Raw genomic sequence first — 57,671 nt, forward strand, 5'->3', positions numbered from 1 at the left:
GGTGCACTCGCGGCATCGGGGGGCACGGCTATCTGGGCGGTGGCGGTGGCGGGGGTGCAGGCGGAGATGGTGCGAACCTCACTGGCATATCCGGAAATCCAGCCGCTATCGCCAGCAACTTCACTGGCGGCAACGGCGGTAATGGTGGGGCAGGCGGTGGCAATGGCGGCGGTGGTGGCGCTGGAGGAAATGGCGCAACGATCGCGATTGGTGGTTCATTTAGCAGTAGCGGCAGCTTAGCTGGCGGCAGCGGCGGTACCGGTGGAGCAGGTGCCTACAACTGGTACAACTACAGTGTTGCTGGCGATGGTGGGCGCGGCGGTACGGGCGCGAGTTTCGCCCCGGGTGGAGCGTTCAATAACTCGGGCACCATCAGCGGCGGAAATGGCGGTCAAGGTGGCTACAGCAGCTACCAAGGAAGCATCGGTGGAAATGGTGGGGCTGGCGGCTCGGCCGTCGTCTTCAGTGCGAACGGCGCATTGACCATCACCGGAGCGATTGCTGGTGGCCTGGGCGGTGCTGGCGGTGGCGGAGGCTCAGGCGCAATAGGAGGCTTCGGCGGCATCGGAGGTGATGGCGTCACTTTCCTGGCGGGAGGGGCGCTGAGCAATGCGGGCAGCATCGCAGGCGGCAACGGTGGTTATGGTGGTTACGCTGGGCCCAGCAACAACAGTGCTGCCGGCGGCATCGGCGCGTCGTTCGTCGCAGGCGGTTCACTCGATAACAGCGGCACGATTTCGGGTGGTGTCGGCGGCTACGGCACATACAGAGGCCACTACGGCGGCAACGGCGGGAATGGTGGCTACGGTGCCGCGGGCGGGGCAGGCGTGGCGTTTGATCAGGGCGGTTCGCTGAGCAACAGTGGCCTCCTTGTTGGTGGCGCTGGTGGCTACGGCGGCACGGGCGGCATCGGCGGTGTTGCTGGCGTTGGCGGCAGCGGTGGCGCCGGCATCGTGTTTACCAATGGCGGCATGGGGACCAACAGTGTCGCCGGCCAAATTTCTGGCGGTGTCGGCGGCCATGGCGGCTACGGAACGTACGGTGGAAGCGGTCGAACCGGTGGCATTGGCGGAGCGGGCGGTGCTGGCGGAAGCGGCGTCACTGGCTCGGCATTCACACTGACCAACGCGGGCGTCATCACTGGCGGAAACGGTGGCATTGGCGGATCTGGCGGCTCTTACAGTTCGGGCGTGGCTGGCCAAAGCGGGAATGGCACGGGCGGCGTTGGCGGAACGGGTGGTCTCGGCGGTGATGGTGTCAACGCAGCGGGTTTCTCGCTCGTCAACAGTGGCTCCATCTCGGGTGGCAGCGGCGGCGCAGGCGGCCTCGGTGGCGGGGGCGGCTACGGTGGTATCAGCGGTACACCGGGTAATGGCGGTGCAGGTGGTTTGGGTGGTAATGGTGGCCGTGGGATCAGCGGTTCGGCGTTTAGCCTGACCAACAATGGTAGCGTGGCCGGTGGCAACGGCGGATCCGCAGGTACAGCTGGAACTGGCGGAAGCAACGGCAGTGGCGCGCTGGGCAGCGGCGGCGTTGACGGCAATCCGGGCCTTGGTGGGGCCGCCATCAACGGCATGGGCGGTGTCACCATCATCATTGCAGGAAATATTTCCGGTGGCCGAGCCAACGGTGGTGCCGGGACCCTTGCCGATGCCATCGACTTTTCGGGTGGCGGCAACACATTGGTGATTACTGCGGGGGCGGTCATTACCGGAAACGTGGTGAGTACCAGTGGAACAGTGCAGGGCGGTGACACGCTGACGCTCGGTGGTGCAACTAACGCTACGGGTGGAAATAACTTTGACGTCTCCCAGATTGGCTCGGTGGGCAGCGCTGTTCAATATCAGGGGTTTACTGGATACGAGAAAGACGGAGCCAGCACCTGGTCGTTGATAGGCGCCAGTTCTGCCCTCACCCCCTGGACAGTCAAGCAGGGAACGTTGTCGATTGCGGCAGACGCAAGCCTGGGCGCGTCCAGCGGCACGTTGACGCTCGATGGAGGCGTGCTACAAAACACGGCGAGCTTCAGCTCTAGCCGCGCCATCTCCCTAGGTAATGCTGGTGGCGCGTTCGACACCTACGGCAACACGCTCACGTTGAACGGCGTGATTGCAGGTGGCGGCGGTTTGACGGAGCAGGGCGGTGGAACGCTGGTACTGAATGGCATCAATACCTACAGCGGCGGCACCACCATTTCGTCGGGCACGCTGGAGGTGGGCGATAGCGCGCATGAGTCTGCTGCGATCCAGGGCGGTGTAACCGTAAGCGCAAGCGGAACCTTGCGCGGACACGGAACGATCAATGGCGATGTCGCCAGCGACGGCGTGGTCTGGCCGGGGGGCTCAACCGGCGAGCTCACTATCAATGGCAACTACACACAGGGCCCAGGCGGACTGCTGCAGATTGATGTGACACCGGCGCAAACCTCAGAGCTATTAGTCACTGGAACGGCCAGCTTGGCAGGGGCCATCAATCTGATCTACGCGCCCGGCACATACACCAAGGCCGACTTCACAATCCTGCAGGCTAAGGCCATCAGCGGGACGTTTGGCACCACGTCCATCACTGGACTTGCACCCTCTGCACTCAGCCCGCAGCTCGTGTATAGCGGCGGCCAGGTCGTGCTTGAATTGGGCGCGGTCGCGCCGCCCGCAACACCGCCGCCGTCGTCTCCTTCCTCCCCGTCTCAGCCCGTTACGCCACCTCCGGCTACGACGCCAGAACGAATCGCACCGCTGGATGGCGCGCTTTATGGAAATCTGATGCGCGCTGCGAACCTTGCTGACCAACAGGTACTCTCGTCGGCGCTCGATGCTTCGTTAATGGATCTCGATGCAGCGTGTGGCAAAGACGCAAACGCCAGCACGGCCAACCTCACGCACGACGCATGCGGGCCGGATCTTTGGATGCAATACGCGGGTTCCAGTCTGTCATTGACCGGCGACAATGGCGCGAACGCGACGGGCTTCCATCTACTTGCCGGGTCGGACCGTGAGCTGGGGCTAGTGCATGTTGGGTTTGAGGCGGGCCTGGGGCGTATTAATGCCAACGATTCGCTTGGCGGGCGCGGCAATATCGATTCAGCGCACGCAGGCATCTACGCCTTCGGCAATGCTGGCCCATTGGTGTTGTCTGCGACTGTGGATGAAGCGCACGACCACTATCGCGCGGACCGAAGCACCGGTATTGGACGCGCCACAGCGGATACCAGTGGCAACACAACCAGTGCTGGCGTACAAGCATCCTGGCCGATTTCACTGGCCACGTGGCAATGGGAGCCCAAGTTAGGGGCGCTCTATATCCATCAAGGAATGGACGGATTTGAAGAAAGCGTGCACAGCAGCAACTCGCTCGCGCCGGCATTCGCGGTCAGCGGAGCGCGAACGACTTACTCCGAACTGCAACCGTTTGCAGAAGTAGCTTTTGGTCGCGCGTTCCAGGCGGACAATGTTGCTTACATTCCAACTTTCACCGTTGGCTACCGATACGACGCGCGTTCAGTCACATCACCTGCGGTGCGATTGATTGCGCAGGATGGCACGTTGTTTGACTATCCCGGCGCCACTCTGGGCCGAGGAATGGTGACCGCTGGTGCTCACGTCAGTGCACAGGTTGCTACCTCGTGGGATGTCTATTTGAACTATAACGGGCTGTTCGCCAGTCATCTGCATGACAACACGCTGGCGTTTGGCTTCACCAAGCACTGGTAGTTCTATCGAAAGAGGGGTGCCGATTTTTGCTTTGGCGCCCCTCTCGCAGCTCAATCAATGAAGTCGTTGCCGTATTTCCCGAACGCAAACATCAAGAATGCTTCAAGAAACGTAGAGAACATCAGCCCGTGCACCAAAAATTCCACTTCATTTCGGGCCTTCCAAGGTCTGGATCAACGCTCCTGGCAGCACTACTGCGACAAAACCCGCGATTTCACGCAAACATGAGCGGGCCAGTGGGCGGGTTGTTCAACAACTTGATTGGGGAGATGAGCGGACGAAACGAGTTTTCCGTGTTCATAGGCGATGCGCAACGAAAGCGTGTCTTGCGAGGACTCTTCTCCAACTTTTACGAAGACAATCTCGACAAGGACGTTGTCTTTGATACAAATCGCTTGTGGTGCAGCAAGCTCAGGGCGCTGCGCGAACTGCTTCCTGGTGCACGAATTGTCGCCTGCGTTCGGCACGTTCCATGGGTGGTGGATAGCATTGAGCAGCTCGTTCGACACAATGCCTTGCTGCCATCTGCGATATTCAACTTCGTTCCCGGGGGAACCGTTTATTCGCGTGCTGAAGCGCTGGTGGGCGGAGAGGGGCTCGTTGGCTACGCGTATAACGCAGTCAAAGAAGCGTTCTTCGATGAATTCGCTGCAGAGCAACTGATGATCCTGCAGTACGAGACGCTCGTGAATGATCCCGCTCGTGCGTTATCAGCCGTATACGAGTTCATCGGCGAGCCATGGTTTCAACACGACTTCAACAACGTCATCTATAGCGCCAGTGAATTCGACATTCGCGCCGGGACGCCGGGACTTCATGATGTACGTCCCAAAGTTGCAAGGGTCGAGCGGCAAACCATTCTTCCGCCGGACCTCTTTCGCCGATTTGAAAATGATGCTTTTTGGCGCGAACCAGCGCTCAATGTGCGCTCCGTGCGGGGGGTGTGATGCGGCGCTGCCCATGACCGGCTGAGGTGTCCCGCCATTTGCACGGCTCAAAGATGTGGGGCGGATACCATCGATCCGCCTTCACAAGTGGTTGCGACTGGGATCAAGCTGCGGCTTTGCCGACTGAAGCACCGCCATCCACGAACAGCGTTTGTCCAGTGATATAGCCGGCGTCGTCTGACAAGAGGAACGCAATGGCGGCGGCGAGTTCGTCGGGCTTGCCGAGGCGCTTCATGGGGACGAGCGAAAGAAAACGCTGCTCGGCATCGCTTCCTTCGGGAGTGTTTTGGCGAAACAGTTCAGTTTCCGTCGGACCAGGGGCAACCGAATTGACGGTAACGCCTGTTTCAGCCAACTCCAGCCCCCATGTGCGCGTAAAGCTGTTCATCGCGCTTTTTGCAGCGGCGTAGGCTGTGCGCTGCTGCATGCCCAGCGTTACCAGACTTGTGACATTTACCACGCGACCCCAGCCCTTTGCGCGCATCTGCGGAAGAAGGGCTTGCACGGTCTGTATCGTGGGGATCAAGTTCAGGCGCATTGAGGCTTCCAGATCGTCCAGATCCACTTCATCCACTCTGGCCAACTTTACATAGCCAAAATTGTTCACCACGCCATCGAAGGAGAACCGGTTTACCAGCTCGCTCAGTACACGAGCAGTCGCCTCGCGGTCGCCAAGATCAACGGCGACCAATGTGCCAGGAAACGACGGATCATTGGCGTTCCGCGCCAGCCCAACGATGTGGTGTCCGGCAGCGGCAAGGCGATTGGCAACTGCACGGCCAATGCCCTTGGTTGCACCGGTGACAAGAAAAGTCCGCTGAATCATGAAGATCTCCGCGTGAGTCACGTTTGAAAGAAGGGGGCTTATATGCTGCCCTTCATTTCCAGCCATGACATACGGTGTGAGTGACGAACTCGTTCGATAATGTCGAAGGTGTTCATTTGGCCGCGCTCGCGGCAATTTTTACCTGACGCAGAAGTGCGGGTTTCGCTTGGAGCGCTTCAGTCAGGGATTGGTTATCGGTGCATCCTCAGGACGCGACGGATGTCCGCCCTCGACCCGTAGCGGACATTGGCGCAGGGTGATTAGGTCAAGTTATCGGGGGTAGAGGGGGCGCATCGCTGTAACTTGGGCTCCCGGTGGCAGGGGTCAGGGCACTGCAGTCCTGAAGCCGACGATCTGACTTTGCCGTGTGCATCTTGCTTATCCCGCCGGCATTGCTTTCAAGTAAGGCTCGGATTCGCTTAGTCAACGATGAGAAAGAACTACCCAACCCAGACCACTAACAGACTCCTATGCCAAAGGTAGAATCTTGTCCTCGTCGCTCTTTCGGACTGTTTGGCGCGCGTGCCTGTGGGTCCATGTGGCATAAATGGCCAGGCGACTCAAGTCATATCGAAGCGATGGCCGAACGTAGTCATTGAAGCCGACTTTCACCGACGCCTTTCGCTTGTTCCGGGGATCTGATGCGAACCAGTAGACCCTATCCGATGGAGCAGGAGGTACCCACGCGATAAGTCCGGGGGTCCCTGAACCCGACAATGCATCCTTCGTGTCACCGTCCACACTGAGCGAAATGTGCTCTTTTGTCCTCCGTCCGTAAGATGAGCCGCTCTTTACTTGACAACGAAGGGGTATTAGCTCCCCAGGGCGAAAAGCGTTTCGAAAAGTCAGATGCAAATCGACCTTGGCTGCGTCCTCATCCATGGACGCATTGGAAACTTCCCCACAGACAGCAACCCCCAGCAGAGCAGCTGCGCGGCGTGCGCCACCGTCACCAACTTCTTTCGTACTTGCCATTTGTGCTCACATCCATTGATTTCGGTGAAGACGTCAAACCCCAAAAGCCGATTGCTTGGCAATGGGTTGTCTTTCATATATCGCACTCGGATTCTCAAAGATCCAGGGGCGCCGCCATCGGCTTATTAAATTCCAGATGTAGCCTCTGACTCATCGCGCGCAGAGAACCGATTGGACGTTGTTGTCAGGGGTAGGCGGCCGTCTGCTTCCGACCCGTATCGGACATCGCTTGAGACGTTCTTTAGTGCTTGCCGGAGCAGACCTTTGATTTCTACTGCCGGCCTGAGGCTGACGACGTGCTGGATTTGGCGAAGGTCGTCATCTTGATCGTGTGCGCGTACGTGGCTTTTCAGATCGCGCTGGGAGACTCTTGATGGATTGGCTCACCGACATAAAGAACTGGCTGATTTCGATCATCCAGCAGGTGTGGGATGCGATCAGCGGCTTCTATCACGACCTTTCACTGAAGATCGTTAAGGGCTTTCTCGATGCCATTGCGGAGCTAGCCAAAAACATTCCCGTTCCTCAGTGGATGAGCGATTACTCGCTGGGCCATTTGTTCGGACAGCTATCGCCCACGCTGGGTTATTTCGTTGATCGCCTGGGCATTGGCGCTGGTCTCGCTCTGCTTGGCCTTGGCTACACCTTTCGCGTGACGCGAAAGCTCCTCACAGCTTTCCAGTGGTGATCCCATGCTAGCTTTTAACGAAGGCGTCCCTCGCTCTGGCAAGTCGTATGATGCCGTGCTCACCCACATTCTTCCGGCCTTGAAAAAAGGTCGAAAAGTGTTCGCCCGCCTCAATGGTCTGAAGCATGACCTGATCGCCGCGCACCTTGGTTTGCGTGTTGAAGATGTCGAGGCATTGCTTATCCATGTGCCTGAGTCGGACATGCCGCGTATCCAGCAGATTGCCGAACCGAACTCTTTGGTGATCATTGACGAGTGTCACGATTTTTACCCGGCGGGCTTCAAGGCGTTGCCCAAAGACGTAGAGAAGTTCTTTGCCGAACATGGTCATTACGGCATGGACATTCTGCTAATCAGCCAGTGGTATAAGCGCCTGCACACGGCGCTGCGGGCTCGTGTAGAAAGGAAAACGGTTTTCCAGAAGCTCACCGCGGTGGGTATGAAAGGGAAGTATCTGGCCACGTTTTTTCACAGCGTGGCGCCGGATAAGTTCGAGAAGGTGGGCAAGAAAACGAAGACGTACGATCCCGCTATTTTTCCGCTTTATAACGGGTACGTGCCGGGCACCGAGAACACCGAGGTCTATGAGGAAGGCGGCATGAATGTGTGGGCCAGCGTCACGCCCTGGCTCATCATCGCTGCCGTTTTGTTTATTGGCGGTGGTTGGGCGTACTCCCGCTATTTCGTCGCCAAGCCGAAGCCTGCTGCCGAGGCTCCCAAGGCTGCTGCCGTGACGCAGGGTAAACCTGCGGTGGCCGCTACGGGTGTCCCCATTGCCGGGAAGGCCGTTGCTGCTGTGGTGAAGCCGAGGCGTCCGGACATGCCGGCTGAGGCGTCTTACGTGTGGGGCCTGAGTGATCAGGCAAAGCCGCGTCTTGCTGCCGTCGTCGATCTGGGCGACGGGAAATTTGATGGCGTTGTGGAGTGGCGCGCCGATCAGTCGCGCGTTGTGGACCGTTTGACGGTTACCCAGGTGCGTGCGCTTGGTGTCGCCGTGGAGCGAAAGCCCTATGGCATCAAGTTGACGTGGGGAGTAGGGAAGGATCAGCAAACCATGATCGTGACGTCGTGGCCTGTGGACGACGCGAACCGCTACAGCCAGCAGCAGATTGCGGACATTCGTTCCGAGGGCCCGAAGCTCACGAGTTCGATGGGTGGTGATTCGCCTACCGCAAGCGTGAGTGATGCCGGCGGTGGTCGTGCGTGGACGCCCGGCGTGGGCGCGTCGTCGTATCAGCCTCCGGGCGCTAAGTCTTGGAACAGTGACCCTTGGGGCGGCGGCAAAAAGGCGAACTGACGGCTTCTGCTGGACGCATGTCCGGTCACGCTCTCGAGAGAGAGTTCGCCTAGTCGGACAATCGCCCAGCCAGGCATTGCGATTAATCCCAGCGGGTGAACATTCCAGCCAAACCCGCTTTTGATACCCTGTCCGCAAGGGACAGGGAGCGGTTATGAGACAGGTGGACGTTGTGTTGAGCTTGTTGACGCTGGTGGCTGTGGTAATGGGCTATTCGGCTTACAGGGCGTGGCACCCTGATTCTGATCCAGTGGCGCAGCCTGCTATCAAGCCTGCTGCCGGTAATCGTCCAGGCGAACAACTTTCGGACGCGGAGCGCGCGGCGCTACAGGCGTTTGCTGATGACGCTGCGGATCGCTTGGTTGATGCGAATACGCACTTGAAGCTTCAGCCGGGTGCAGAGGGCGGTGTGAAGTGCTGGAAAGGTGTGGTCTATCGTCAGACGGGGGGCCGATGGGAGCCAGTTGAGGGCCCGTCTCATTATTTGGCAGGCTGCGAAATTCGAATTGAGCCTGTTCGCCCTGATAGCTCGCAAGCCAGCGAGCAAACGCCCTGAGATTCGTTGGTGTGATCTGGCTCCCTCGGAAGGTTTCGCCGGGTGGAATAAGTCGGTTCTGACGGATACGCCAGCCCGTCCACGGGCCGGCCAAATCGTGACGCGATTCGACTTGATCTTGCAGAAGCTGGGCGATTTGCAGCAGCGTGATAGTCTGGCCGGTAGGCGTTGTGAACTGCTGCAAATCGTTGTCGTATAACCAGTTTAAGCGGGTACGGCGGCGAGGCATTGGCGCTTTCCGTGCGTCAGGGACAGCCAGAAAGCGAGAGCCGTGCCAGCCAGCAGGACGGCCATAAGATTTCGCATAATGTATATTATGTAAAATTGTGGAACCGACGCCAGCGCAGTGCTGGCACGCTACTTGCGATGCTCCGCGCTCTGTTTCGCACGAATGCCTCAAGCGGCGTTCTAATGATGGCCTCGCAGAACTGACCCATAAGTTATGAGGACGCCTTTTCCCTAACTGTCTCGTGCTGCATCCAGGACCACGCGTCCTCAGTGGCATGAAAGCTGCGATAGGCATCTAAACTGCCGCCGTAAACGTGCAGCGTCAGCGCGGCGCGGTTCTTGGAAAAATTACGGCACCGGTGAGCATAGTCTGCGTCGGAGAAGACCAGGTAGTCGCCGACGCCGGCGACAAGCGTCTGTTGCGGCTCCAGATGGATGTCCGGGCTCGGTGTTAGCTTGAACGACTCCACCTCAAGCACGCCATCGAGCACGTATTCCAGGCCCCACAGCCCCTGATGATCGTGGATCGGCGTCGCGTGGCCTGGCGGCCAAAGGATAAGCAGTGCCTCGAAAGCGCCGGGTTCACCCAACGAAATGCGACGGTAAGCCGGCACCGCGCCGTCAACAGACAACTCGCTAGCACGCGGGCAGCCCTCCCAGCTCGACGCCGCCGACAGCGCGCGGCCAACGACGGAAACGTCGGCTTCGTCCTGTGCATTGATGCAGCGACTGATAACGGAAAGAACTCGTTGACCCCATGCCTCAAAGGAGGCGGCGAGCGCGTCGTGCATAGAAGGAACTCTCAATGTTGGCGTACTCGACTCTTAGGCAACCACAGCTTCCGTTAAAAGTCCGCTAGTGGCTTATGCGAATTTCGCAGGCGCCACGGGGGCGGATGCGCTCCTTCCCAACGGCGCTTCGATGCGAAGTCCTCAAAAAAATAAACGGATGGCCATACGGCCATCCGTTTCGCTGGTCGAGCCTCGAGGGGGTACTCGACCGAACGCAGGGCACCTCACCGGTTTTACAACGACGTACGTCCCGAAGAAAATCTGGATCTATAGATACCCCAGCCGGAGGCGAATGAAATCCCCTTGCCTCATGAGCATTGCGCATATCGCTACAACGCCGTGTTATCAGTGGCATCGCAACGCAAGAACACCTCAAATACTTCAGTGCTTACGCAATCACTGGTTCACGCCGTGAGACAGCCCAAGCGCGCTGGCGATCACATCGGTGTACTTGAGCCCCGCCCCCGTATTGAAGATGACGACACGATCGGATGACACCAGATCGCCCGACGCGATCAGTTGCGCATAGGCGGCTGTAGCGGCAGCACCTTCGGGCGAAAGAAAGACACCCTCGTGGCTGGCCCAATCGCGAAGTGATGCAAACGTGTCTTCGTCGGAGACCGCCACTGCTTTGCCACCGGAAGCCCTCAGAATGTCGAGAATGATGTAATCGCCATAAGCCTTGGGCACGCGTAATCCAGACGCAGCCGTGTGCGGGCACTGCCACATGTGGCTGACGCTGGCGCCCTCATCGAACGCTTTCACCACGGGCGCGCACCCCGAGGATTGAATGGCGAACATACGCGGACGCTTGCCGGGTTTCACCCAGCCCAACTGTTCGAGCTCGTCAAAGGCTTTCCACATGCCGATAAGGCCTACGCCGCCGCCCGTGGGATAGAAAACGGCGTCGGGATACTCCCAGCCAAGTTGTTCCACCAGTTCGTAGCCCATGGTCTTCTTGCCTTCCACGCGGAAAGGTTCCTTGAGCGTGGAAATATCGAACCAACCCTCCTCGGCTTTGCGTTCGGCGACGATGCTGGCGCAGTCGGAAATGACACCATCCACCAACGTCACCCTGGCACCATAGGCCGCCGCCTCCACCCGATTGGCCAGAGGAACATCCCGAGGCATGAAGATGTGCGCTTCGATGCCGCTCGCTGCGGCGTAAGCGGCCAGTGCACCCGCGGCGTTTCCCGCGGAAGGAATGGCCAGCTTCTTGAGTCCGTAGTGCCGTGCCATGGACACGGCCAGCCCCAGGCCACGCGCCTTGAATGATCCCGTGGGATTGGCGCCCTCTTCCTTCAAAAAAAGATCGCTGTACCGCTTGCTACGCAACATGGGTGTCCAGCCCTCGCCAAGCGTCACCGGCTCGACATCGGGAAGCACGGCGCGATAACGCCACATACCACGCCACGGCGTGGTGGCATCGCCGGCGCTAACCACGACTTGAGGTGACGTCCCAGCGAGCGGCGTAAGGTCGTAACGCACATACAGCGCGCCTGCGGGTGAATCAGGGCACTGCGTGCACAAGGTTTGCGGCACATCTGCCGGCAGGCGTGTGTGGCAGCGGGAACATTCGAGATAAGCAATGGCAGGCATACGGCCTCGCTAATGGTGAGGATGCGTGTGACAACGCATGGCAATGACTACGTCGACTCGTCCGCTGGCGGTACATCCAGCCGCTTCTCCCAAGAAGAAACGGCTGCGGCCGCGATGGAGTTGCCGACGATATTGGTGGCCGATCGGCCCATATCCAGGATGTGATCCACCGCCAACACCAATGCCACTCCGGCATCCGGCAGATGGAAATGCGGCAAAGTCACCGCGATCACGGCGATGGCCGCGCGCGGTACACCGGCCAAACCTTTGGTGCTGAGCAACAGCAGGCCGAACAACGCAAACAGTTGACCAGCTCCCAGCTCCACGCCATAAGCTTGTGCAATGAAAAGGATGGCGAATGTGCAATACATCATTGCGCCATCGAGATTGAACGAGTACCCCAACGGCAGCACAAAACTGGCGATGCGACGTGGTATGCCGAATGCCACCAGTTGCTCGAGCAGGCGCGGATAGGCCGCCTCTGACGATGATGTGGCAAACGCCAACAACACGGTCTGCCGGATGCCTGCCAGCAAACGCAGGCTGCGCGAACCGATGATCAGGCTGAGCGCACCGAACAAAATCACCCACAGCACGGCGAGCCCGAGATAGAAGCCCGCTACGAATCGCCCGTACGTGCCCACGATGCCGACGCCATGCAGGCAGATCGAGCTGGCCAGTGCGGCGAAAATGGCCAATGGCGCCAACTTCATGATGTAGTCGGTGACCCGGAACATCACTGCAGCGAGCTGCTCGATCCACTCGACCAGCGTAACTACCCGTTCCTTCAGCGACGCGGCAGCGGTGCCAAACAGCAACGAGAACAGCACGACCTGGAGAATCTCATTGTTCGCCATGGCCTCGGCGATGGATCGAGGCACCAAGTGCGCGACGAAGTCGGTAAGCGAGACGCCGCCATTGGACGGGTCATTGGCACCGGTCGTGGCGCCCTGCGCAAAGTCAGGCAAGGCATGCAACGCGGCACCCGGCTGAAGCCAGTGTGCCATCGCCATACCCAGAGCGAGAGAAACGCACGAAGCTGCCAGGAACCACGCCAGTGTCCGCAGCCCTACCCGCCCAATCTCGGCCGCGCCACCCATGCGCGACACGGCGGATGTCAGGGTGGCGAATACCAGCGGTGCAACGATCATCTTGATGAGACGAAGAAAGATATCCGTGATGATCGAAAGACCGGCGGATACATTCGCTGCCTGCGGCGTCGATAACAGCCGGTTGCACCCCCATCCCACGAGAACGCCCAGGACCGTCGCCGCCACGAGCAACAGCGTGGGAGCATGTCTTGCTGCCGCCAGTGAGATTCGCGCCTCAGGCTGAGTCAATGCCATTCTTCCTCATGCGGCAGACGGGATCATCATCCATGCGGTTGGACTCCCTGCCCATTCGCATCGTCGCTCTTGCCAGGCCTGACCGCCGACAACAACAGCAGCACAGCTGCCAACACGACATAGGCGCCGGCAAACTGCCACACCAGGAAGCGCGACGGCGCATCGAGCGACCACGGCGTGTAGATGCCGCCGTCGAGCAGCACCGAATGGATCACGCCAAACAGACTCAACGCGCCACCGAAGATCAGGATGACGGCGGCACGAAGCGTGCGGCCATCGATCAAGGCCACGAGGAAGCTCGCCCAGATCATGGACGTGATGATGAAGCCGTTGCCAAGTACCGTGATGACGGCAAGCTCGGAAATGCCGTTCTGGTGCGCAGCAAACAGCGCGCTGAAGTGTTCGCTTGATACGTACGTGGGGTCACTCAGCTTGATCGTGACCATGCGAGAAATGGCAGGAAAAAAGCTGAATACCACCGCCGCCGCGTATCGCGTTGGCGTGGCCTCAAAGGCCTGCACGGTGATGCCGATCGCAACGAACACCAGAATCGGCGCGAGCACCGATAGGGGCAGCAGCTCGACCAGGTTCGACAGATAACCCAGCACGCCGCCAAGCCCGACCACCAACCCCGTCAGCAGCGTATAGCCACTGCGCGCGCCCATGGCTTTATAGGAGGGCTGGCCGATGTAAGGCGTGGTCTGCGCAACGCCACCGCAGAAGCCGGCAGCCAGTGTTGCCAGGGCCTCCACCAGCAAGATATCGCGCGTGCGGTAGTCGTCGCCTGCCGCGCGCGCACTTTCCGTCACGTTGATGCCACCCACGACCATCAACAGGCCAAAGGGCAAAATCAGCGGCAGATAAGGGGTGGCGGTGGAAAGTCCCCCCGTCCATTGCAGTGTGGGCGTGGGAAAGGCGATACGCCATTGCCACGCGGCGGGCGTGTGATATCCATTGCCCAACAAACCCTGCGATCCCAGCCCGTAATACAGGGCCGTTGCCACCACCAAGGCCACCAGCACGCCGGGCAAGCCAAGCGGCATGCGCGCTCGCGCCACCAGCGCATAGAGAACAATGCCAAGCCCGGCGAACCCGACCACGGGCACCTTGAGTATCTCGATCAGCGGAAGAAATCCCATCAACACCAGGGCAATGCCAGCGATCGAGCCCAGCAGACCCGCGCGCGGCACGTGCCGGCGCACCAGATCGCCGAAGAAAGACAACACAAACTTCAGTACGCCCATGATGACGAGCGCCGCCATGCCCAGTTGCCAGGTGGCGATGGCCGCCGCGTGCTCGTCCAGCCCGCCTTGTTTGAAGCGAAGAAACGCAGGGCCAAGTACCAGCAGCGCCATGCCGATGCTGGTGGGTGCATCCAGACCCAGCGGCATGGCCGTGACATCGTTGCGCCCTTCCCGCCTCGCCAGGCGTCGCGCCATCACCGTATAAGCGAGATTGCCCAGCAGCACGCCCATGGTGGTGCCAGGAAACATACGAAGGAAAACGATATCGGCGGGAAAACCGAAGATGCCGATCAGCGCCGTGGCCAGAAACGCCATGATCGATACGTTGTCGACGATCAAACCAAGAAAGCCGTTGACGTCTCCTGGAGACAACCAGCGTTGCGAACGTGCAGCACTCATCTCAGAACGACACCTCGGCAGACTGAGTCACCCGCAGCACCGATTGATCACCGGTTTTCTGCTTCCACGCGGCGCGAATCGCCTCCACCTTCGCCCGATTCTCCGCGCCGTCAGGATAGTCGATGATCAACAGCTTGGAGCGCAGACGCTCCGGTGTGGACTGGCCTTTGCCCTGCCATTGACCGTAGACATCCAGCACGCTCAGGCCATCAGGGAACCGGGGTGTCACTTCGGTATCGAGGAAGTCGCGCCAACGCTGCTCACTGACGCCACTCGACGGATCGCCGGCAGCCCCCAGTCCGAAATACAGCTTGGTATCCACCCAGCCTTGCGTCTGACCCGGATGCGCCGGATCACCCTGCAGCGTGGCATTGGCAGGACGGCTCGCTGCGACGCAACCGCTTAGCAATGCCGACGCCAAAACCGCCGACGCGAGACGCAAATGATTCATGGCTATTTCCTTATGCGAATTTGGACATCTAGATGGATAGACAGCATTTTCGTTGTCACTGATTCGCAAAGTATTGACAAGATATCTTGCGCGATGCAACAAATAACTACCGGTCGCTGCGCGTGACCGGGCCCACTGCCAGCTGTACCGGGGAAGCAAGTGTGTCGAACACGGTGATCTTGAATCTTGATGACCTGCACACGCCGCATGGCATGACCATGCGGCGATGTTGTTCGGCTTGACGCGCCTCTAGCACCCCGCACTCCAATCTTCTGATCTACGCAACGCGTTGCGGCCCAGCGACCGCGACTGTGGATCGATGCATCCAAAAGGAAATCGTATGTCGACGACTCTCGCCGCGCGTCCGCGCGTCCGCTTGCTGGCCGCCCTTATTGCAGGCTCCCTCGCCTCTCCCTTTGCGCACGCCCAGTCGGCCGATGGCCAGGCCAAGACCCTTGACCAGATCGTGGTTACCGGCGTCAGGGCGAGCAACCGCACGTCGCTGGACTCGCCCGTGCCGGTAGATGTGCTGACGGCGCAGGATTTGCGCAACGCTGGCGCGGTCAATGGCGAGCTGGGCGCGGCGCTTGCGGTGCTGCTGCCGTCGTTCAACTTTCCGCGCCAGTCCAACTCCGGCGGCTCCGATCACGTGCGCGCCGCGCAGTTGCGCGGGCTCTCGCCGGACGAGGTTCTCGTGCTGGTCAATGGCAAGCGGTTCCACACTTCCGCGCTGGTCAACACCGATACAAAGATCGGCAACGGCACCACACCGGTGGATTTCAACGCTATTCCCATCAGTGCCATCAAGCGCATCGAAGTGCTGCGCGACGGCGCGGGTGCGCAGTACGGCTCCGATGCCATCGCGGGCGTTATCAACATCATCCTGAAGGACGCGCCGACCGGCGGCGAAGTCACCGCCGATTACGGTGCGTATCACACGAAATTCCGTCCGACTGACCGCGAGATTACTGACGACCAGGGCGGCTATGCCACCGCCGATTTCGGCACCACACTCGCGGGTAACGGCTTTTTCCACGCGGGCGTTGAAACCAGCCACCATGCGGGCACGAATCGCGCGGGCTACGACACCGTGCCGGACTTCATCGCCGATCAGACCCCGGCGAATCTTGCCCTGCGCGATCAGCGCAACTACGCCGCCGGCGACCCGCCCAACGAGAGCTACAACGGCTGGTTCAACAGCGAGTTGCCGTTGAACGACCACACTCAGGCCTACTGGTTTGGCACCTATACGCAGCGCCACACCATAGGCGACAACTATTTCCGCTATCCGGACAGCGACGCCAACGTGCCGTCGATTTATCCGGATGGTTATCTGCCGCAATCCATCGGACACAACCGCGACGCGCAGACCGCTGGCGGTATCCGCGGCAACTGGGGCGAATGGAACTACGACGGCAGCCTCAACTGGGGGCGAAATGCCTTCGACTACGACCTTCGCGACTCGCTCAACGCATCGCTCGGCGCTGCCAGCCCCACCTATTTCCACATCGGTGACTATGCGTTCAACCAGAGTACGGCCAACTTCGACACGAACCGGCAACTGGAAGTGGCAGGTCGGCCGTTGACGCTCGCCATCGGCGGTGAATACCGCTACGAAGTCTTCCGCACGGGCGCTGGCGATCCGGCATCGTATGCCGTGGGCTCCTTCGATGCACCCGCAGGCGCGCAAGCGGGTGGCGGTTTGCAGCCGCAGGACGCGGCCGATCTCTCGCGTCGCGTGCAGGCCGCCTATGCCGAAGTCTCCAGCGACATCACAGACACATTCTTTGCTGACGCTGCCGGCCGCTACGAACACTACAGCGACTTTGGCGGCAACTGGAGTGGCAAGCTCAGTGCGCGCTGGGAATTCACGCCCGGCTTCGCCTTGCGCGGTGCCGCTTCCAACAACTTCCGGGCGCCATCGCTGAGCCAGATCGGGTACGAAGCCACCACCTCCGGTTATGGCGCAGACGGCAAGCTGGTTACAGGCCGCATCTTGTCGGTCAACGATCCGTTGGCGCGCGATCTTGGCGCGCAACCGCTCAAAGCAGAGAAGTCACGCAATTTCAGCCTGGGTATCACCGGGCAGTTGGGCAATGCCTTCGATTTCTCGCTGGATGCTTACCAGATCGCCATCGACCATCGGGTAACGCTATCGGAGACCATCGACAACGACGGGCTTGAGCAGTACATCCTGCAGAATTTTGGCGTGGCTGGCGTGCAGAGCGTGCAGTTCTTCACCAATGCCGTAAATACCGTTACGCGCGGCGCCGAACTGGTGGGCAACTACCACGCGACGGTCGCCAACGGTTCGCTGCTGCTGACGCTTGCCTACAGCCACAACAACACGCAGATCCGCAGCGTGGAAGCCACGCCGGCAGCGCTCATCGCCGCGGGCGCGGACAATGTGCTGTTCGGCGTCGAAGCGCGCAACACGTTGACCGATGCTGCCCCTCGCCAGCGCGGCACGTTCACGGCCAAATGGGACAATCAGCACTGGGGCTTGCTGGCACGTGTGACGCGCCAGGGCGCCACCACACGTGTCTTTGACTTTGGCGATGGCTACATCCCGACGCAGACCTATGCGCCGCGCTTCCAGCTGGATGCCGAGGTGGAATACCGCGTCACCAATCGCCTCAGCTTCGCGCTGGGCGGCGACAACATCACCAATCAGTACCCCACGCGATCCGATAGCGACATCAACTACGGCGGCAACTTCCCTTACGACGTGATTTCGCCCATCGGCAGCAACGGTGCCTATTGGTACGGTCGTGTCCGCTACGCGTTCTAGCATGGGTATGCGTGCTGGGGCTTTACGGTTGGCAAAGGATGCAGCGCTTACGCCCCCTACTTCCAAGGACGTTGAATCGCCAGCACTTCACGATTCTACCGAATCGCGTTCTGCAGTGGCGCGCCGAAACGCCTGAGGCGATTGACCGCTGCTCCGCTTGAAGGCATTGCTGAATGCGCTTTCTGACGCATATCCCACCGATTGACCTATAAAACCAATCGATTGCGTGCCTTCTCGCAACGCGCGTTCGGCCAGACGCATGCGCCACTGAGCAAGATAGGTAAGTGGAGCAACACCCGCGATCGTGCGAAAGTGAAAGGCGAACGTCGTGCGCGACATGGCGCATGCCTTGGCGAGCTGCTCCAGCGTCCAGGCGCGCGCCGGCTCACCATGCATCAATCGAAGCGCCGGAGCGACGCGTTCGTCGGCCAATCCTCGCAGCCAGCCCGCGGGCGCCTGATCGGGCGTCTTCACATGCGCGCGCAAGATCTGGATGAAGAGTAGCTGCGCGAGATGCGCCGATACGAGCTGACCACCTGGCAACGCAGTACCGACTTCCCGTTTCACCCTGCGCACCCATGGGGGGGGCAGGACACCTGTGACCGGTCGAGTGTGGCGCTTGGCCCATGTCGGGCAAGTTGCACTGCGGGATGACCACACCTGCGCGGCGCATTGAGACGGCAGTTGTCGGTATCCTGCGGCCTTTCACAAAACGGGATGGGTATGTTTTCAGTTAAGCGATCAGCCGTGGCGTTCGTGATCGGCGCAGCTTGGGCAAGCGGCGCTTCTGCCGTCAGCCCGCCCTATCCCAATACCGAACTGTTTGACCGAGCAGCGGATATGGTCAAAGGCCGCCAGACGATGTCGGCGAGCGAAATCGCCTCCGCGCTAGGCATCGTATCGGAGGGCTCCTCCCATGACACTCAGATTACCTTCCCCGGTGGTACTTACCTGGGGACCGTCGTCGCTCAGATTCGGGTCGCCACGACGAAAACTGGCGTCCCCCAGTTTGTGGAAATCGTGACAGACCCGGCCGGCTGCATCGACGCGACGGCACTTCAGACACGCTACACCGCCGATGGCCTGTATGACCTGCCGATGGCACCCGCGGGCCAGGTCCAGCGATACCTCACGCATGAGGCTGACGGCGTTCGCATCGCCATCGGCATCTCATTGGACCCGCCCTTGTGTGCGAAGAGCTTCATCGCCGAAATCGCGACCAAACCAGCCATCCGATAGATCTTCGGCAGTAGATACGCTCGGCAGCAAAATCAAGGATAATGCGAGCCATTCGCATTTACGCCCTCACCCCGTTGATCGACGCCCATTACAAAGAGCTGCTGGGTTTTCTCCGCGCCACCCTGCGGAACCGCCATGACGCGGACGACGTGGCGCAGGATGCCTATGAGCGTTTACTTAGCGTGGGTCACAGTGGCGAGATCGTGCGCGATAACCGATCGCTCCTGTTTCGGATTGCCCGCAATCTCCTGGCGGACCGCCATCGCAGGCAGGCCGTGCGGCGGCACGACAACATCGACGAGCACACCGATCTTCCGGCGGGCGACGCTCCGGACGATGCGCTGGCCTCTCAACAGCACGCAAAAGCCATGCTCGACACCATTGCGCAATTGCCTCCGCGTTGTCGGGAGGCCTTTATCCTGCACAAGTTCGATGGGTTGAGCCATGCAGAGGTTGCCACGCGCATGGGCATCACCCGCAATGCGGTAGAGAAACATGTGATTCGTGCACTGCTAGCCTGTCGCGCCTGCGATGACCGATTGCACCGACTCGATTAGGCATGTCAGGTTTCCACGTCCTGGCGCGTCACCTCTGTAGCCTCTGCCCTCGCCATCATGTCCACACTGCCGCCTGAATCACGCCCTCCCGTCGTCACCGATGCCCCGCTCGATGAGCAGGCAGCGGCTTGGTGGCTGCGCGAACGCGAGGGGCTATCGCCACGGGAGCGCTCCGCGTTGCGGGAGTGGTTGAATGATCCAGAGCATGCTCGTGCCTTCGCGCGCATGGGCGACACGTGGAAAGGTCTTGATGACCTTTCAAGTGAAGGTATTGATGCTTTGCGTCCTGCAGATTCGCATCGATCGTACGTAGGCAGGCGATCGGCGCAGCGCTCATCAGGCATTCCCCGCCGTCGCGTTGCCATGATCGCCGGCTCGGTCTTAAGCATCGCGTTGATGGCACTTGCGGGTACCGTGTTCTGGCAACAGAACAACGCGCCGACGTACACGGCAAAGATCGATACCGTTCGCGGCCAGGTTCGCGAGGTCGACCTTCCCGATGGCAGCCACCTTGTGCTGGATACCGACACCCACATTGAAGTGTCGCTGTTCGCACATCATCGCGATGTGCGCCTCAGCCACGGCCAGGTCATGTTTGTAGTCGAACACGATGCCTCGCGCCCGTTTCAGGTCGACGCTGGTGGAACGCGCGTGACTGTGTTGGGCACACGTTTTTCCGTGCGCTATACAGAAAGCGGCCTACAGGACGCGGGTGTGGGTGTTGCCGTGGAACAGGGGCACGTGCGCGTGCAAAACCTGGCCACCGTGGACCTGCTCGCGCAGCAGGCCGTAAACGTGGACGGACGCGGTGAGCCGGGGCCCGTGCATGCACTACCACCAGGCGCCGTGGCTCCTTGGCGCCAGTCCCACGTGAACTTCAACGACACGCCCCTGGCAGCGGCGCTCGCGGAGTTCGAACGCTATGGGCCAACCGATCTGGCGCTGGGTGACGGCAGGGCCTCCAGGCTCCGCATCACAGGCAGCTTCGATGTCCGTCAGCCGGAGGTTTTTGCGCATGCGCTACCTCACGTGCTGGCAGTGCGCCTGAGCAAACGCGGCGATACCACCGTGATTGAGTCGAGCCGATAAAGGCCCCATTGGCCGGCATACCCCCATGTCAGGTTTTGGCCGGGTCGTGCGTCTTATAGGGAATGCTTCTCATTTTTATCATTTCCTGGAGCCTCCCTGCATGCGTTTTCCCGCCCCACTCGCCCTGCCGCTGGCCCTCTCGATTTGCTTGACCGGGGCCTTGCTGCCTTCAGCAGTGTTCGCCCAGATCGACGCCAGCCGCACGGTGCAGATTTCCGTCGCCGCGGGACCGCTGGGGCCGGCGTTAACTGATTTGGCGCAACAGCTTGGGTTGCCGCTGGCCGTCGACCCTTCGCTGGTCAGTCACCTGGCGGCACCGGCGATCTCCGGACGCCTGACCGCCAGGCAGGCGTTGGAGCGGGTGTTGGCCGGAACCGATCTGGTCGCCACGCAAAAGGACGGCGTGCTCATTGTGCAGCGCGCCCCCCAAGCCAAGCGCGGTGTCACGCCGCTGGCCGCCGTCAATGTCACCGGCCTCACCACCGGTTACGTGGCACACGACAGTACGGCCGGCACCAAGACCGACACGCCGCTGATTGAAACGCCGCAATCGATCTCCGTCATCACGCGCGATCAAATGGATGCGCGCGCCGTTCAAAGCGTGAGCGAAGCACTTCGCTACACGCCTGGCGTCATGGCCGAAGCCAACGGCAGTCTTGTCACCGAGACGGACTACTACACCGTGCGCGGCTTCATCGATGCCAACCCGTATCTGGACGGACTTTCCACCCTGACCTACTTCACCGTGCTGGCCCCCGTCATTGAGACTGAGGGCCTGGAGCGTGTCGAGGTACTACGTGGTCCTGCCTCCGTGCTGTACGGGCAGGCCCAGAGCCCAGGCGGCATGGTCAACGCGGTGAGCAAACAGCCTACCGACACGCCGCTGCACGAGGTGTCGGTAGCGACGGGTAGTTACGGACGCGCGGAAGGTTCGTTCGATCTGGGTGGCCCTGTCGACGACAGCGGCCAGTGGTTGTATCGCGTGACCGGGCTGGCACGAGACACGGGCACGCAGGTGGACAATGCTCGCGACAAGCGATATTTCCTCGCGCCGTCGTTGACGTGGAAACCATCCGACGACACGCACCTGACGGTGCTCACGCACTTTAGCTATCGCGACGCCAACAACCTCCCCAACGACCTTCCCGCCCAAGGCACGTTGCTGCCTAACCCCAACGGCAAGATTCCCACCGACTTCACCGATCGTGACTCTAACTTCGATCGCTTTGCACGGCACGAATACGCCATCGGCTATGAATTTGAGCACCGTTTCAATGACACGGTGACCGTGCGCCAGAACGTGCGCTACGCACACGCCGGGTTGGACTACGACATCATCGGCAACGCCGGGCTGGAAGACGATCTGCGCACCATGGATCGCTATGCGTTCAAGGCCATCGCCAGCAGCGACGTGGTGACGGCAGACAACCAGGTGGAATTCCGCTTCGATACGGGTGCCGTGCGCCAGACGGTCTTGGTAGGTCTGGATTATTTGCATTCGGAAGATCGCTGGGCCGAACAGGATGCATCCGCGCCGCCGATCGACATTTTCGCTCCGGTGTATGGCGTCACCATTGACTTGCCTGCAGTCGACTACAGCGCGGCACACACCATTCAGCAGCTTGGCGTGTACGCACAGGACCAGTTGCGCTGGGCCAACTGGGTCGCAACACTGAGTGGACGCCAGGACTGGTCGAGTACCGCAACGACCGATCGGCTCGCCGATGCCCGAACCACTCAGGACTCGGACAAGTTCACCTACCGCGCTGGCCTGGTCTATCTGTTTGACAACGGTCTGGCACCGTACGTAAGCACGTCGACGTCGTTCACGCCGTCCATCGGTAATGCCTTCAACGGCTCGCCGTTCAACCCGACCTTGGGCAAGAGTTACGAGGCAGGCCTGAAATTTCAGCCCAAGGGGCAGAACAGCTATTTGATGGCGTCGGTATACAACCTGACGCAGAGCAACGTACTCACACAAGATCCCGATCATCCGGAGTTTCAGGTGCAGTCGGGCAAGGTGCGCGTACGCGGTGTGGAGCTGTCCGGCGTGAGCGATCTTGGTGACGGACTCAGCCTGATCGCCAGCTACACGTACATGGATGGCCGCCAGTTACACAACAACGATGGCACGCAGGGCAATCGCCCGACCAACGTTCCCACCAACATGGCCAACGTGTGGCTGGACAAAAGTTTCCAGCAGGGCGTGCTTCGCGGCTTTGGCGTGGCCGGCGGTGTGCGCTACGTCGCCTCGTTCTATGGCGATCTGGAAAACACACTGCGCGTTCCCGCCGTCACGCTCTTCGACGCAGCGATTCGATATGACGTGCAGCGCTGGCGTTTCTCGCTCAACGCACAAAATTTGTTCGACAAGGTGTACGTCTCCGAGTGCGCGAATCTTAATTACTGCGGCTACGGCTTGCGGCGCAGCTTCATTGCCAAGGCAACGTACGCGTGGTGATGAGTGACCGACACACGTGGTTCTACGGCCCATGCTTCCCATAAGCCCACTCCTGATCAATAATGCGAATCATTCGCAATAAAACGGATAGGGGATAGGCATGGCAAGTCGCATGATGCGGGCATGGCCCGCGGGTCGTCGTCACGCGCTGCGGGCAGCGTTGTCTTGGACGTTGAGCGCTTCGCTGATAGCGGGCGCCGCCCTGGCGAACACGGCGATCGCCGCACCCACAGAGAACCAGCGATACAACATTGGGGCTGGTTCCCTATCGAGCGTCCTCGATGCCTTCGGACACCAAGCAGGCACAACGATTCACTTCAGCGCGAAGCTTGTGATGGACAAATCCAGCGCTGGGCTGCAAGGCACATATGGCGTTCGCGAAGGATTAACGGCGCTGCTTGCCAATACTGGCTTGCAGGCGTCCCTTCAGGCGGATGGTAGTTACGTCCTCGCTACGGCCGCGGCTGCCGATTCGCATGCGAAAACGCTGGCGGGCGTGACGGTGGGCGGTCAGACCACCACGATCGGCTACGTGGCACGCAACAGCGGCTCGGCGACCAAATCCGACACACCCATTATCGAAACGCCGCAGTCCATCTCGGTGGTGACGCGTCAGCAGATCGATGACCAGCAACCCCAAAGCCTCAACGAGGCGTTGCGTTATTCGCCCGGCGTCATTCCCGAAAACGAAGGCACGGTGTCGAACTTCTGGGGTGCCAGCAGCATCCAGCTTCGTGGCTTCAACCCTGGCGTCTACGTGGATGGACTACAGGACGACACATACGGCAACGGCTTCGTGGATCCGTATTTCTATCAGAGCGTGGAAGTGCTCAGCGGGCCTGCATCCGTGCTCTACGGGCAGGCCAGCCCGGCCGGTATCGTCAACATTGTGAGCAAGCAGCCCACGGCCACGCCGCTGCATGAGGTCACCCTGGGCGTGGGCAACTACGACCGCTACCAGGCAGGCTTTGACTTCAGCGGACCGCTGGACCAGGACAATCACTGGCTGTATCGCCTCACCGGCACGGGCCTCACGCAGGACACGCAGACCGACTGGATCAAGCACAAGCGCTATGGCATCCAGCCAGCCATCACTTGGCAGCCAAGCGACGACACCCGTCTAACCCTGCTAGGCAACTTCACCTACAGCCCGGCCATGGGCGACTACTCGAGCGTGCCGGCCCTGGGCTCGGTGCTTTACAGCCCGTTGGGCAAGATTTCGTCCGACTTCTCGCCGGGTGACCCGAACTTCAACAAGGCCACGCAACGGCTGGGCATGGTCGGATACCAGTTCGAGCATCGCTTCAACGATCGTTGGGAATTCGAGCAGAACGCGCGCTTCACCGACAACCGCAACGAGGCCAACATGATCTGGCCGGAGAGTGTCGAGCCGGACGGTGAGTCGCGCGATCGCTATACGTTCGTGCGCCACATGAGCTCGCGTTCGTATCTCATCGACAATCGTTTGAAGACGAACTTTGATCTGGGGTCACTCAAGAACGACGTACTGATTGGCCTCAACTACACGCGCTTCAACGAAAACTGGCAGTACGGCTTCGCGGATATTCAGCCGATCAACATCTTCAACCCCGTTTATGGCGTCCCGATTCAAGGTCCGGATCCGTCGACGTTCAGTGCGGAAGACAATCACGCCCATCAAACCGGCGTGTACCTGCAGGATCAGATCAGCCTTGATCGTTGGCGCTTTCTGTTGGGCGCGCGTCAGGATTGGATCAAGGAAAACCAGACCAGCCAGGACCCCAGCCTGGTCATTGCCAATGAGCCCGACCACAAGTTCACCTGGCGCGCGGGACTGGTGTATCTGTTCGACAACGGTATGGCGCCTTACGCGAGCTATTCCACCTCCTTCCAGCCCCAATTCGGCTCCATCACCGCCGCGGGTACAGCCGCGGTGCCGACCACTGGCCAGCAGTACGAGGCGGGCATCAAGTATCAGCCCCCTGGCTCCAACAATCTGGTGACGCTTGCCGTCTATAACCTCACCGAACAGAACGTGCCCGAATCGGACCCTGCGAATCCGGGTTTCATCGTGCAGGTGGGCGAAATACGATCGCGCGGCGTGGAGCTATCCGATCGTTTGAGCCTGACGGATAACCTCAACCTGATCGCCAGCTACGCATACACCGATTCGAAGTACACCAAGACACCGACCTACGACACCGGCGTCGACGGCGTGGTTGCGCCCGTGCAAGGCAAGTACCAATACGCCGTCCCCAAGAACACTGTTTCGTTGTGGGCCGACTACACCGTTCATGGCAACGCGCTCAACGGCCTCGGTTTCTCCGGAGGCGTGCGCTATATCGGCTCAACGTATGGCGATGACGTCAATTCGTTCAAGGTGCCTGACTTCACTCTGCTCGACGCGGCCATCCGCTATGACCTGGGCGCCGCCGACGCCGCGCTGCACGGCCTGAAGCTCCAGCTCAACGTCGCCAACCTCACGGACAAGAAGTACGTGTCGTCGTGCTGGAGTGCCACAAGCTGCAACTTCGGTGTGCGACGCACCGTTTACGCCAGCGCCACCTACGACTGGTAATCACCATGACCGCAGCCCGATCACTCAAGCGCTGGTACGTCGTCCACAAGTGGACGAGCCTGATCTGCACGCTTTTTTTGCTGGTGATCTGCGTGACCGGGTTGCCGTTGGTGTTCCACGAAGAAATCGATCATTGGCTGGAGCCGCATCAATACGCGGATCTGCCTGCCGACGCGCCGCGTGCCAGCTTTGATCAACTGGCAGCCATTGGCCATCGCATGTATCCGAACGAAGTGCTTGCGTCCATGTATGCCGATGATGACGAGCCACAGATTTATATCTGGATGGCACCGTCGTTCGCTGCCATGAAAGACGATCCGGATGTGATGCACTTCATTCGTGTCGATGCGCGCACGGCACAGGTGCTGGAAACATCCAAGCCGTCCGGCCAACAACCCAAGACATTCATGGACGTGATGCTGGCCTTGCATACGGACCTGTTCGTGGATCTTCCCGGCGAGCTGTTCCTGGGAATGATGGCGCTCCTGTTCGTCGTGGCCATTGTCTCGGGCGTGGTGTTGTACGGCCCCTTCATGAAAAAGCTCGATTTTGGCACTGTACGACGTGGACGTGCGGCACGCCTGAAATGGCTGGATCTGCACAACCTGCTGGGCATCGTCACGCTGGCATGGGCATTGGTGGTTGGCCTGACGGGGTTCATGAACGAGCTGTCCACGCCGTTGTTCGGCCTGTGGCAGCAAACTGACGTCAAGCACATGCTGAGCGCGTATGAAGGCAAGCCCGTGCCGCCTCAGCATGAGCTGCCATCGGTGCAGGCCGCATTTGAAACTGCAAAACGCGCCGTCCCCGGCATGGCAATCACCAGCATCGTCTATCCGGGCAATCCGTTTGGCAGTCCGTACCACTATCTGTTTTGGGCACAGGGCGACACGACGCTGACCTCGCGTCTGATGAGTCCCATCCTGGTCGATGCCCGCACGGGGGCCTTCAGCGCTGTGGTGAAAATGCCCTGGTATTTGCGTGCACTGGAGGTTTCCAGGCCTCTACACTTCGGTGATTACGGTGGCTTGCCGCTCAAAGTCATTTGGGCGTTGCTCGATCTGATCACCATCATCGTGCTTGGCAGTGGCCTGTACTTGTGGCTTGCAAGGCGCAAGACACATGCCGCCAGGCTCGCGCACCTTGTCGCCGCCCACGAAGCGACCACGACGCTGGAGGCATCGCAATCGTGAGCGCGACATCGACGACGCTCAGGGTCTGGAAGGCTCCCATTCTATTGGCGTTGCTGACCATGTCTGGCCTTCTGGCAGCGCTGCTCGGTGAGTCACTGGCCTGGAAAGCACTTGCCTGGGGGGCACTCAGTGTGCCGGTTGCCGTCATTTGTTGGTTAGGAAGACCTCGCCGCCTTCCGTCCAAAGGAACCACCAAAGGCACCTAACGCTCCCTGCCCGCGATAACCATCCCTAATTGACCACCCAAAGCGCCCATGATGCCCTCAGTAAGTGCCCTCAGCGGCGCGCGACGAAGCGCGATCTCGTCGTAGCAGGCGCGATAGATCTTTCGGTTCCGTCGAATTGAGAAAGAACGGGCCTACATCTCCAGGCCAATTGATATCCACGGAAATTCAAGGGAGTGCTAGGCGGCCCTCCCTGGGATTTGAGCAAGGCGACGTGCCCGTGCTGATCCGTGGCTACGACGCCGCCATCACGGCCCTGCTCCGCAACCTGCTCGACAACGCCCTGCGTCATGCGCCGCGTGGCGGCATGGTGCAGATTGCCATCCGTCATGAACAGGGCCAAGCCATTCTTGAAGTGGTCGACAACGGACCTGGCATTCCAGCGGAGCGGCGCCAGGCCGTGTTCGCGCGCTTTCATCGGGAGACGTCAACGCGTGGCGATGGTTATGGCCTTGGTCTGTCCATTGTCCAGCGCGCGACGGAGCTTCATGCGGGCTCCATCCATTTGCTGGATTCACCCTACGGCCATGGGCTGTGCGTGCGCGTCACCATGCCGATGGAGGGCATGCGTGGACAAAGTGTTCCAGATGCTTCCGTCCGGCACACCCTCGATCACGCCTTGCCTTAGCCGCTGCCGCGGCGGATTGGCACTGCCCTCACCGCTTTAGCTTGCGAGCGAGGAATTCGCGCATATACGACGCCACTTCTGGTGAGTGCGTCTCCAGCACGAAATGCCCCGTATCGAGGAAGTGCACCTCGGCGTCGGGGATGTCCTTTCGATACGCCTCGGCACCCGCCGGGATGAATGCGGGATCGTGTTTTCCCCACACGGCCAGCAACGGCGGCTGATGTTTTCGGAAGTAGTCGTGGAACGCGGGATAGCGCTCCAGGTTGGTCCGATAGTCCAGGATCAGGTCAAGCTGGATGTCTTCCGCGCCCGGTCGCGCCATGTAGGCGATATCCAGGGTGTAGCCATCAGGCGGCATCAAGGTCGGATCGGTGCCGGTGAGGTATTGCCAGTGCTTGATGGTGTCCGGTGACAGGGATGAGCGACATTTTTCGCGATGTGCCGGCGGGGGTTCGCGCCAATAAGTCTGCCAGTCGCCCCATTGATCGCTGAGGCCTTCGACGTAGGCGTTGCCATTCTGCGTGATGATGGCGGCGATTTTTTCCGGATGCGCGGCAGCAACGCGCAAGCCCGTCGGGGCGCCATAGTCAAAGATGTACATCACGAAACGGGTCAAGCCCAAGGCGTCGATGAAGCCTTCCGTCACCTTGGCGAGATTGTCGAACGTGTAGTTGAACTGTCCACGCGGCGGCGATTTGGTCTGGCCGAATCCCGGCAGGTCCGGAGCTATCAACCGATAGTCCTGCGATAGCAACGGCATCAGTTGCCGGAACATGTGGCTCGACGTGGGGAATCCATGGAGCAGCAGGATGACCGGTGCATCCTTTGGCCCCGCCTCACGATAAAACACCTCGACATCGCCTACCTGCCGCGTGAGATATCGCGCCTTGTATTGCTGGGCCGCATTGATGATCGGTGAAGCCCCGCTTTCGGCCGCGCCCGTAAACGCCGGCGTAGACATGGCGATAGCCCCAAGGATGGACGTCTGCAGGACATGACGGCGGCCTGTGTTTATCAAGTCAGTCTGCAGAGTATTTTCGTGATTCATATGACATTCCTCGCCGTTGGTGCCGAGACATGTTCATTTGGCTGCCGTATCCGCCGCCGGATGCAAATCCTGCAAGGTGGTGGGCAGCAATTCCGAGACGGTCGGGTGAATGTGCACCGCGTGGGTCACCGTACGAAACGGCGCGTCGGCGTACATCACGTCAAGCAGGCAATGAATGGCTTCGTCGCCACTCGCACCGAGAATGGCGGCGCCTAGCAGTCGTTCACTCTGCCGATCGACCAGCACCTTCATGAAACCCAACGTTTCGCCGCGTTCGATGGCGCGCCCCACGCGCGTCATCGGTCGCACACCCACTTGCACGTCGTAACCATGCTGAAGGGCTTCGTGCTCGGTGAGGCCAATGCGTGCCAGCGGCGGATCGATGTACAGCGCGTAGGCGGGAATGCGATCCGAAATGCGGCGCGGCTCGTTGTCCAGCACGTTGGCGGCAACGATTTCGTAATCGTTGTAGGAGGTATGCGTGAACGCGCCACGACCATTGCAGTCGCCCATGGCCCAGATGCCTTCCACATTGGTGCGGCACTGGTCGTCGACGACGACGTAGCCGTGGTCGTCCATTTCCACGCCAGCCTTGTCCAGGCCCAGGTCGTCCGTGTTCGGCTGCCGCCCGACCGCCATCAGGAGATGGGTTCCGTGCACCTCCATGCGAGGCTCGGCACACTCGGCAATAACGCACACCTTGCCTGCCCCACCCTGCAGCTCGATGCACTCCGCGCCCAGGTGCAACGTGATGCCTTCGCGCTGGAGGATATCGACCACCGCCGCGGAAACATCCGGATCTTCGCGCGGCAACAAGCGGTGATTACGCTCCACGATGGTCACCTCGGCGCCAAATCGGCGGAACATCTGGCCGAACTCCAGGCCGATGTAACTGCCGCCCACGATCACCAGGTGTTGAGGCAGCTCCTGCAGATCCAGGATGCCTACGTTGGTGAGATAAGGCACGACGTTGGCACCGGGGAAATCCGGCGCCACGGCGCGACCACCGACATTGAGAAAGATGTTTTCCGCATCGATCAACTCATCCCCAATGCGCAGCGTGTGCGGAGATTCAAATCGGGCATGGCCGCGGAACAACGTGACATTGGGCATGCCAGCCACCCAATTTTCGACATTGCTGCGTGATTTCTCGGAAATGCCCCGCGTGCGCTTCCACACGCTGGCCATGTCCACACTGACATCGCCGGCATGAACGCCGTAGTCCGCGGCACGTCGCCCTGAGTGCGCCACGTAAGCGCTGGCCACCATGGCCTTGGTGGGTATGCAGCCGGTATTGACGCAGGTGCCACCCATCAACTTGCGTTCCACCAGGGCTACCTTGCGGCCAGCTTGCCCCAGGCGCTGGGCCAATGACGGGCCGGCTTGCCCGGCACCTATGACCACCGCATCGAATTGCCTGTTCATGCCAGCCGCCCGAGTCCAGAAAGCGCACAGCGTGGCACCGTGGCACGCAAGGAATCGTCAAGGGTCAGGCAGCCGCGAGCCGGGCCGCGTGCAGCGCCATCACATGGTTCTCCTGGGCCGGAAGCACCCTGGTCCGGAGGTTGCCAAAGCACGGGGCCAGCCATGCGGCGACGCGTTCCCGTGTGGCGCCGTCGTGCTCGCCAATGCCGCCGGTGAACACCAATAGATCGATACCGCCCAGCACCACCGCCATCGCCGCGGCCTCGCGTGCCACCGAGAGGGTGAACTGCTCCAGCGCGAGCTCGGCCGATGCGTTGCCTGCCGCCTCGCGGAGCGCACGCATGTCTGCGCTTACCCCGGAAATGCCCCGCAGGCCGGAGCGATGTTCGAGCAGGTCTTCCAGCTCGCGCGGGCCGGCATGCCCTTCGCGCATCAGAAAGAGCATCACGCCCGGGTCAAGATCGCCTGGACGGGTTCCCATGATGATGCCGCCCGTGGGCGTCATGCCCATGCTGGTATCCACGGATTTGCCCCGGCGCACGGCCGTAAGGCTCGCGCCACTACCGAGATGGGCGATGATCAGCCGCTCGGGCATGACATCCAGTTGCGCAACGATGGATTCGCAGGACAGCCCATGAAATCCGTAGCGCTCGATGCCCTTGGCCTGCAGCTCACGCGGAAGTGGAAGAACACGTGACAGATCGGGCAGCGGATGATGGAAGGCCGTATCGAGGCAGGCCACCTGTTTTGCATTCGGAAGTGCTTTCTGCGCATGGCGTATCCAACGCAACGCGGCCGGCACATGCAGCGGCGCAAAACTCGCCGCGGCCTCGATGCGGGCCAGCACCTCCGCATCGATCAGGCTGTGTTCGCGAAGTGCGGGGCCACCATGCACGATGCGATGCGCCACGGCGCCGAACGGTTCATCGCCGGCAAGCTGCTGCAATTTCCTGAGCGAATCGTCATCCAACTCGCCGTTCCAGGCATGTTCGGTGGATTGGCCAGATTCATCTTGCAAAAGAAGGCGCTTTTGGCCGTCGCGCGTATCGATCTCACCTTCCGCGACGGCCATGGCCTGCCTTTGCTGCACGCGATGAATGCCGAACTTCAACGAAGAAGAACCAACATTCAACGTCAAGACGTTCATGCAGCCTTCCATTGCCAGTTGAGGATTTCCGGCAGATCCACGCCATGCTCGCTGACGTAAAGGCGATGACGTTCGATATCGTTCCAGTACCGTTGCTCAGCCTCCGCACGCATGGGCTCCAGCCTGGGCACGCGATTCACCACATCCAGTGCCAGCTGGAAGCGATCGAGGTTGTTGAGCACCATCATGTCGAAAGGCGTGGTGGTGGTGCCTTCTTCCTTGTAGCCACGCACATGAATGTTGTCGTGGTTGCGGCGACGGTACGTCAGTCGGTGAATGATGCCGGGATAGCCATGGAAGGCGAAAATGACCGGCTTGTCCTTGGTGAAGAGGCGATCGAACTCATCGTGATCCATGCCATGCGGATGCTCGTCCGACGTCTGCAGGGCAAGCAGGTCCACCACGTTGACCACGCGGATGCGCAGTCCGGGAATCTGCTGGCGCAGGATCATGACGGCCGCAAGCGTCTCCACGGTCGGCGCATCACCGGCGCATGCCATCACCACGTCGGGATCATCGTCTTCGTGGCCTGCCCAATGCCAGATGCTGGCACCTGCTGCGCAGTGCGCAATGGCTGATTCAATATCCAGCCACTGCCAATCCGGCTGTTTGCCGGAGATGATCAGGTTCACGTAGTGGCGACTGCGCAGGCAATGATCGGCTACCGACAGCAACGTGTTCGCATCCGGCGGAAGATAGATGCGTACGATCTCCGCTTTCTTGTTGGCCACGTGGTCGATAAACCCCGGGTCCTGGTGCGAGAAACCGTTGTGGTCCTGGTGCCACACGTGCGAACTGAGCAGGTAATTGAGTGATGCGATATGGGGACGCCACGACATGGTGCGCGTCACCTTCAGCCACTTGGCATGCTGGTTGAACATCGAATCGACGATGTGAATGAAGGCCTCGTAGCAATTGAACAGGCCGTGGCGACCCGTCAGCAGATAGCCTTCCAGCCAGCCCTGGCATTGATGCTCGCTCAGCATTTCCATCACACGGCCATCGGGCGCGAGATTCATGTCGGTATCGACGGTATCGGCAAGCCACACCTTGGGCGATGCCTCATAGACCGCCTCAAGACGATTGGATGCCGTCTCATCTGGACCGAACAGGCGGAAGTTGCCCTCGTCCTTGTTGAGCGCCATGACATCGCGCAGCCAGCGCCCCATGTTGCGCGTCGCTTCAGCCTTCATGGCACCCGGGCCTTCGAACACCAGTGCGTGTTCGCGGAAGTCGGGCATTCGCAAAGGCTTGAGCAGTGTGCCGCCATTGGCGTGAGGGTTGGCACTCATGCGCCGTTGCCCGGTCGGCGCCAACTCGGCAAGCTCGTCAATCAGCGTGCCTTCCTTGCCGAACAACGCTTTCGGTTTGTAGCTCTGCATCCAGCGTTCGAGAATTTCCAGATGACCGGGCTTGGATATATCCGACAGCGGCACCTGGTGAGCGCGCCACGTGCCCTCGACAGGCAGGCCGTCGACGAAAGCGGGGCCGGTCCAACCCTTGGGCGAGCGCAACACGATCATCGGCCAACTTGGCCGTTTCGCACTTCCTGCCCCCGCCTTGCGCGCCCTGCCCTGGATGCGTCGAATACGCGAGATGCAGGTATCCAGCGCAGCCGCGAACGCGGGATGCATGTCGGCGGGGGCGCTGCCCTCGACGAAAATGGGATCGTATCCGTAGCCCTGCAACAGGTACTTCAACTCGCGATCGCCGATGCGCGCCAACACTGTGGGATTGGCGATCTTGTATCCGTTCAAGTGCAGGATCGGCAGCACAGCGCCGTCGCGTGCCGGATTGAGGAATTTATTGGAATGCCAGCTCGTCGCCAGCGGGCCGGTTTCGGCCTCGCCGTCGCCGACGATGCACGTCACGATAAGGTCGGGGTTGTCGAATGCCGCGCCGTACGCGTGCGACAGCGAATAGCCCAGCTCGCCACCTTCGTGGATGGACCCCGGCGTTTCCGGCGCCACGTGGCTTGGCACGCCGTACGGCCAGGAGAACTGGCGGAACAGTTGCCGCATGCCTTCGCGGTCGCGGCCCACGTGCGGGTAGATCTCAGTGTACGAACCCTCCAGGTAACTGTTCGCCACCAACCCGGGACCGCCATGACCCGGACCAATCACGTAGATCATGTTCAAGTCGTGCTGCCGGATGATCCGGTTGAGATGCACGTAGATGAAGTTCAGGCCCGACGTGGTGCCCCAGTGTCCAAGCAACCGTTTCTTGACGTGGTCGAGCGTCAGCGGCTCTTCCAACATGGGATTGTCGCGAAGGTAGATCTGGCCAACGGTCAGATAATTGGCCGCGTTCCAGTAACGATGCATCCTGTCCTGAAGGACCGGATCAAGTAATGGCATGACGCACGTCCTCTGCTGGGCACAGAGCACGGATCGTGCCCGGCACCACGTGCAGGCACCGTTACGGCGACAACGTTATCCCGGCGAACCGAGCGGCTTCACGTCCAGTTCGTTGGTGAGCTCCTTGACGCCGGATACTTGCCGCACGAGGGAATCAATGCGCGTTTTCTCTGCGTCATTCTTCACCTTGCCACGCAACACCACCGCGCCTTCCGCCACGATCACATTGACGTGATGCCCATCGTCGGACAGGGATGGGTCGTTGGCGATCGCCTTGCGCACCGATGCCTGCAATTGAGCATCCGCCGAGTTGTGCACTTGCGATGCCGGTGCGGACTCCCTGGCGGCCGCCGCTGCCGTGGGTGTTTGCGACGGCGGCGCAGGATTCTCTACCTGGAGTGCCATACCGTCGCCCGTCACCAGCGCGATCAGCAGACCGATGACAACACGAATGTTCATACCCCACCTGTCGCGGCCATTGACCTGCTGCTATTAGCAGCCGGCGGTCGTGAATCCGGCGTGCAATTTGTCTTCGGACCGTCATGCGGGCCATGCCGCATGACACTGACATCAAAGTGGGGCCGCCAGCGATTCGCCCCGCTTTAGCGGCGGCCCGAGAAAGTCGACGTTCCATTGCTTTCCAAACTCGGCCAGCGCGCGAGTCTCAGGTTTGCCAGACTTCATGACATCGGCAAGCCCCCTGAAGAAACCGTCCACATCAAGCGCCGGCATGATCAGCACGAGCTGGCTGGCCGGCTCGTCACCGGCATTCATGAAGGCGTGTGCCACGCCACCGGGTACCGTGATGACATCGCCCTCCTTGGCCTCGAAGACGCGCAGCCCCCCCTTCATCACGTAGCGCCCCCTGAGTACGCGAAATACCTCCGTTTCGGGATGGCGATGCAGCGGAGGTCCGAAACCTGGCGCGTGCACGGTTTCAATCATGGACACCGCACGCTCAATGGGCGCGGGAGGCTTGCGCTCCCACAGGGTCAGGCCAATGGCGGGAATGGCTATGGGCGACGACGCCTGGGCAAACATGCCGGATGCCCACGCACCGCCGCACAGCTGCTCGATCGGGCCAGGGTAACCGTACGGCAAGGGCATGGACTCAACCGGTGTCATTGAGCCATTGGGGTGGCAACGTCTGGCGCGCATGCTTGATCTCACTTGTCTATGCGAATGGCCCGGGCAGCAGGCCGTGGCGAGAGACTAGGCGCGAATGGCAAGCAAGCTTTGTCAGGTTGCAGGACGATTGTCGAATCGCACGATGACCGCGCGACATGCCAGGAAACACGTCAGCATGGAATGACCACGCACAAAAAAACGCCCCGAGAAACTCGGGGCGTTTTCACGTCCGTGATGATGCATGCTCTCCCTGAGCGCCGCGGCATCATGCCCTGCACTCGCCCGGGGCGCCACGGGAACGGCCTGAAAGATATTGAGCGCCTCACTTCCTCGGTCAGAGCTTGTGATTCAGTCGATCCATCAGCTTGCTGAGTCCGCCGAGCTGCGCCACGACCTCATCCCGGTGCGCCGCCATGCTGTCGGCCGAATGGGTATCCACGAGATGCAGGCCGATCAACCGCAGTGAACCAACCAGACGATGCATCATCTCATGCTGTTGATGGATATCGCCGCGGGCCATCGCCTCGTCAAGCTTGATTACATCTTCGCGCCCCGTAAGGATCAGGCCCTCCAACAGCTGCTTCAGCTGCTCTTCGGAACCGAACATTTTCGAGAGATAGTCCAGGCGATCATCATCCTTGGTTGGGGTCGATATCGGCACAGCGTCTTCCTTGTTGAAAAATTGCAGGATCTTGGCTTCGAGCTCCTTCAGCTGTACGGGCTTGGCAAGAAAATCGTCCATGCCGGCCGCCCGGCACTTCTCCACCTGTTCGGGAAGCGCACTCGCAGACAGCGCCACGATGGGAAGGTGTGAAGAGCCATGGCTTTCCACATCACGGATTCGTCGCGCCAACTCGTACCCGTCAAGTATCGGCATGTGGCAATCGCTGATGAGCAGGTCGAAGCGCTGCTTTTGCAGTGCCTCCCATGCCTGCTGGCCGTCTTCGACGACGGTGTGCGGATAACCCAGCAAATCAAGCTGGCGACTGATCACGGCACGATTAATGGGGTGATCTTCCGCCACAAGAATGTGGCCGGAGCGCGCCCGATCTACCGGGCTCTCACCCTGGCCGTCGGCAGGCAGCGGCACACCCAGGGCCAGCCGGCACGCGTCCACCGTGGCGCGCCATAGCAACGGGCAGCCACACAGCATGATGCTGCCGTTCTCCACGTAGTAGCCCCGCGGATCGGGATCGGCCAGCACGCGAATCACAGGCATGGTGGGAAGCGGTGCCAATCTTTCAAGCAGCGGCGCCTCGGCGATCAACAGGTCGGCATCACCAGCGGACAGTTCCATAAGATCGTCGGCATCGACCTCAATCACACTGAAGCCCATCGCTGACAGTGCATTGGCCAGCTCACGCTCCAATCTCGCATCCGTCGTGCACACCAATACGCGGCGAGCTGAAAATTCAGGCAGACCGGCCGCCGGCCTGGCGACCGGCAACTCCACTTCAAAGACCGCCTGGGCGCCACCCTCTTCCAGCCCGTAAAGCTGCACATCGCCACCCATGGCGATGGCCAGCCGGCGACAGATGGAAAGACCCAGGCCGGTACCACCGAAACGGCGCGTGGTCGATGCTTCGGCCTGCATGAACGGCTGAAAAAGCCGTTTGAGCTGATCACTGGAAATGCCGATGCCCGTATCCATGACCAGGAAGCGCAGGCGCTGACGCCCATGCTCCTCGCCGGCCATTTCGATACGCAGCTTGACGTAACCCTGTTCGGTAAATTTGAGCGCGTTGCTGAGCAGATTGTTGATGATCTGGCGAATGCGATTGGCGTCGCCAAGATACTCCGCAGCCAACCGCCAGTCGGCCACGAGGTACAGTTTCAGGCTCTTCTGCTGCGCGCGCGCCGCGAACGTGCCGATGGCACTGTCCGCCAACTGCCGAAGGTCGAACGACGCCGGTTCCAACTCAAGATCCACCGCCTCCAGGCGGGAAAAATCGAGAATGTCATCGAGAATCTGAAGAAGCGCGACAGCCGAATCCTGCGCCATGCCAAGCATGTGCGCCTGCTCATTGCTCAGCGGAGTCTTGGAAAGCAGCTCAACCAGGCCGACCACGCCAGCCATGGGCGTGCGGATTTCATGACTCATCATGGCGAGAAACGAACCTTTGGCCGCGACAGCAGCTTCCGCCGTCGCCTTGGCCTCTTGCAGGGCGCGTTCTTGTTCCTTTTCGGCCGTTACATCCGCGCAGTAAACGCTCCAGAAGTGATCGCCCTGCCCGGTCGGCTTGGGCTCGCCGCCCACCACACGCACCCAACGAACATTGCCGTCGATCCGCGTGCGTAATTCGGTGGCCTCCGATCGCCCCTCCCTGATGGCATGCGAAAGAGCTTCATCCGCTCGCACCAGGTCTTCTTCGACGACGTTGTCAAACGGACTGGCTTTCCCGGACAGCATGTCCTGGCTTGCCAGGCCGAATATTTTCATCGTGGGGCCGCCGACGTATTCGTAATGAAGCGCCTTGTCGTCGCCCACGCGAAATCTCACAACGACGCCGGGAAGGTTCTCGTTCGTATCGACCAGCCTCTGTTCGGAAGCACGCGCCCGGCCTTCTGCATCACGCATCCGCTTGTAGGCGATACCTATGAAGGTCACGACCACGCCCGCGATGAGCAGCCCGATCACCACCCAATGCCAGGGGGCGCCGTAGCTGTAATCGGTGCGCAACCAGTGGCTGCGTATGGCCTGCCGGTCGCCATCCTTCATGCTGGCGATGACCTGGTCCATGAGTATCGACAATTGAGTCAGGTCGCGACTCACGCCGAATGAAAAGTCCTGATCCATCCCGGCCGGTGCAACCACGCGCAGGGTGGCAGCATAGCGATCCCGAATGAGCGCATCGATGGCCGGCAGGGTTCCAATGTAAGCGGCGACATCGCCTTTTTCGAGCGCGCTCAATCCCGCTTCATTGCTCGACACGGGAACCAGGGTGGTGCGCGGCAACAGCATCCGAAGCCCCGCCACCAATCCAGCCTCCTGGCGAACGGCCACTTTCTTGCCTCGCAAATCTTCCGGCCCGGCGATGGCAAGGCCATGGATGCGCGCAACGATCACTACCGGGAAACGTTCGTAGGGCCGCGTGAATGTCATCTCGGAAGTGCCGAAATCCGCCGGCATGGCGGCCGCGACGACATCGACCTCGTTCGCACTCACTCGCCGCTGCAATTCATCCAAGTCTCGAGCGGGCACGAATTCCAGGCGAAGACCAAGCTCCTTTTTCAATATCGAAAGATAATCATTGGACAGTCCATCCATCGTCCCATTCTTGGCCATGAAGCTGTAAGGGTAGCGATCGATTTCGTAGCCAACGCGCAACGTTCCCACGCTACGAAGCCATGCTCGATCGGCATCCGACAGATTCCGTCCGCGTGCAATAGGTGTGCTGATGTCATCGCCATACCCCCAGCGCGTGCGCAGTATCGTCAGATCACTTTCTTTCAAGGACGCCGCGGCTTTCTTCAAGATGGACGTCAATATCGGCTGCCCCTTGACGACAGCCGCCGACAGTTCGATGTTCCTGAGGTCGGATATCTTCGAGATCACGCTCAAGTCGTCGTGCTCTCGCTCGGCAAGCATCCATCGCGTATGCGCGGAGCCACCGATGTACGCATCGACCTGACCCTGCGCCACCATGTCCAAGGCCTGCCGCGCGTCGTCCGAGAAAACCAGCGTGGCATTCGGAAAGCGATGCTTGATCACAGCGGTATAGGGATTGCCGATACGTTCAATCACGATCCTGGCGCGCTCCAGGTCGGCCTCCTTTCGTATTTTCAGGTCGCCCTTGGGCGAAACCATGACGAACGGACTCTCCGCATAGATCGGCAAATAGTCGAAGCGCTTGCTCGCACCAAAGGGCTGCCCCACGAGCACTTCGTAGGGAAGGTCGATCTTGTTGTCGCCAAAAGACACTTCTTCGTAATTACTGAAGGGGCGAAATTGAAGGCGCAGGCCCGCCCTGCTCGCGAGCAGCTTGATGTAATCGACGCCGATGCCTTCGGGATTGCCGGCCACCCACGCTTCCACCGGAAAGTGGTTGGTCGACAGCACACCCACCTGCACTACGGGGTGTGCTGCAAGCCAATCGGATTCTTCCTGGGTCAGGCGCACATCCGGATCAGGCAACGCAAGCATGGTCGCGCTGGCGGCTGTGCATGCAAGCATGAAACACAGCGTCAGGCAGGCAAGCAGCCATGAACGGCGCGTGCCTGACCTTCGTGTTCGTGTCAGTGATTGCCTCATCAAGCGTTGATGAAACATGGCAGATCCCCGGAATCACAGCGACTAAACCGTCAGCTTAGGAAGCCCCTGGCACGCCATCCATCAGAGTCATCTCAATTGCTTTCACCACAAGCCCCATCAGCAACATCGGCCACTAAGCTAGTCATTCAGCCCTTCAGAAGTAGAGACTCATCGTGGTCATCAGCGTCATCATTGCAGACGATCATCCGATCGTGCGAAGCAGCGTTCGCATGGAAGTGGAGCGCGTGCCCCAGGTGAAAGTGGTCGGCGAGGCATCGAATACCGATGAGCTCATGGCCACTCTCAAAGACACGCCTTGCGATCTGGTCATTACCGATTTCAGCATGCCAGGCGGAACCGTCGAGGACGGCCTGTTCCTGATCGATGCCATCGTACACTCGAAGCCCCGGCTTCCCGTGCTGATTTTGACGATGCTGTCCAATCCTGGACTCATCCGCGCCATGCAGGACCGCGGCGCGCGAGCCCTGATCAGCAAGGCTGACTCCATTGGCGAACTGCAAAATGCCGTTCGAGCTGTGACGGCGGGAGAGGAATACCTCAGCCCAACGATGGGTCGCCTGCTTTTCAACAACAACAAATCACAGGGTGCCGGGCGGCTTGCGAGTCTGTCCGATCGGGAGGTTGAGGTGCTCAGGCTGTTTGTTTCCGGGATGACTATCTCGGAAATCGCAGTGAAACGTGAGCGAAGCGTGAAGACCATCAGCCATCAAAAAATGAGCGCGATGAACAAGCTTGGCCTGAAGAATGATCCAGAACTTTACGCCTACGCACACGAGAACGGCTTCTTGAATTGATCGAGCGACAAGGCCGGCAACACAACAAGAAGCCCTGTTAAAGCGCAACAAAAACCCGATGCCAGCATCGGTGCCACTTTTTTGTCGCGCCTGTGCGCCGACACGCATCCAAGTTCCAGGCGACTACGCCACGGAAGGATTCACCATGAACACTTGGCTTCGTTTGGCCTGGATTATTGTCTTAAGTGGAGCGTTGCTGTGCTTTGTGTCTTACGAACTGCCGTGGGACATCATCGCCCTGGTCCTGGTGCTTCTGGCGATTTCCTTGTATCGCCATTTTCGCGACGCGGAGTGTGAGTGTTTGGGTCCTGGTTTGGCATGCAAGTCAAGAGTATTAGTCGTCTCGCTAGATGATGACTTCAGGGCAACTCAAGCAGATGAGGCATGCCAAAGAGCTGAGGCATGACTTTCTCCGTACAGGCGAATGGCCTGATGAATATCCAGCGGTCGCGGCGCGCCACCAGGCGCGCATGAACGAACCAAGGGAGTTCATGCTTGAGTTCAATCGGGACAATGCGCCACTCGACGATCCATCTCCAGCGCCCCCCTTCGGCGCACTGGAAAAGTCCTGGATCGGCGCATGAGAACCCGCCCGGCATGGAAATGATGAAAAGACCGAATAGCAAAGGGCGCTGACGACGTCGACTGAGCTCGCCAACCCTGGATCATGATTCGTTGAAGCTGACAGGCTTCCAGGCGGTTCGCTCCAGTGCGCTCAACGTCACGCCCATCTCGGCGACTAAAAAAATGTCCGCATCCAGACTCATTTGCCCTTGGGCCTGGCGGGCCCGAGCGTCTTGTCATTACGACCCAAGTCGCCTTCAAGAAAGAGTCAAGCATTACGACTGATTTGGACGTCTATTCTGCTTGTTACATCCGTGATGAAGCGGCGTAACGGGGTGCGCATCACGCCTCCCGGCACATCCGCGCTTCAGCGGGTTTCAGATTCATCTGATTCTTCTCGGGCGATTGCATCTATACCTTGCGATCTCTGAACCTCGAACTCCTCTAACCATAAAACACGACAATGAAATTACCCCGCTCTTCCTTGATCGCCCTGCTTCTCGTGGCAGGACTCTTTTCGCCACTCGCCGCGCACGCAAAAGTCCCGCTAGTTTTCAACACTGGCGAGGAATTGTTTGAGGTGGCCCCCTTACCCGCAGACCTGGCCGACGAATTTCCCTCGGACTTCAGCCTGGGCTATCGGTGCAATCGATTCGGCGTGCTCTGGGCTGACGTTTGGACCTGGAACTGCACGTTGTCAGCCGTGGCAGTCGATCAGGACTCTTACGGCGACTTACCCGACGACACACGCAAGACGCTGGAAGAAAAATACTCCATGTCCGATGCCAAACGTGGCTTCTGGAACCATTACGGCGCAGCCACGCTTGGCGGCCTCTTCACTCTCTTGCTCCTAGGCGTCATCAGGTCGAAACACCGATGACTACTCCTTCATGGCGACGCCCATGTCGTCACCTCGCGCCCTGAGGCTCGTCAACTTATGACCACCATGCACTCGATCTTCAAAAACAACCGGTTTCACGTCAAGCAACTCCTAAAACCCAAGAAATTGTTTTGGATGTCCAGCGCATTCGCCTATGACTTTCACTGCGGTGAAACTGGCGAGATCGTGATGAAGACAACGGAACCACCGTTGGGATTCCTTACCAAAATGTGTCGAATAGATCGGCGTTATCGCAGGCACACGCCGTTCGATATCACCTTGGTGAGCACCGACGGAAGGCCTCAATTGCGCATCAAGCGAGGCATGTCGTTCCTGTTGTCCAACATCGAGGTTCTCGACGGCAACAATCAACCCATCGGTGTCATCAAGCAGTCTTTCTCACCCATAACCGCCAAGTTCGAAATCCTGGGCAGGTCTGGCCAGAAGCTCGCCGCCATTCAAGGTGACTGGGCGGATTGGGATTTCCGCATTAAAGAAGGCGATCGGGAAGCCACGTTCATCACCAAAGGTAAAGGCGAAGGCATTCTCCAGGAACTTCTAAGCTGCAGGGACAGCTATACCGTTCAAGTCAATAATGAAGTCGCGCAAGATTCACCGCTGCGACCCTTTATTGTCGCGGCCGCCATTTGCATCGATATCGCCTGCAACGAATGATGTCGTGACGGGCCTGCAAGTTAGCGCTTGCTGGCCCGTTGTCTTCCGCAGCACATTGCGCCGTACCGACGCCCCGCCCTCACCAGCGTCACCCTTGAGGGCCCAGGTCACTTCAACGGCTTTGCATACCCACCGGCCGCCACACCAATCACGACTGCACAGGCGTGCCTTACGTACAGGTCCGGGCGGTCCAGCTCGCTCACCAGCAGGCTGGCTAACACGCCTCAAGGTTATGGCGGATGCCAGACCGATGGCATTTAGCATCTGAAGGCCACACCAAGGCCCCATGCATGGGATAGACCGTCAAGTTCGCCGCGGTGCGTCACAAGTAAAGGCAAATCAGATTCGCCTGATAGGTGCCGGCCTACCAGAGCCATGAAACTTCGCGGCAACTTCCATTCAAGGCCATCCCCAATGCATCGCAAGACGCTGTTGTCAGCGCTCGGGCTACTCACTGCCCTTACTCTCACCACGCCGCTATTTGCCACGCCCACCGACACCGAGAATCAAAGCACGGAAGAATTCATCGCGTCGCTGCACCCGAAAACCGGCACCGTCGCCTTACCGGGTGCCAAAGCCACACTGAAGCTTGCCGACGGCTATAGCTTTCTGCCGGCAAAGGATGCTCAGCGCGTACTCACCGAGGCCTGGAACAATCCGCCTGACAGCGATGTGCTGGGCATCATCCTGCCCGACACGGATCCACACACCCTGTTCGATGAAGACAACTGGGCGGTGGTGGTCACCTTCGTCGACGAAGGCTATGTGTCCGATGCGGACGCCGCCGAAATCGACTACGACGACATGCTGAAGGACATGCAAGAAGCGACGCGGGACGAAAACCCCGACCGCGTCAGGCGGGGTTACCCCGCCGTCGAGCTGGTGGGCTGGGCCGAACCGCCCCACTACGACGCTGCCACGCACAAACTTTTCTGGGCGCGCGACCTCAAGTTCAAAAGCGCTGATGGATCCGATGACGGCCACACGCTGAACTATGCGATTCGCGTGCTGGGTCGCAAAGGCTATCTTTCACTCAATGCTGTGGCACACATCGACCAGCTCGCCAAGGTGCGCGCCGATATGCCAAAAGTCGTCGCGATGGCTGAGTTCGATGACGGTGAGCGCTACGCTGATTACAACGCCTCTACGGACAAGGTTGCGGCTTATGGCATCGCAGCACTGGTTGCCGGCGGTATCGCAGCCAAGGCCGGCCTGCTCACCAAACTGGGCTTAATGCTGCTGGCATTGAAGAAGTTCATCGTGGTCGGTCTCGTCGCCATCGGTGCCGCCATCGCCCGGTTGTTCAAGCGCAAGAAGGCTTGAGCCATCCTTTGATTCCAGGGCGTCTTGAAGAAGTCTCCAAGACTCTTCGACGCCCACTCTTCGATCCTGTTCGGCTCAGTTGCAACCCCACTGCCTCGATCTAGCTCTAGCTCTAGCGCTCGCGCATCCTGGGCTCGCCGTAGGCGTCTTGCGAATCCACCTTAGCTACGGCGAGCGTCTTTGCTGAACGCGAGGGCGGTCGGCACACTTCGGGCATGTTCCATCCGGCCGGCCAGATGTCGGATCAAGTCCAGCCCAGTTCACCGGTGCCCGTGGGGTAACCCGTGCAGACCAATGACAAGAGGTGTTGGTGGGGAACATCGACTGCGTACCAACATGAGCAGTCTTTCGGCTCTGGAAGGCGGTTCCACGCGATGACGAAGTGAAGCGACACGCTACTCGCCGCAGGGACCGAATCGACGGTGACCACCAGACCCGAATCTGCATGCTCGACCGGATACGCATCCGGCCAGTCGCTCAGCACGATCGACGGGCTTAGCCTTGCCAGCAACTGGTCGCGATCTTCGGTCCCTATTAGGACAACATGCTCGCCGTCGTCCCACTCTTGAGCATCCAAACACTCGCCCCCGCTGGGACTTGATGATCGTGGAGTGCTCCTTGCCCTTGCCCATGCGCATTCGAATGTGATTCCGCGCAAGCCTGCCGAAGCAGCGCATCGGAGGACGACCCCGACACAGCCATCCACTGCCATCCCCGGCGGCAGGGCAGGCATGATCGGCTGCGCCGCCAGAACAACCTCCGGGGACGGCGAGCCTTTGACTTGCGCCCGACATTGAAGATCTCCAAGCGGAGTGGGCACGAGCAATGATGTTGAGGTGGTCTGGAAGATCACGACGCCATGCCCCAGGGTCTTTGCTCTCGCGCGACATAGCGCGATGTCACTTGGCGCGCTCCAGCGATGTGGTAACAGTTCTTCGATTTGGCTGTTCGTAAGCGGTCCTTTAACCGCGCCCTTCCTCGCTGGTCGGCGAACTGAGATCCTATGTTCCCACTTACTGCAAATGGGAAGATATGTCAGAGGAGTGGATCTCGGACTTGGTCCGGCGCCTGGTGCTTGGGCATCTGCTGCGCCTCACTCTCTGCCTGAGTTGCCCGCAAGAACCGCATCGCGGAAGCCTTCCCATCCTTCGATTGCTACACCGAGCAGTTGAGCCAGGTGGGCCGGTGACGTACAAACAACCGGATGATCTCCTACCTCGTCGGGTAGATGTTGCTGTTGCGCCGGGGCGGTCAAAATGACCAAGGGCTCTTTTGGTGTGTCCCTCCCCTGGGCGTTGAAGATCACCATGTCACCTAGGGCTGCAACGTTGAATACGAAGTCGATGGTCGCGCCGGTGAATTCGCGCAAATGAAGAACACACCCCGTGAAATCATGTTCCGACTCCAGCCCTTCAGCCGACAGCTCAAGTGCCGAGCCGTCTGGAAACCCAACCGAATACAAGCCGAACCCGTCAGGCTGGTCCTGACAGACGGCTCTCAAAACGGACAAGACCCTCGTACGGTCCACCTGTGCCGAGTTGCCGGCGTCGAATCTTTGCAGGTATAGGTCAAAGCTCATCTGTCTGTCAGCCAAATTTAGCGCTGCTCTCTATGAAGAACATGGGGCGACTACGATCTAGAGAGATCGATGTTCCAAGGTAGCAATTCCTCGTAGTCTTCGGCCGTCTGCGCCAGTGGCAGCTTCTTGAAGAGGGCTACCAGGTACCGGTACGGCTCGACGCCGTTGGCCTTGGCGTCGGCCAACGCCTTCTGCAGGGCTTCGAATTCTTCGGCGGTGGGCATCTGAACCATCGCCTGCTTCGATCGATAGATCCCCCGATCCCCAATGGACACTATCAGGTATCCAAGGAGTCGGTGGCGTACCAATCCGCACATGGAAAAGATGCAGATCTGGCGCATGCTTTCCAGGCAGCAAGACCTGGCTTTCTTCAATGAATGCATCAAACCAGGACAAGCGCAGTCTTCGAGAAAATAATTTACGCACTGCGAACCGAACGACGCCCTGCCCCGCCCTTCCCCGCCATGGCTCACCTTCCCATCATGGCTTGATGTGTCTGTAGACAATCGAAATCAGCATGAGAATGGAGAGGGCTGCGACGATGCGCGTCCACCACCTTACGGAAATGCCGAAGAAGCTGTCACCACGCTTCATGAGCAACTGACTACCCGTGGCCTCGTCAATGACCAACGTCCCTTTATCGTGCCGCTCAAGCGTGCGATGCAGCCAGCAGCAAGACAACACGGCACATCCAAAGGACATCACACACCAAAGCACATCGTCGACAAGCGCGCCTCTCTGCATGCCAAGCAGACCCCATAGCCACTCGCCGAACAAAGTTCCCATCAATGCAACTGGCAGGACAAGAATGCCCCAGCCTCTCCAGACAAGAAGAAACATCATCCCTCCATACATGCTCAATTAAAAAAAACGGCAAGACACTGCGCGTGCGCCGCAGCAGCTCTTTTTAAAATTTCAACGGATCACAAAGCCTGAAGTCTGAACACCGTCGTGCTTGGTGCGCTTCAAGGTTGAAGGCCGCAGTCTGCTGTCTGCGGCTCGTCGTTCAAGGATCACGTCAGAAGAGGATCGCATGCGAATTCTGACGTTCATGCCACTGACCAAAGTAGCGAGAATAAGGCATACCTTGTTCATGGCACCGAAGGCCGTGTACGAAACACGGCCTTTGACACCATTACAACGCTTTCGGATTGGGTCCATATGCATTGGCACCCGCCTGGCTATCCTGCGCGAGCAGGTAAACCAGGTACAAGCAGGCAAGCGGCACGAATGCGAGCAACAGGAGCCAGCCCGACTTGCCAATATCGTGGAGGCGACGAACGCCTGCCGCATATGTCGGCAACAGAGTAGCCAAGGCGTAGATCGGGTAGAGGATGCCTAAGACGCTCACAGCTTTGGCAAGCACTGCAAGCACAACCATGACCAAGACGTTGACCAACACGAACATCCAATACTCCTGGCGACGCGCGCGGCCATTGAAGTCAGCGTAATGCTGTTTGAGAACCTTCAGATACCAATTCAAGAAACTTTTACTCCGAGTTAAAAATCGTTAGATCAAATGGGTGAACGACAGATCTTCTATGTAAGCGGCCGGACTCGATCCTCACCGCCACCGGCGAATGGCCCACTTAACCTTGCCCACCCGGCAAGACGCCATACGCAGTCTTCGTCCTCACGGAACGACACTATTTCGCGGCAAGTAGAGCGATCACTGAACGTCGTTCTGAATTCAATGGTGGCGTAGCAGCCGGCACCCCAAAGTCCCATGGGCACCTCCCCTAGATGCATACCTCGCCATTCGCGGCGAATGGCGACCCCCATCGAACGGGCGTCCATTCGCACCCGATCGACAAACGCCTCGCGCGTCACCGATTGCCTGGCGACTATCGATGCCTTGTCCCATATGGCGGAAGCCAGGCCTGACTCTATGGCACGCGCAAAAATCAACCCCGCATCGCGAAGCGCATTGGGTGCCATGCCGGTATCTTTAACCTTAGGGTCCTCAAAAACCTTAGGTTCTTCAAAAACCTTAAGGTCTTCAAAAATAAGAGTCGCCACTCACCAAGCCTCGCGGTGCATCGACATCATCAAGACGATGTCGACGACGACACGCCCGTAGCGACGATCTCAACGCGACGGTTGGGCTGCAGACATTGAACAAGTGATGCCCGGTCCAGTCGCGTGTCGCACTGCTTAACGGGCTGGGCCTTGCCCATGCCAACGGCCATGGTCACTTCGGGTGCCACGCCATGGGAAACAAGATAGGCGCGAACCGACTCAGCACGATTCCTTGAAAGAACCATATTGCTTTCACTGTCACCGATCATGTCCGTGTGGCCAATGATCTTTACCTGAGACATCGGCGACTCCCTCAGCCTGGCAGCCACGTTATCCAGCTGTTCGCGACCACCGGGAAGCATGTCTTCCACACGGTACCGGCCCAAGGGAAACAGCGTGTCGCCCGAAAGCTCAAATCGCTGAGCCTTGGGTGCAGGCTGCGGCGCAACCGCGGCGGCCGGCGCCAGCACGTTTGCGGTGGCGGGTACGGCGCAGTTGTTCGGGTGCCAGTAGAAGCTCTTCGCGAGCTTGTCTTGATCAAACAGCACCTTGTACTGGCATGTCCTGATGATGTCGCCATTGGCCGGATCGCGGAAGTTGAACACGTAGTTCCACTCGCGCACGCCCCACACGCCTTCGCTAAAGTGCGGATAGCCGATCAAGTCAGCGATTTGCTGCTTGTTTAGGCCCGCATGAATCTTTGCCAGGCTATCGAGACTCGGAAACGTTCCACCTTTATGCATGGGCGTGGTGTCGGTCATGGCAGGCCAGTGCAGCGAATCGGCAGACTGGCCGTCCTGACGGACGTTTTTGCTTACATTGCCGCAAGCCGAAAGCCCGACAACCACCGCCAACGCCAGCGACAGAAACTTCATGGATCGAATGTGGATGACCATGATTGAAAACCTCTATATCGAAAAATGGGAAATGAGAGAGAGCCCCTCCGTCCATGACGGAGGGGCTGAAAAGTGTGCTTACCAGACCATGCCCGCGCCGACGCCGACGCCAAAGTCACCCTTCTGAGAACCAGTGGCGCTTGCCTTGAGGATGTAGCGCCCGCTCTCACTGATGGTGGACACGCCAATCGCAATGGCGCTTTGGCCCTGGTAGTTACCCACACCTACACCGACGCTGCTCTGGTTAGGCTGATAAGCCTGCGGCACGCTTGCCGTAGCCATGGCCGAGGCCGTACCAGCATTGGCCTTCTTAGCCACCGTATTGATCTGCCTGTCGGTATAGCTCTTTGCCCAGTTCTGCGTGCTGCCCATGGCTTCATTGAGCTGACCCACGTTGACGGCATCCGTCGTCGCCGTGCCGGCCTGCACGTTTTGGATGGTCGTTGCACTACCGCCCGGGTTAAGCGTGACCGAGTTGTAGTTCGTCGAACCGTCGACATTCGTGTCGTACCGCAGAGAACCCGACTCGGAAGCCTTGAGCTGGCTCACGTTGACGGCGTCCGTACCCTGCACACCCGCAGCCACATTGGTGACCTGACGCTCGTTACCTGCCGAGCCCACCGACACCGTATTGGCACGATCGGCAACCGAACCGTTACCCAGGGCAACGCTGTTGTCAGCCGTGGCCTTCGAATCGTTGCCAACAGCCAGGCTGTTGTCACCCGCAGCCGTAGCACCCGAACCACCAGCAGCGGAATTCTTGCCCGACGGCGTCGGGACCGGCGCCGTCGCATCCTTGCTGGTCTGGAACATGCCAGCCTGGCCCGTCGTGATGTTGGAGATGTTTTCGGTAATGTTGTTGACCGTGTTTTCCACAGTGGTCATGCGCACACCAAGGCCTTCCACCGCCTGGTTGGTCGCATACAGCTGCGAACCGTTGATGGCGTCCGTGCTGTCGGCCGTCACGCGCCCCGCCGCCACGTTGGTGATGGTGCGCTCATTACCCTCCGAACCCACGCTCACCGTGCTGGTGGGCGCCGCACCCGCATAGTCATAGGTCTTGCCGTTGATGGTGCCATGGGTCGTTGCCACGGCCTCGCTGGTCACCGAACCCGCGCCCAGCGCCACGCCGTTGGCATGGCTGGCCTTGGCATTGTCGCCCAGTGCCGTGGCAGAAGCCCCAGCCGCCACCGCACGAACGCCAACCGCCATCGCGTTAACACCGGTGGCACCCTCATTGTTGTAATTGTCGTGCTGCACGCCGTTGTCGTTGACGCTGTGGTAGCGCACCCTGGCACCTTCCACCGTGGAGGTGAGCTGGCTGACGTTAACCGCATCCGTCGGGTCCGTACCGTTGGCAACGTTGGTGATCTTCTTGCCGCCAGCATCAATGCCGTTCACGGTCACGCTCGGGCCACCAACAATGGTCAGACCGTTGTTGTTCACGACCGTGTTGCCCATCGTCAAGCTGCCATCAGCGCCCAGATCGAGCTTGTTGTTGAGCGCGAATTCCACCACGCCCTCATCATCCGCGCCGGTCTGGTTGACCTTGACGTTGCTATCGCCCTTGAAAGTCACCTTGCCGTTCGGGCCAACTTTGGCCGTCTTGCCATCGCTGTCAGTGACATTCCAACCGGCCGACGCCGTGTCGTTCACCTGGTTGAGCGCATCCTGCACGTTGTTGTACGTCTTGTTGCCCACACTCAAGCCAGCCCTGACCGCTTGGGTCGTCGGGTCATAGCTGGACGAACCACCCAGCGATGCCGCCGTGCTTTCGCCCAGGTTATTCAGCTGATTGACGTTCACCGCATCGGTACCCGCCACGCCCGGTGCCACGTTGGAGATCACCTTGTTGCCGGCATTGATGCCGTCGATGGTCACACTCGGGCCACCCACGATGGTCAGGCCGGTGTTGCTCATCACGGTGTTGCCAGCCGTGACGCTGTCGACCTGGATGTCCTTGGCCAGGTCGAAGGTGACGTCGTCGCTCGACGCGGACTTCTTGACCACGAGGTTGCCATCGGTGTTGCTCAGGTCCACCGTCTCACCAGGGGCGACCTTCGTGGCGTTGGCGCCCTGCGCACTGATGTTCCAGCCGGCGTTCACGGTCTGCTCGACCTTGTGCAGCTGCGAACCATTGATCGCATCCGTGCTCGTGCTGCTGACCTCGCCTGCCGTCACACCCGTGATCTTGCCGGTGTTGCCGTTGTTGATGGTCACATTGCCGAACTTCGGCGACTCGGCCATCTGCACCTGCAGCACGCCGTTGGCGTCCACCACGGTCTTCAAGTTGGCGCCCGAGTAGGTGCCCACCGTCGTCGCGGCGCCCTGGAGGCTCATCGTCTCGCCCAGCTTCTTGGTCACTGTGCCGGTGTTACCAGCGAAAGTCAGCGGCGTGTTGCCCAGCGTATCGATCGCCCTGTTGGTCGCGTCCAACTGCGACCCGTTGATAGCGTCGGTGCTGCTGCCGCTGATGCGGCCGGCGCCCACGTTGGTAATCGTGCGCTCGCCACCGGCAACGCCGGTGCCCACGCTCACCGTGCTGGTAGCAGCGCTGCCGGCAAACTTGTAGGTGGTGCCATTGATGGTGGCACTGGAAGTGTTTTGAACCGTCGCGGTCACCGAGTTTGCGCCCAGCGCCACGTCGCCGGCTTGCACGTCGGCATGCGCGTTCGTACCTAGGGCCGTGCCATTGGTTGCGGCCGCAGTCGCCTGCGAACCCAACGCAGACGCACCCGTAGCCCTGGCCTTGGCGCCTTCACCGATCGCTGTCGAACTCACACCGGAGGCCCCTGCCTGCTTGCCTACCGCAAGGCTGAGGTCCTTCATGGCGGCCGACTGACTGCCGATGGCGATGCTGTAATTGCCCTGAGCCTGTGTAACGGTAGAGCCATCGCTGCCGATGGCAATGGCATTGGCAGCAGTAGCATAGGCCCTGCTGCCGATGGCAAGGGCGTCGTTTTGGATAGCAGTCGCGCGGGAACCCAGGGCGATCGTGCGATCGACGGTCAACGGTCCGCCAGGTGCACCCGAGTTCGCGTTGTCACCCATCACAATATTGGATGAGCCCGTCATATAGGAACCCGAGTAGGCACCCATGGCGATGTTGTTGTCACCGGTGACATTCCTACCGGCCCAGTACCCCTGGGCGAAGTTGTTGCCGCCGGTAACATTGGTGCCCGAAGACGTACCCAGCGCGGTATTGTTGGAACCAGTGACTCTTTGGCCCGCGTTAAAACCCATGGCGGTATTGCTGTCGCCCTTGACCTCGTTCGACGCTCTGGTGCCAATACCAATGTTGTCGTGGCTTATCGCGGTGGCATCGGAAACAGCGCCAGCGCCAGAGCCCAGGCTAATGCTGTTGGCGCCATATGCTGCACTGGTCACACCGATGGCAATGCCACTGTTTGCCATCGTTTTCGCGAGATTGCCCAGGGCAATGCCGCTTGGCGCAGTGATGGCTTGTGCCCGGGTGCCCATAACGATGGAATTTCCGGAATTCGCGTCGATAGCGTCGTTGACATGGAAGTCAGCCGTTTGCCCGCCAACGATGGCAATGCCACCGCCGCTCAAGACCGTTACTTCATTGCCGATGGCGACCGAATTGGCCGCAAGCGCCTCCGCTTTAAAACCCAGGGCCGTTGCGCCCGAGCCAACTGTACTGGTGCTGTTGGCAATAGCGCTCGCACCCAGGGCTACGTCGTTCTGGCCTACCGCCGAAGCGCTATAGCCGACGGCGACTGCAGAAGTTCCGGTAACCTTGGCGCTATTGCCCATGGCGATTCCATTGGCCGCATTGCTCGCCAGGGCGGAACGCCCCATGGCAATGCCACTTGCAGAGTTGATGACCTGCGAACGAGTGCCGATTGCAATGCCATGCTCCGAGGCCGCGTCGACCGCCACAATCTGCGTGCCCGCGGCCGCCCCCACTGCTGCCAAGTCGCTCTCAGCGTTTCCACCAATAGCAATGGAGCCCTCAGCTGCCGCAGCCACCTGGTTGCCCAGGGCCGTACTGTTGCCGCCACTGGCGATGTTCCTTGCACCAATGGCGACACCTTGACCGCCCGATGCAACGGCAGTCGAACCAATAGCAACCCCCTCGCCGCCAGCGGCATTTGCCGCAAGGCCGATGGCTACCGCCCAGTTGCCCGCGGAGGTATTTGCATCACCAATCATCAAGCCTTTGGTCACCTGATCACCAAGGACGATGCGACCACTGTTGACGTACAACGTGTTGCCAATCGACAAGCTATCCGTACCGCTGGTGGCGGAGGAGCCGTAGAACAGCACGCCATTGGTCTGGGTGTTGTAGGCCGTACAACCGGTGCCCGTGGCATTCATCATGGTGCCGGTGCTGTTGTTGTCGGACACCAGCAAGCAGCTACTGTCCGTGGCGCCGTTGATGTAAATGCCGTTGGCGGCTGTCGCCCGGCCGGCGAAACCTGCCGCCAGGAAGAGGCCCGAGACAGCCAGCAGCGTTTTTGTCGCGCCGGACTTTTTGCGGCTCTTGGCCAGCTCAGAAGCCACCACCCAACGCTGGGTTTCGGCGTTCCACACAATACGGTAGGTCTTGTTCATGACGGTCTCTCTGATAGATAAGAAGGTGGCTCTTGCCAACCCTGCAAATGCTAAGGACCGCCCTCCACCTGAAACATCAGAGGAGTCTTGTATTGCCATGAGGCAACCAGGCTTCTTTTCGTTCAGTGCACCAACGCTGAGATGTCGCTGTGTTGCACGCGTATAGCGATACGACAGAGCGCGCATGCCGGAAGCGCCAAGCGCGTTGCGGAAAACCGCTTGCTCTGTGTCAAAAGAAAAAAATCACTGCCAGCAAGCCAGGCGCGTGGTGAGCCGCTGTGTGATGACTATGGTTTGTGCAGCGCCGTTTTTAAGATTCGTCTGATGGACGATTGACGGCAGTTCGCTGTTTTCGACTTAGGCGAAACGGAGAGCCGGAGTTGCTTCACCGGGAAACGGGGCCTGGTTCACTTCTTGTGTTCAATGCTTCAGAAGTGAGCTTGACTTCGTTTCGATTGAGCAGCCTGACACCGAGCCGCGTCTCGATATCCACCATGGTTTTGGGAGCCGTAGGCTGATCAACGTTCAGTTGATTGGCGGCGGCCACATTCGCTTTTAGCGGCAACTTCGAGAGCAACAATCGGCTGCGTCACCACCACACAGGCACCGCACGAGGCGCTGCGCTGGAACTGCCATCATCCGACAGTCAAACCGTGGATGCCCATGAAAGAGACGGCGGGCGCAAACGAAGCGACTCCGGTGAGTGGCGATTGCCGTCTCGCTTTCTTTAGTTTTCAGTGTCGTCGCTGAAACGATGGCATCAGCGCCACGGGAGCAACTCCCGCGACGCCGATGGTATTTCTGCGGACATCGCCTCAGGGTGCGGGAACCGCCCCAAGCCATTCCACTTCCGACAACGTGACGCCCGATGCGTCAACATGATTGACGTGCCAACGGTAGTGGGCGTAGCTCGCCGGCTTGGCCACACCAAAGGCACGCGTTTGGCGACGCCACGGAAAAGCTTCTCCGTGGCGCTCATCCAACGTTACCCAGTGCACGCCATCCGTCGAACCTTCAAGCGTCCAGCTCTTCGGGTCATGACCGGTCTTCGCTGATGAGGTGAGCGTGTACATCGACACTTGCTGTGCCTGATCCATATCCAGCTGCACGACGGCATCGGAACCCTGCAGTGTCGCTTCGGTATCCGAGGTGTTGTCGCTCAACGCGTGCGCGGCATTGGCATCGCCCTTCACCGTGACCTGCGAGCCCTTGCGATCGGCGAGATCCACCAGCGGCGCCGGCGCGCCGCTGCCGGTGGTCAGTGACGGCAAGCGCGCATCGCCATTCCCGCTGCCCCACTTGGACGGACTGCCGCCCATGCGGAAATCGAGCACGGCGCCATTGGAGAGATCGGCATGCGCCAGCCAGCTGCGGTCGTAGGGTTTGCCGTTGAGCGTCATGCCCTGGATGTAACGGTTGTGATCGCTGACCTCCGGCGCGCGGATGTCGATGGTCTTGCCGTTATCCAGGTGAATGATCATGTGCGGGAAGTACGGCGCGCCGATGGCGTAGGTAGGCGTACCCATGCGCAACGGATAGAAGCCGGCCGCACTGAATACCCACCACGCGGACATCTCGCCGTTGTCTTCGTCACCCGGATAACCCTGGCCGATTTCACTGCCGACATAGAGGCGGGACAGTGCATCGCGCACCTTGTCCTGCGTCTTCCACGGCTGACCGGCCAGGTCGTACATGTAGAGAATGTGGTGCGACGGCTGATTGCTGTGGCCGTATTGGCCCATGCGCACATCGCGGGCTTCCAGCATCTCGTGGATGATGCCGCCGTAAGCGCCGGTGTTGAACGCGGTGCCGGCATCGAAGAACGCATCCAGCTTCTTGGCAAGCCCTTCCACGCCGTCATAGAGATTGGCCAGGCCCTGCCCGTCGTGCACGCCTTCGAAGGTCATGTTCCAGGCATTGGTTTCGGTGTAGTCGCCACCCCACGCAAACGGATCGAAGTGCTGCGCATCGATGCGCCACGAGCCATCCGGTTTGCGCCCCACGAAGAAGCCGGTTGATGCATCGAACAGGTTCACATAGTTGAGCGAGCGACTATGGAAGTAACGCGCATCATCCGCGTAATGCGAGCCGTAGGCGTCATTCGCGTCGTGCGTGGTGGATAGCGTTTGCGCGAGCTCGCCAATGCCGAAATCGTTGAGATAACCGGCCATCGACCACGACAGGCCTTCGTCGGTGCTGTTGTCCACATAGCCACGGAACACGGATCGCTCGATGCCCTTGCGCCCCGCGCCGGCGATGTCGCTGACAACGGTCGCGTCCTTCAATGCGGCCTGATACGCCGAGCGCACGTCGAAGTTATGAATGCCCTTGTTCCACGCGTCAGCAAAGGCGACATCCGCACTGGTACCCACCATAAGATCGGCATAGCCCGGCGACGACCAGCGCGCAATCCAGCCACCATCGCGGTATTGCTGTACGAAGCCGTCGATCATCTCGCCCGCCTGCCTGGGCGTGAGCAGCGCATACGCCGGCCATGCGGTGCGATAGGTATCCCACAGGCCGTTGTTGACGTAAGGCTTGCCAGGCAGCACGCGTGCGCCCGTTTGCGTGGGCGTGTTGCTGCCCGTGCCGGCCGAGAACGGGCTGGCGTAACGGTAGTCGGGGTGCTCGGCCGAGCCCACGTTTTCGAAGGCCTCGTTCGGATACAGGAACAGGCGATACAGGTTGGAGTACAGCGTCACCTTGTCGCCACGGCTTGCGCCCGGAATCTCGACATGGCCGAGCATCTCGTTCCAGCGGGCGGCGGCGCGCGCCTGCACGCTGTCGAACGTGTCGTTCGCGGCGATCTCCTGCGCAAGATTGCGCTTGGCCTGTTCCAGGCTGATCAGCGACGTGGCGATGCGCATCGTCACGGTTTTATCCGTTGACGTGTTGAAGCCGTACCACGCCGCCACGTGATCCCGTTCCTGGCCGGTCAGGCGCCCACTTTCCGTGACGGGACGATCGAACGTTGCGTAGAAGAACAAACGCGTGGCGCCGGTGGACAAATGGCTCGCCACGTCGGAGTAGCCGCTGATGCTGCCATGCGCAGCATCCAGTTCGATGCCACCCTTGTCGTTGCGGTTGTCGAACACCAGCTGCGAGCGATCACCGGTGAAGGTGAAACGCATGATGGCCGCGTGGTTGGTGGGCGTCATCGCGGTGGTGATGCCGTTGTCGAACGTCACCTGGTACAGGTCGGCTCGTGCGATCTCGTGGTCATGCGTGAAGCCAAGCGCGCGCGCGTCACGATCGAGCGGAGGCGCGCCTGACGCGACAGCCGCCGGCATGACCTGGAACGTCTGGCGATCGCCCATCCACGGACTTGGCTCGTGACTCAGCGCAAAGGCCTGGATGCGCGGATGGTTATCCGGACCATTGTGGTCCTGGTACTGGTAGATCCAATCGGAGCCCGCCTGCGTGGTGGGCGTCCAGAAATTGAAGCCGTGCGGGAGTGCCACGGCGGGAAAATTATTACCACGCGAAAAATGGGCGTTGGCGTTCGTGCCGCGGCGCGTGTCGACATAGGTGTTGGGCGCTGCATTGGCGGCGTCGGCGGCAACATCACCCAAACGCAAATCATCGAGGTAACCGTGGAAGGCATCGCTGCCCTTGGGCGCCTGCCCCACCAGTTCGATGGCGGCCAGGGTTTTGCCGGCAGCCACCGCGCCCACGTCGATATCAACGGCGTTCCACTGGTTGTCGTGCATGATGCGCGCCGCACCCTGTGCCATCGCATTGGCGCGAACGCGGTGCTGGTCACTGGCATCGAGTGCCGACAGACGCGAGCCATCGGCGAAGACCAGATCGACGGCCACGTATTGCGCCAACCCACGCGCCTGCCCGGATGCATCGGCCGGCAAGACCACGTAGGAGAGATGGGTTGCCGCGGTGATTGGCTGCTGCACGCGATAGAGCGTGATGCGGCGCTCGCGGCCATCGCTCGTCGCATCCGCGTCGTAGCGCAGGCTATGCAAACCAGTAAAGCCGACACCCGGCTTGGAGGTGAGGGATTCCTCCTTGCCGGGGCCGGATACCACGCTCGTGCGCCAGCCTTGCGTGCTGGCCTTGACGGGTTGCGCGTCGCTCGGCTCGAACGACGTGACGAAACTTTGCGGTGCGGCATGCGCAGCCGCGGCCATGCTGCAGGCAATGGCAAAGCTGATGGTGCGAAGACGCATGGCTTGCACCCGCTTCGTGCCGTTGACCGATGATCGATGAGCCATTACCACTCCCTGCTTTTGTTTGGTTTGTTGCTTGTGTATTTCGAGGGACGCTTAAAACTGCGTCGACCTTAGCCTTCCGTCATCACCACTACTACTCCATCACCGTCGCCAATCCCTCACGATCGCGGCCTCCTCACCGTCAACACTCCCTCACCGTCATTCCGGCGTAGGCCGGAATCCAGCGCCTTTGGCTGGGCTGAAAAAGCAAAGTCACTGGATTCCGGCCTTCGCCGGAATGACGGTGAGGGATACAGACGTTGATGGAGAAATGCAGGCATACGCTCCGGTCACTCAACCCGATGACGGAAACAACGGCCGCGCCCTGACCAACTCAAGGCGCTGGATTCCGGCCTTCGCCGGAATGACGGTGAGGGGTCGGGCGGGTTTGCGCTGGACGGTGAGCCATTACCACTCCCTGCTTTGTTTGGTTTGTTGCCGGTCTTCTTCAAGACCCGCTCGACACTGCGCCCCCGGCTTTCCTTGCCGTTAATCCCCCTCACCGTCATTCCGGCGTAGGCCGGAATCCAGGGCCTTTTGGCTGGATTGGAAAAGCAAAGTCACTGGATTCCAGCTTTCGCTGGAATGACGGTGAGGGGCCGGGCGTGTTTACGCTGGACGGTGAGCAAGCCACATTCCTCACGACTTCGGCGGCGGGAACGACGGTGGTGCCTTGGCCAAGTCACTGCCCCACGTCGTGTCCGGCTGAGCACTCAGCGTAAATTCCAGATGGCCGCCATGCTCAGCAAAACTTGCCGGCAACCACGGGGCATCATGCGCGTGGCCATTCACCATCAAGCCATGCACGAACGGCGACTGCGTGGTGGCCTGTGGTGCAGCAATATCCACATCGCCTTGTGCACGATGCACCACCGCATGGGTGAACAACGGACTGCCAAGCACAAGCTCGCCGCGACCGGGAATGGCCGGATACATACCGAGCGCCGACCACACGTACCAGGATGA

General features: G+C 60.0%; 40 protein-coding genes and 1 pseudogene (1 of these 41 running past the window's edge). 18 read left to right on the forward strand and 23 right to left on the reverse strand.

Annotation, left to right across the window (positions count from 1 at the left end):
- From DK366_RS21740 to DK366_RS15775, 3 genes are all read left to right on the forward strand, one after another.
- Positions 1-240 (forward strand): hypothetical protein (locus DK366_RS21740; RefSeq protein ID WP_304529338.1); only part of this gene is annotated, 240 nt, incomplete at its 5' end.
- Positions 241-479: 239 nt separating this feature from the next.
- A complete protein-coding gene (locus tag DK366_RS15770) occupies positions 480-3,710 on the forward strand; it encodes an autotransporter domain-containing protein (protein WP_157956584.1) in 3,231 nt (1,076 codons plus the stop codon).
- Between the two features lie 128 nt (positions 3,711-3,838).
- A complete protein-coding gene (locus DK366_RS15775) occupies positions 3,839-4,657 on the forward strand; it encodes a sulfotransferase (protein ID WP_109126523.1) in 819 nt (272 codons plus the stop codon).
- Positions 4,658-4,760: 103 nt separating this feature from the next.
- Here DK366_RS15775 and DK366_RS15780 read toward each other — a convergent pair whose 3' ends face one another.
- Positions 4,761-5,483: an SDR family oxidoreductase gene (locus DK366_RS15780; RefSeq protein WP_109126524.1), complete on the reverse strand. Its 723-nt coding sequence runs from the start codon at positions 5,481-5,483 to the stop codon at positions 4,761-4,763.
- Positions 5,484-6,831: 1,348 nt separating this feature from the next.
- Here DK366_RS15780 and DK366_RS15785 point away from each other — a divergent pair.
- Both DK366_RS15785 and DK366_RS15790 read left to right on the forward strand, forming a co-directional pair.
- Positions 6,832-7,146 (forward strand): hypothetical protein, encoded by a 315-nt coding sequence (locus DK366_RS15785; protein WP_109126525.1) that lies wholly within the window; start codon positions 6,832-6,834, stop codon positions 7,144-7,146.
- Between the two features lie 4 nt (positions 7,147-7,150).
- Positions 7,151-8,443 carry a zonular occludens toxin domain-containing protein gene (locus tag DK366_RS15790; RefSeq protein ID WP_109126526.1) on the forward strand — a complete coding sequence of 431 codons (1,293 nt, stop codon included), beginning with the start codon at positions 7,151-7,153 and terminating at the stop codon, positions 8,441-8,443.
- Between the two features lie 996 nt (positions 8,444-9,439).
- Here the strand turns inward: DK366_RS15790 and DK366_RS15800 are convergent.
- The 5 genes from DK366_RS15800 to DK366_RS15820 form a co-directional block, all read right to left on the reverse strand.
- On the reverse strand, positions 9,440-10,018 hold the full coding sequence (locus DK366_RS15800) for a cysteine dioxygenase family protein (RefSeq protein ID WP_109126528.1): 579 nt from the start codon (positions 10,016-10,018) through the stop codon (positions 9,440-9,442).
- Positions 10,019-10,414: 396 nt separating this feature from the next.
- Positions 10,415-11,617, reverse strand: coding sequence for a threonine synthase (locus tag DK366_RS15805; RefSeq protein WP_109126529.1), 1,203 nt, complete (start codon positions 11,615-11,617; stop codon positions 10,415-10,417).
- Positions 11,618-11,664: 47 nt separating this feature from the next.
- Complete coding sequence (locus tag DK366_RS15810) at positions 11,665-12,963, reverse strand: dicarboxylate/amino acid:cation symporter (protein ID WP_109126530.1); 1,299 nt, start codon at positions 12,961-12,963, stop codon at positions 11,665-11,667.
- Positions 12,964-12,989: 26 nt separating this feature from the next.
- Entirely contained in the window at positions 12,990-14,606 is a 1,617-nt protein-coding gene (locus DK366_RS15815) for a hypothetical protein (protein ID WP_109126531.1), read from the reverse strand.
- Position 14,607: 1 nt separating this feature from the next.
- Positions 14,608-15,057, reverse strand: coding sequence for a DUF3574 domain-containing protein (locus DK366_RS15820; protein WP_109126532.1), 450 nt, complete (start codon positions 15,055-15,057; stop codon positions 14,608-14,610).
- Between the two features lie 340 nt (positions 15,058-15,397).
- Between DK366_RS15820 and DK366_RS15825 the strand changes: the two genes are divergently transcribed.
- Positions 15,398-17,848 (forward strand): TonB-dependent receptor, encoded by a 2,451-nt coding sequence (locus tag DK366_RS15825; RefSeq protein ID WP_109126533.1) that lies wholly within the window; start codon positions 15,398-15,400, stop codon positions 17,846-17,848.
- Between the two features lie 87 nt (positions 17,849-17,935).
- On the opposite strand, the gene DK366_RS15830 is transcribed toward DK366_RS15825, so the two are convergent.
- Positions 17,936-18,415, reverse strand: a complete 480-nt coding sequence (locus DK366_RS15830) for an AraC family transcriptional regulator (RefSeq protein WP_198651598.1) — start codon at positions 18,413-18,415, stop codon at positions 17,936-17,938.
- Between the two features lie 180 nt (positions 18,416-18,595).
- On the opposite strand from DK366_RS15830, the gene DK366_RS15835 reads away from it, so the two are divergent.
- The 7 genes from DK366_RS15835 to DK366_RS15870 all read left to right on the forward strand — a co-directional run bounded on the left by DK366_RS15835 (position 18,596) and on the right by DK366_RS15870 (position 27,796).
- Positions 18,596-19,087 carry a hypothetical protein gene (locus DK366_RS15835; RefSeq protein WP_157956585.1) on the forward strand — a complete coding sequence of 164 codons (492 nt, stop codon included), beginning with the start codon at positions 18,596-18,598 and terminating at the stop codon, positions 19,085-19,087.
- Positions 19,088-19,128: 41 nt separating this feature from the next.
- The gene (locus tag DK366_RS15840; protein ID WP_198651599.1) at positions 19,129-19,644 is read left to right on the forward strand and encodes a sigma-70 family RNA polymerase sigma factor; all 516 of its coding nucleotides are present in this window, start codon (positions 19,129-19,131) and stop codon (positions 19,642-19,644) included.
- A gap of 363 nt (positions 19,645-20,007) precedes the next feature.
- On the forward strand, positions 20,008-20,733 hold the full coding sequence (locus tag DK366_RS15845; RefSeq protein WP_232821077.1) for a FecR domain-containing protein: 726 nt from the start codon (positions 20,008-20,010) through the stop codon (positions 20,731-20,733).
- Between the two features lie 100 nt (positions 20,734-20,833).
- The gene (locus DK366_RS15850; protein ID WP_157956586.1) at positions 20,834-23,194 is read left to right on the forward strand and encodes a TonB-dependent siderophore receptor; all 2,361 of its coding nucleotides are present in this window, start codon (positions 20,834-20,836) and stop codon (positions 23,192-23,194) included.
- A gap of 334 nt (positions 23,195-23,528) precedes the next feature.
- Positions 23,529-25,751, forward strand: a complete 2,223-nt coding sequence (locus DK366_RS15855) for a TonB-dependent siderophore receptor (RefSeq protein ID WP_157956587.1) — start codon at positions 23,529-23,531, stop codon at positions 25,749-25,751.
- Between the two features lie 5 nt (positions 25,752-25,756).
- Positions 25,757-26,944 (forward strand): PepSY-associated TM helix domain-containing protein, encoded by a 1,188-nt coding sequence (locus DK366_RS15860; RefSeq protein WP_109126539.1) that lies wholly within the window; start codon positions 25,757-25,759, stop codon positions 26,942-26,944.
- Between the two features lie 438 nt (positions 26,945-27,382).
- On the forward strand, positions 27,383-27,796 hold the full coding sequence (locus DK366_RS15870; RefSeq protein WP_232821078.1) for a sensor histidine kinase: 414 nt from the start codon (positions 27,383-27,385) through the stop codon (positions 27,794-27,796).
- Between the two features lie 28 nt (positions 27,797-27,824).
- Here the strand turns inward: DK366_RS15870 and DK366_RS15875 are convergent, their stop codons facing one another.
- The 7 genes from DK366_RS15875 to DK366_RS15905 all read right to left on the reverse strand — a co-directional run bounded on the left by DK366_RS15875 (position 27,825) and on the right by DK366_RS15905 (position 39,171).
- Positions 27,825-28,757: an alpha/beta hydrolase gene (locus tag DK366_RS15875; RefSeq protein ID WP_232821079.1), complete on the reverse strand. Its 933-nt coding sequence runs from the start codon at positions 28,755-28,757 to the stop codon at positions 27,825-27,827.
- A 120-nt stretch (positions 28,758-28,877) separates the two neighbouring features.
- Positions 28,878-30,269 (reverse strand): FAD-containing oxidoreductase, encoded by a 1,392-nt coding sequence (locus DK366_RS15880; protein WP_109126542.1) that lies wholly within the window; start codon positions 30,267-30,269, stop codon positions 28,878-28,880.
- Positions 30,270-30,333: 64 nt separating this feature from the next.
- Positions 30,334-31,416 (reverse strand): acetate kinase, encoded by a 1,083-nt coding sequence (locus DK366_RS15885; RefSeq protein WP_109126543.1) that lies wholly within the window; start codon positions 31,414-31,416, stop codon positions 30,334-30,336.
- Positions 31,413-33,773, reverse strand: a complete 2,361-nt coding sequence (locus DK366_RS15890) for a phosphoketolase family protein (RefSeq protein ID WP_109126544.1) — start codon at positions 33,771-33,773, stop codon at positions 31,413-31,415. The genes DK366_RS15885 and DK366_RS15890 overlap by 4 nt, the downstream gene beginning before the upstream one ends.
- Positions 33,774-33,848: 75 nt before the next feature.
- Entirely contained in the window at positions 33,849-34,232 is a 384-nt protein-coding gene (locus DK366_RS15895; RefSeq protein WP_109126545.1) for a BON domain-containing protein, read from the reverse strand.
- A gap of 111 nt (positions 34,233-34,343) precedes the next feature.
- Complete coding sequence (locus DK366_RS15900; RefSeq protein WP_198651600.1) at positions 34,344-34,814, reverse strand: cupin domain-containing protein; 471 nt, start codon at positions 34,812-34,814, stop codon at positions 34,344-34,346.
- Between the two features lie 421 nt (positions 34,815-35,235).
- Entirely contained in the window at positions 35,236-39,171 is a 3,936-nt protein-coding gene (locus DK366_RS15905) for a transporter substrate-binding domain-containing protein (protein ID WP_109126547.1), read from the reverse strand.
- A 155-nt stretch (positions 39,172-39,326) separates the two neighbouring features.
- On the opposite strand from DK366_RS15905, the gene DK366_RS15910 reads away from it, so the two are divergent.
- The 5 genes from DK366_RS15910 to DK366_RS15930 all read left to right on the forward strand — a co-directional run bounded on the left by DK366_RS15910 (position 39,327) and on the right by DK366_RS15930 (position 43,410).
- Entirely contained in the window at positions 39,327-39,968 is a 642-nt protein-coding gene (locus DK366_RS15910) for a response regulator transcription factor (RefSeq protein ID WP_109126548.1), read from the forward strand.
- A gap of 145 nt (positions 39,969-40,113) precedes the next feature.
- The gene (locus DK366_RS21290; protein WP_157956588.1) at positions 40,114-40,374 is read left to right on the forward strand and encodes a hypothetical protein; all 261 of its coding nucleotides are present in this window, start codon (positions 40,114-40,116) and stop codon (positions 40,372-40,374) included.
- A 621-nt stretch (positions 40,375-40,995) separates the two neighbouring features.
- Entirely contained in the window at positions 40,996-41,412 is a 417-nt protein-coding gene (locus tag DK366_RS15920; protein WP_157956589.1) for a hypothetical protein, read from the forward strand.
- A gap of 57 nt (positions 41,413-41,469) precedes the next feature.
- Entirely contained in the window at positions 41,470-42,087 is a 618-nt protein-coding gene (locus tag DK366_RS15925) for a phospholipid scramblase-related protein (protein ID WP_109126551.1), read from the forward strand.
- A 414-nt stretch (positions 42,088-42,501) separates the two neighbouring features.
- Positions 42,502-43,410, forward strand: a complete 909-nt coding sequence (locus DK366_RS15930) for a DUF2167 domain-containing protein (protein ID WP_109126552.1) — start codon at positions 42,502-42,504, stop codon at positions 43,408-43,410.
- A 1,093-nt stretch (positions 43,411-44,503) separates the two neighbouring features.
- On the opposite strand, the gene DK366_RS15940 is transcribed toward DK366_RS15930, so the two are convergent.
- The 9 genes and pseudogenes from DK366_RS15940 to DK366_RS15985 all read right to left on the reverse strand — a co-directional run.
- Entirely contained in the window at positions 44,504-44,989 is a 486-nt protein-coding gene (locus DK366_RS15940) for a hypothetical protein (protein WP_109126554.1), read from the reverse strand.
- 50 nt (positions 44,990-45,039) lie between these two features.
- Positions 45,040-45,165 (reverse strand): annotated as a pseudogene (locus DK366_RS15945) (transposase domain-containing protein); the annotation flags it as partial.
- A 304-nt stretch (positions 45,166-45,469) separates the two neighbouring features.
- Complete coding sequence (locus tag DK366_RS15950) at positions 45,470-45,829, reverse strand: hypothetical protein (RefSeq protein ID WP_109126555.1); 360 nt, start codon at positions 45,827-45,829, stop codon at positions 45,470-45,472.
- Positions 45,830-46,124: 295 nt separating this feature from the next.
- Positions 46,125-46,472: a DUF805 domain-containing protein gene (locus DK366_RS15955; protein ID WP_109126556.1), complete on the reverse strand. Its 348-nt coding sequence runs from the start codon at positions 46,470-46,472 to the stop codon at positions 46,125-46,127.
- A gap of 56 nt (positions 46,473-46,528) precedes the next feature.
- A complete protein-coding gene (locus DK366_RS15960; protein WP_109126557.1) occupies positions 46,529-47,008 on the reverse strand; it encodes a DUF4019 domain-containing protein in 480 nt (159 codons plus the stop codon).
- Positions 47,009-47,037: 29 nt separating this feature from the next.
- A complete protein-coding gene (locus DK366_RS15965) occupies positions 47,038-47,904 on the reverse strand; it encodes an OmpA family protein (RefSeq protein WP_109126558.1) in 867 nt (288 codons plus the stop codon).
- A 78-nt stretch (positions 47,905-47,982) separates the two neighbouring features.
- Complete coding sequence (locus DK366_RS15970; RefSeq protein ID WP_109126559.1) at positions 47,983-52,668, reverse strand: YadA-like family protein; 4,686 nt, start codon at positions 52,666-52,668, stop codon at positions 47,983-47,985.
- 629 nt (positions 52,669-53,297) lie between these two features.
- Positions 53,298-56,663 (reverse strand): GH92 family glycosyl hydrolase, encoded by a 3,366-nt coding sequence (locus DK366_RS15980; RefSeq protein WP_198651603.1) that lies wholly within the window; start codon positions 56,661-56,663, stop codon positions 53,298-53,300.
- A gap of 681 nt (positions 56,664-57,344) precedes the next feature.
- Positions 57,345-57,671: the end of a GH92 family glycosyl hydrolase gene (locus DK366_RS15985; RefSeq protein ID WP_109126561.1), read on the reverse strand. Its footprint extends 2,091 nt past the window's final position; only the last 327 of its 2,418 coding nucleotides appear in the window; its start codon lies beyond the right edge, outside the window; the stop codon is at positions 57,345-57,347.

The organism is Dyella sp. C11 (assembly GCF_003121485.1).
Lineage (GTDB): Bacteria > Pseudomonadota > Gammaproteobacteria > Xanthomonadales > Rhodanobacteraceae > Dyella.

Excerpts from the sequence above, each read along its gene's own strand:
- DK366_RS15780 (WP_109126524.1), bottom strand. The coding sequence starts at position 5,483 with ATGATTCAGCGGACTTTTCTTGTCACCGGTGCAACCAAGGGCATTGGC.
- DK366_RS15785 (WP_109126525.1), top strand. The coding sequence starts at position 6,832 with ATGGATTGGCTCACCGACATAAAGAACTGGCTGATTTCGATCATCCAG.
- DK366_RS15790 (WP_109126526.1), top strand. The coding sequence starts at position 7,151 with ATGCTAGCTTTTAACGAAGGCGTCCCTCGCTCTGGCAAGTCGTATGAT.
- DK366_RS15800 (WP_109126528.1), bottom strand. The coding sequence starts at position 10,018 with ATGCACGACGCGCTCGCCGCCTCCTTTGAGGCATGGGGTCAACGAGTT.
- DK366_RS15805 (WP_109126529.1), bottom strand. The coding sequence starts at position 11,617 with ATGCCTGCCATTGCTTATCTCGAATGTTCCCGCTGCCACACACGCCTG.
- DK366_RS15810 (WP_109126530.1), bottom strand. The coding sequence starts at position 12,963 with ATGGCATTGACTCAGCCTGAGGCGCGAATCTCACTGGCGGCAGCAAGA.
- DK366_RS15815 (WP_109126531.1), bottom strand. The coding sequence starts at position 14,606 with ATGAGTGCTGCACGTTCGCAACGCTGGTTGTCTCCAGGAGACGTCAAC.
- DK366_RS15820 (WP_109126532.1), bottom strand. The coding sequence starts at position 15,057 with ATGAATCATTTGCGTCTCGCGTCGGCGGTTTTGGCGTCGGCATTGCTA.
- DK366_RS15825 (WP_109126533.1), top strand. The coding sequence starts at position 15,398 with ATGTCGACGACTCTCGCCGCGCGTCCGCGCGTCCGCTTGCTGGCCGCC.
- DK366_RS15840 (WP_198651599.1), top strand. The coding sequence starts at position 19,129 with ATGCGAGCCATTCGCATTTACGCCCTCACCCCGTTGATCGACGCCCAT.
- DK366_RS15845 (WP_232821077.1), top strand. The coding sequence starts at position 20,008 with ATGATCGCCGGCTCGGTCTTAAGCATCGCGTTGATGGCACTTGCGGGT.
- DK366_RS15850 (WP_157956586.1), top strand. The coding sequence starts at position 20,834 with ATGCGTTTTCCCGCCCCACTCGCCCTGCCGCTGGCCCTCTCGATTTGC.
- DK366_RS15855 (WP_157956587.1), top strand. The coding sequence starts at position 23,529 with ATGGACAAATCCAGCGCTGGGCTGCAAGGCACATATGGCGTTCGCGAA.
- DK366_RS15860 (WP_109126539.1), top strand. The coding sequence starts at position 25,757 with ATGACCGCAGCCCGATCACTCAAGCGCTGGTACGTCGTCCACAAGTGG.
- DK366_RS15875 (WP_232821079.1), bottom strand. The coding sequence starts at position 28,757 with ATGTCTACGCCGGCGTTTACGGGCGCGGCCGAAAGCGGGGCTTCACCG.
- DK366_RS15880 (WP_109126542.1), bottom strand. The coding sequence starts at position 30,269 with ATGAACAGGCAATTCGATGCGGTGGTCATAGGTGCCGGGCAAGCCGGC.
- DK366_RS15885 (WP_109126543.1), bottom strand. The coding sequence starts at position 31,416 with ATGAACGTCTTGACGTTGAATGTTGGTTCTTCTTCGTTGAAGTTCGGC.
- DK366_RS15890 (WP_109126544.1), bottom strand. The coding sequence starts at position 33,773 with ATGCCATTACTTGATCCGGTCCTTCAGGACAGGATGCATCGTTACTGG.
- DK366_RS15895 (WP_109126545.1), bottom strand. The coding sequence starts at position 34,232 with ATGAACATTCGTGTTGTCATCGGTCTGCTGATCGCGCTGGTGACGGGC.
- DK366_RS15900 (WP_198651600.1), bottom strand. The coding sequence starts at position 34,814 with ATGTTTGCCCAGGCGTCGTCGCCCATAGCCATTCCCGCCATTGGCCTG.
- DK366_RS15905 (WP_109126547.1), bottom strand. The coding sequence starts at position 39,171 with ATGTTTCATCAACGCTTGATGAGGCAATCACTGACACGAACACGAAGG.
- DK366_RS21290 (WP_157956588.1), top strand. The coding sequence starts at position 40,114 with ATGAACACTTGGCTTCGTTTGGCCTGGATTATTGTCTTAAGTGGAGCG.
- DK366_RS15920 (WP_157956589.1), top strand. The coding sequence starts at position 40,996 with ATGAAATTACCCCGCTCTTCCTTGATCGCCCTGCTTCTCGTGGCAGGA.
- DK366_RS15925 (WP_109126551.1), top strand. The coding sequence starts at position 41,470 with ATGACCACCATGCACTCGATCTTCAAAAACAACCGGTTTCACGTCAAG.
- DK366_RS15930 (WP_109126552.1), top strand. The coding sequence starts at position 42,502 with ATGCATCGCAAGACGCTGTTGTCAGCGCTCGGGCTACTCACTGCCCTT.
- DK366_RS15940 (WP_109126554.1), bottom strand. The coding sequence starts at position 44,989 with ATGAGCTTTGACCTATACCTGCAAAGATTCGACGCCGGCAACTCGGCA.
- DK366_RS15950 (WP_109126555.1), bottom strand. The coding sequence starts at position 45,829 with ATGTTTCTTCTTGTCTGGAGAGGCTGGGGCATTCTTGTCCTGCCAGTT.
- DK366_RS15965 (WP_109126558.1), bottom strand. The coding sequence starts at position 47,904 with ATGGTCATCCACATTCGATCCATGAAGTTTCTGTCGCTGGCGTTGGCG.
- DK366_RS15970 (WP_109126559.1), bottom strand. The coding sequence starts at position 52,668 with ATGCGCGCTCTGTCGTATCGCTATACGCGTGCAACACAGCGACATCTC.
- DK366_RS15980 (WP_198651603.1), bottom strand. The coding sequence starts at position 56,663 with ATGCGTCTTCGCACCATCAGCTTTGCCATTGCCTGCAGCATGGCCGCG.